The sequence below is a fragment of the Nonomuraea sp. NPDC050227 genome, from assembly GCF_044459705.1.
Taxonomy (GTDB): Bacteria; Actinomycetota; Actinomycetes; order Streptosporangiales; family Streptosporangiaceae; genus Nonomuraea.
The window spans coordinates 436,277-493,947 of the sequence record NZ_JBITJF010000005.1; the positions used below are offsets into that span (position 1 = coordinate 436,277).

A 57,671-nucleotide genomic window follows, 5' to 3' on the forward strand; every position below is an offset into this window, starting at 1 on the left:
GCTGCGGCTGGTGATGTGGTGGGGCGGCATCGCGGGCCTGACGCGGTGGGAGACCGCCCCCCGGGCGGTGGGCTGCTGCTAGCCACGCCAGGGGGGGGGGCGGGGACCCCGGCCGCCGCCGCTCTATGCGGTGGAGCACGATGGATGAACTAATCAAGTACCTGCCCGACCTCGCGATGGGCTTCTGGGGGAACATCAGGATCGCGCTCGTGGCCGCGGTCGTCTCGCTCGTCCTCGGGACGGTCCTGGCCGGGATGCGCGTCTCCCCGACGCCCGTGCTGCGCGCGGTGGGCACGGTCTATGTGAACGTGGTGCGCAACACCCCCCTCACCCTGGTGCTGGCGTTCTCGGCGCTGGGCCTGAGCGACAAGCTCGGCCTCGTCTTCTCCGGCGAGCCGCGGACGAACTCCTTCTGGATCGTCTCGATGGGCCTGTCGATCTACACGTCGGCGTTCGTGTGCGAGGCGGTGCGCTCGGGCATCAACACGGTCCCGATGGGACAGGCGGAGGCGGCCCGCGCGATCGGGCTGAGCTTCATGCAGACGCTGCGGCTGATCATCCTGCCGCAGGCGTTCCGATCGGTCATCGCGCCGCTGGCCAGCGTGATGATCGCGATGATCAAGAACACGACGGTGGCGGTGGCCGGCGGGTACGCCGCCGACGTGGCCGCCGAGATGAAGCTCACGTTCGACACCACGGGGGCCTCGATCCCGATCTTCATCGGGGTGGTCGTGGCCTTCATGATCGTGACCATGCCGATCGGCTTCTTCTCCGGCTGGCTGGCCCGGCGTCTGGCGGTGGCACGATGAGCGCGTCCGTCCTGTTCGACGCCCCCGGCCCCCGGGCCCGGCTGCGCAACCACCTGCTGACGGCGATCAGTGTCGTGGCGGTCCTGGCCGTCGCGTACTTCGTCTACCGGGGCTTCGACGCCAAGGGCCAGTGGGACGGCAAGATCTGGCAGCCGTTCCTGACGGCCGAGGTGTGGCAGGAGTTCATCCTGCCGGGCCTGCTCGGCACGCTGGAGGCGGCGGCCGCCGCGGCGGTGCTCGCGCTGGTCTTCGGCGCGGTCTTCGGCCTGGCCAGGCTCTCCGACCACGCCTGGATCAGGGTGCCGGCGGCCGCGGTGGTGGAGATCTTCAGGTCCATCCCGCTGCTGCTGCTGATTTTCTTCATCTTCTACCTGGCCCCGGCCATCGCCGGTGGCGGCGACTACGCCTTCATCGCGGTGGTGCTGGGCCTGATGTTCTACAACGGCTCGGTGCTGGCGGAGATCGTGCGCGCGGGCGTGCACGCCATCCCCAAGGGGCAGGCCGAGGCCGCCTACGCGGTGGGCATGCGCAAGAACCAGGTGCTGCGCCTGGTGCTGCTGCCGCAGGCGGTCACGACGATGATGCCGGCGATCGTCAGCCAGCTCGTGGTGCTGCTGAAGGACACCGCGCTCGGCTACATCATCGCCTACGTCGACCTGCTCAACACCGGGTTCAAGATCCTGCCGGCCGCGTACTTCGGCTCGCTGATCCCGGCGGCGATCGTCATCGGCGTCATCTACGTGGCGCTCAACATGACGCTGAGCTACCTGGCCACCCTGCTGGAGCGGCGCAGCCGGCGCAGCAGGAAGACCTCGGCGCGGCCGATCGCCACCCCCGGCGCGGCCTCCGTCGGCGTCGCCACCGGCCAGGGCACCGAGGGCGGCGGCATGGCGCCCGACATCCCCGTGGAGTGACCTGCGGGCCCAGTGATGAGCACGGCGGCGGGGTTCCCGTCCCGCCGCCGTCTCGTAAAGAAAACCCCAGATCTTCGTCCACCCGGCACGCGGACCGGTCCTCCGGGGCCGCCGAGCCCACAGACTCCTGTGCGTGCGGATACGTGGAGTCGTGGTGGCGCTGGCCGGCACGGCCGCGCTCGCCGTACCGGTGGCGTGCGGTGGCGGCGGCGCCTACTCCGACGTCGTGGGCAAGATCAGGGGCACCGGCCAGGTCATCGTGGGGACCAAGTGGGACCAGCCGAGCCTGGGCCTGAAGGTCGGTCCCGGCGATCCCGTGGGCTTCGACGTGGACGTCGCCCGGTACGTCGTCGCCAAGCTGGCCCGCGGCCGGCCCGTGCGCATCACCTGGCGGGAGGCGCCGGCGGCGGGCCGCGAGGCGCTGCTCCAGAACGGCACCGTGGACATGGTGTTCGCCACCTACTCCATCACCGAGGCCCGCCGGCCCAAGGTGACCTTCGCCGGCCCGTACGTGCTCGTGCACCAGGACACGATGGTCCGGGCCGAGGACGCGTCCATCCGCGACGTCAACGACCTGCGGGGCAAGCGCGTGTGCCAGGTGCCGGGCTCCAACTCCTTCAAGCGCGTCGCCGACCCGCCTCCGGACGGCAAGCTCGACCTGCCCGTCGTGGCCGTGCCCGCGGCCAACTACTCCGACTGCGTGCGCAAGCTCAGCGACGACGAGCTGGACGCCGTCTCCACCGAGGACCTGACCCTGGCCGGCTTCGCCCAGCAGGCCCCCGGCCTGTTCCGGCTGCTGAACGACCCCTTCACCGACGAGCGGTACGCCATCGGCCTGAAGAAGGGCGACATCGTCACCTGCGAGGCCGCCGAGCAGGCCGTGGTCGAGATGTGGCGGGACGGAACGGCCACGCGCCTGCTGCGCAAGTGGTTCGGCGACACCGGGCTCAACCTGCCCACCTCGATGCCGCCGCAGGAGAGATGTTCTTGATCGCGCCCCACGGCCCCGGATCTTCCGGCAGGATGCGGGTATGCCTTTCTGGCCGTCCCCCATCTCCGCCCGCGACGTCGCCGCCGCCGGTCTGCGGCCCGGCTGGCCCGTCGCGCAGGGCGGCCGGGTGTGGTGGACCGAAGACCGTCCGGGCGAGGGCGGCCGCACCGCGATCGTCCGCCGCGAGGCCGACGGCACCTGCCATGACCTGCTGCCCGCCCCCTGGAGCGCGCGCACGAGGGTCCACGAGTACGGCGGGCGTCCCTATGCCGTGACGCCCGGCGGCGACGTGGTCTTCGCCGGCCTGGCCGACCAGCGCCTGTACCTTCTCGGGCAAAACGGCCAGCCGAAACCCCTCACCGCCGAAGGTTCCCGCTACGCCGACCTGAGTGTCCACGACGGCGAGGTCTGGGCGGTGCGCGAGCGTCACGGCGAGCACGGCAAGATCACCCGGTCCGTGGTGTCGATCCCGCTGGAGGGCGGCGAGCCCCGGGAGCGGGCCTGCGGCCACGACTTCTACGCCTCCCCCGTCCTGTCCCCCGACGGCGCCCACCTGGCCTACGTCTGCTGGAACCACCCCCGCATGCCCTGGGACGGCACCGAGCTGCGCGTCGTCCGGCTGCGCGACGGGCAGGCCCGCACGGTGCTGGGCGGCGCGGCGGAGTCCGTCCTGTCGCCCGCCTGGAAGGACGACGCCACCCTCTACCTGGTCTCCGACCGCTCCGGCTGGTGGAACCTCTACGAGTGCGGCCTCGACGGCGCCGCGCCGCGGGCGTTGTGCCCGGCCGAGGAGGAGTTCACGCAGCCGCCGTGGCAGCTCGGCGGCGCGCCCTACGCCGTGCTCGGCGACGGGCGGCTCGCCGTCCTGCACGGGCTCGGCGACCTGCGGCTGGGCGTGCTCGACCCGGCCACGGGAGCGCTCCACGACCTCGACCTGCCCTACACGGGATGGCAGGCCGCGCTCGCGGCCGACGGCATGTCCGTGACGGGCGTCGGCCACGCCGCCCGGCTGCCGCGCTCGGTCGTGCGGGTCGACGTCGCCGCCGGGCGGGCCGAGCCGCTGGCGCGGGCCGGCGAGCGCCTGCCCGACCTGTCCGGGGTGCCCGATCCGCGGCCGGTGGTCGTGCCGGGCGAGCGGCCCGTCCACGCCTTCCTGCACCAGGTCGCCGAGGAGCCGACGCCGTTCGTGGTGTTCGTGCACGGCGGCCCGACCGCCCACGCCGACACGGCGCTCGACCTGGAGAAGGCGTTCCTGACCTCGCGCGGCATCGGCGTGCTCGACGTCAACTACGGCGGCTCCACCGGCTACGGCCGCGCCTACCGGGAGCGGCTGCGCGGCCAGTGGGGGCTGGTCGACGTCGCCGACACCGTCGCCGCCGCCCAGTGGCTGGCCGACTCCGGGCTGGCCGATCCGGCCCGGATCGCGGTGCGCGGCGGCAGCGCGGGCGGCTGGACGGTGATGGCCGCCTGCTGCCGTTCCGGCGTGTTCGCGGGCGGGGTGTCCTACTACGGCGTCAGCGCGCTCGCGCCGCTCGCCGCGCACACCCACGACTTCGAGTCCCGTTACGTCGAGTGGCTGGTCGGCGACGACCCGGCCGTCTACGCCTCCAGGGAGCCGCTCGGCCTGGTCGACGGGGTGTCCTGCCCGATGCTGCTGCTGCAGGGGCTCGACGACCCGGTGGTGCCGCCCGAGCAGTCGACGGCCTTCGCCGACGCGTTGTCCGAGCGCGGCGTCCCCTGCACTTATCTCGCTTTCGACGGCGAATCACATGGATTTCGCCGATTGGAGACGCGGGTCGCGGCCCTGGCCGCCGAGCTGGCTTTCTACCAGCAGCTATTCAGTTAATGTCGCGATCTCCAGACAATTCCCGTACTGAATCAGCATTACCGACCAGTCGCTAGTCGCAAACAGTTACGTAACCGACCTCGACAGTCTTCCTCCGGCATGGGTTGCTCGTCTCAGTAAACGTGGGGCGCGCGTCGCGGCCACGACGCGCGCCCCAGCTGTGCCAGCCAACAACACCCCCATCTCGGCACGAGGGAGGCCAGATGGCCAGCTTGCGCCATCTCAGCATCATCACGGTGGCGGCGGCAACTCTGCTCGCCACCTCCTGCGCGACGCAGAACGGAACCAGCAAATCCGCTCCGCCCCCCGCAGCCAGTCAGAGCTCCGGAAGCCCCGTCACGGGCGGCACGCTCAGGCTCGTGGGCTCGGGCGACGTCGACCATCTCGACCCGACCAGCATCTACTACGTCGTCACCATCGGGATCATGCGCGGCTACTCGCGCCAGCTGTACGCCCTCCAGGGCGTCGCGGCGGGAGCCGACACCACCAAGGGCTACGAGGTGCTGCCCGACATAGCGACCGAACTGCCCACCGAGGCGAACGGCGGCCTGAGCGCCGACAAGCTCACGTACACGATCAAGTTGCGCGACGGCGTGCAGTGGGACACCCAGCCACCGCGGCCGGTGACGGCGGGCGACTTCGTCCGCGGGTTCAAGCGCATCTGCAACCCGGTGGCGGGCTCCGGCGCGCCCGGCTACTACACCAGCACGATCAAGGGCATGGCCGAGTACTGCGACGCCTACATCAAGGCGTTCGAGAAGGCCAAGCCCACCGCCAAGGCCCTGGCCGACTTCCAGAACGGCCACGACATCGCCGGCGTGCAGGCCAAGGACGACAAGACGGTCGTCTTCACCCTGACCCAGCCGGCCGGTGACTTCCTCAACATCCTGGCCCTGAACTTCGCCTCGGCGGCGCCGCAGGAGTACGACCAGTACGTCCCCGACGACGCCACCTTCCGCCAGCACGTGATCTCCAACGGCCCGTACAAGATCACCTCGTACGTGGCCACCAAGTCGATCCGGCTGGAGAAGAACCCGGCCTGGAAGCAGGAGTCCGACCCGATCAGGCACCAGTACGTCAACGCCATCGACGTCAAGATGGGCGTCGGCGAGCCGGACGCGGTCCAGCAGCAGATCGAGGCCGGCAGCGCCGACCTGTCGTGGGACCTGCCGGTGCCGACCTCGCAGATCCCGCAGCTCAAGAGCAACGACCCCAACTTCACGATCTTCCCCGGCGCGGTGACGAACCCGTACGTGGTGTTCAACCTGCAGAGCAAGAACGCCGGCGGGGCGATGGGCAAGCTCAAGGTCCGCCAGGCCATCGAGTACGCGATCAACAAGACCGCCATCGCCAAGATCTACGGCGGCGCGGACGTCGCGACCGCGCTGCACACGGTCATCCCGCCCGGCAACATCGGCTACCAGGAGTACAACCCGTACCCGACGCCTGGTGACCAGGGCGACCCCGCCAAGTGCAAGCAACTGCTGAGCGAGGCCGGCTACCCCAACGGGCTGACCCTCATCGGCGCCTTCCGCAACGCGGGCAACCACCCGGCCAACTACCAGTCGTACTCGGCCGACCTGAAGAAGTGCGGCATCACCGTCAAGGGCCTGCCGCTGCGCCAGGGCGACTACTACACCTACCTGCAGACGCCCTCGCACGCCAAGAACAGCGAATGGGACCTGTCGGCCCCCGGCTGGATCCCCGACTGGTACGGCAACAACGGCCGCGCGGTCATGCAGCCGCTGTTCCAGACCAACTGCAACGCCGGCACCAGCAACTACGGCTGCTACAGCAACCCCAAGGTGGACGACCTGATCAAGCGGGCGCTCGCCGAGACCGACCAGGCCAAGGCCGCGGCGCTGTGGCACGAGGCCGACCAGACGGTGCTGGGCGACGCGGTGATCGTGCCGCTGAACAACCAGAACACGCCGCTCTACAAGAACAAGCGGGTGCAGAACGCCCTGTACCTGCCGTCGTACCAGATCTACGACGTCACCAACCTCTGGCTGAACCCCAACACGCCTTGACGACCGGCCTCCCGCGGGCGCGCCGGCAGGCGGGCCCGCGGGAGGCCGCGAGGGAGACATATGAGCCTGCTTGAGGTAACCGACCTCCAGGTGTCCTTCCCCACCTCCGACGGCGTGGTCCAGGCGGTGCGGGGGCTGTCGTTCACCGTCGACCGCGGCCAGACGCTGGCGATCGTCGGCGAGTCCGGCAGCGGCAAGACCGTGAGCACCCAGGCGATACTCGGGCTGACCCCCGACGCCGACATCACGGGCACGGCCCTGTTCGAGGGCGTCGACCTGCTCGGACTCGACAACGAACAGCTTCGCCGCATCCGCGGCGCGGAGATCAGCGTGGTCTTCCAGGACCCGCTGACCAGCCTCCACCCGCTCTACAAGGTCGGCTGGCAGATCGAGGAGCTGATCCGCGTCCACAATCCCGGCACCCGCCGCGCCGAGGCCAGGAAACGGGCCGTCGAGTTGCTGGGCCTGGTGGGCATCCCGCGTCCCGACCGCAGGGTGGACGACTACCCCCACCAGTTCTCCGGCGGCATGCGGCAACGGGCGATGATCGCCATGTCGCTCGCGCTCAACCCCAAGCTCATCGTCGCCGACGAGCCCACCACCGCGCTGGACGCGACCGTCCAGGCGCAGATCCTTGAGCTGATCGGGCGGGTGCAGGCCGAGTTCGACATCGCGCTCGTCCTCATCACGCACGACCTCGGCGTCGTGGCCGGCATGGCCGACGAGGTGCTCGTCATGTACGCCGGGCTCGTCGTCGAGCGGGCCGACCGGCGCACGCTCTACTACCAACCGCACCACCCGTACACCAAGGGCCTGCTGGAGTCGATCCCGGGCAGCACCGGCGACCGCGGCGGACGGCTGCGGCCCATCCCCGGCTCGCCGCCGAGCCTGATCGCGATCCCGTCCGGGTGCGCCTTCCATCCGCGCTGCCCGTACGTGATGCCGGTCTGCCCCGCCGAACGGCCGCCGCTGGCCTCCATCACGGGCGCGCGCGGGCACGCCTCGGCGTGCTGGCTGCCGCACGAGGCGATCGGGCTCGGCGCGGAGGCCGAGGCGCTGCGCAAGCGGGCGGTGCTCGGCACGGCGGAGGAGGCCTGATGCTGCTCGAAGTCGAGAACCTGGTCAAACACTTCCCCATCACCAGCGGCATGCTGATCAAGCAGACGATCGGCCAGGTCAGAGCCGTCGACGGCGTGAGCCTGTCGCTGTCGCCCGGCGAGACGCTCGGCCTGGTCGGCGAGACCGGCTGCGGCAAGTCCACGCTGGCCCGGTGCATCGCGGGCCTGCATCCCATCACCTCCGGCAGCGTGCGCTTCGACGGCGCCGACATCACGAACCTGCCGCGGCGCCGGATGCGGCCCTACCGGCGCGACATCCAGGTGATCTTCCAGGACCCGTACGGCTCGCTGAACCCGCGCCGGCGGGTCGGCTCGATCATCGCCGACCCGCTCGTCATCCACCGGGTGCAGAGCGGCCAGGAGCTGCGGCGGACCGTCCAGGAGCTGATGGAACGGGTCGGGCTCAACCCCGAGCACTACAACCGGTTCCCCGCCGAGTTCTCCGGCGGGCAGCGGCAGCGCATCGGGGTCGCGCGGGCGCTCGCGCTGCGGCCCCGGCTGATCATCTGCGACGAGCCGGTGTCGGCGCTCGACGTGTCCATCCAGGCCCAGATCCTCAACCTGCTCAAGGACCTCCAGGACGACTTCGGGCTGACGTACCTGTTCATCGCCCACGACCTGTCGGTGGTGCGGCACGTCAGCGACCGGATCGCGGTCATGTACCTGGGCAAGGTGGCCGAACTGGCCACCGCTGAGGAGCTGCACGCGGCGCCCCGCCATCCGTACACGAACGCGCTGCTGTCGGCGACCGCCGTGGCCGACCCCGACGAGGCCGAACGGCGGCACCGCATCATCCTCACCGGCGACGTGCCCTCGCCGATCGACCCGCCCGCCGGCTGCCGGTTCCATCCGCGGTGCCCGAAGGCGCGCGAACGCTGCTCGGCCGAGGAACCGCTGCTGGTGCCCCAGGAGCACCTGGTGGCCTGTCACTACCCCGTCGAGGCGGGCGAGGACCTGACCGCCGGGAGGACCGCATGACTCTCACGGAGATCCGTCCGGACGTCGTCACCGACCGCACGATCGCCGGACGCAGCCCCTGGCAGCTCGCCTGGGCGCGGATCAGGTCCGACCGGGTGGCCCTGATCTCGGGCATCGTCGTCGTGCTGCTGTGCCTGCTCGCCCTGGCCGCGCCGCTCATCTCGGCGTGGAACGGCCACGACCCCGACGAGCAGTTCCGCGACACCGGCATCACCGACCAGGGCCTGCCCGTCGCGCCCAACGGCGAGTTCTGGTTCGGCACCGACCGCCTCGGCCGCGACCTGTTCATCAGGGTCCTGTACGGCGCGCGCGTCTCGCTGCTCGTCGGCGTGGTCGCGACCGGCGTGGCGGCGCTGATCGGGGTCGTCATCGGACTGCTGGCCGGGTACTACGGCGGCGTCATCGACACCATCCTGTCCCGGCTCATGGACGTGGTCCTGTCGTTCCCGTACCTGATCTTCGCGATCGCGGTGGTGTCCATCGCCGGGCCCTCGCTGACCGCGACGATCGGGGTGATCTCGTTCTACTCCTGGGCGGCGATCGCCCGCGTGGTGCGCGGCCAGACCTTGTCGCTCAAGGAACGCGAGTACGTGGAGGCGGCCCGATCCATGGGGGCCGGCGACGCGCGGATCATGTTCGTGGACATCCTGCCGAACCTGCTGGCCCCCGTCATCGTGCTCACCACGCTGCTGGTGCCGGCCGCGATCGTGTTCGAGTCCACCTTGTCCTATCTGGGGCTCGGGATCGTTCCCCCTACCCCGTCGTGGGGGAACCTGCTGAGCGAGGCCCAGGGGTTCTACCGGGTGGCGTACTGGTATCTGGGCTTCCCGGCGGCCTCGCTGCTGATCACGACGCTGGCGTTCAACCTGGTGGGCGACGGGATCAGGGACGCCATCGATCCCCGGATGGAACGGCTGTTCAGCCGCCGGCGACGGCGGAACCGGCGCGCGGCCTCCGCTCCGGCCTCCGCGCCCGCCGTCGGCGGGTCCGATGCCGCTGCTGGGGGGTCCGATGCCGCTGCTTCGTGACCGGGGTGGGATGCCGGGATTGCTTCAGGAGGTGGAGGGCTGATGTTGCGACGGTTCCTGCTGCGGCGGGCACTGCTCGGGGTGCTGGTGTTGTGGCTGGTCTCCCTGGGCACGTTCTTCCTGTTCTTCGTCGCCCCCGGCGACCCCGCCCGTACGCTGGCCGGCCGCCAGGCCACCCCCGAGCAGGTCGACCTGATCCGGCACAACCTCGGCCTCGACCGTCCCACCATCGTCCAGTACTTCGACTACCTGGGCCGGCTCCTGCACGGCGACCTCGGCCAGTCGTACTTCTCGGGCGAATCGGTGGGCAAGCTGCTCGCCCAGGACTTCCCGCCGACGTTCTCGCTGGTGCTCGGCGGCGCCGTCCTGTGGCTCTGCGTCGGCGTCGGCGCGGGCGTGCTCAGCGCCACGCGCGTACGGTCGTTCCTCGACCGCGCCCTGACCACGCTGGCCCTGGCCGGGGTCTCGATGCCGACGTTCGTGGTCGGCCTGCTGCTGCTGTATTTCTTCTTCTTCCAGCTCACCATGGCGGGCGCCCCGATCCTGCCGCCCGACTCCTACGTGCCCTTCTCCGAGAACCCCGGCGAATGGGCCCGGCACCTGATCCTGCCGTGGATCACGTTGGCCATGGTCCAGGCGGCCTCGTACGCCCGGCTCACCCGGGGCTCCATGCTGGACGTCCTGGGCGAGGACTACATCCGTACGGCCCGCGCCAAGGGCGTGCCCGAGGGCCGCGTCATCTACCGGCACGGCCTGCGGGCCGCGCTGACCCCCGTGGTGACCCAGCTCGGCGTGGACATCGGCACGCTGATCGGCGGTCTGGTGGTGACGGAGTCGGTCTTCGGGCTCGGCGGCATCGGGCAGGCGGTGGTGCAGGCGTTCATCAGCGGGGACCTGCCGGTGATCATGGGCGTCGTCATCCTGGCCACCACCGCCGTGGTGGTGGCGAACCTGATCGTGGACATCGCCTACGGGCTCCTGGACCCCCGGATCCGGCTGGCCTGACGATGCGAGCGACGCCTCCCGGCGGGCGCACCACGCGCGCCCGCCGAAGCGCCGCCTTCGCAACCGTCTCGCCCGTCCGGAGACTTCGACCCGGCCCTGATCCGCCCCCCTGGACGGTCCCCCTACCCCGCACTCCCCGGAATGAGCGCCCTGCTGGAACCAGCGAGCTCCTGGAACGGGCGGGATCCTCGGAAGGGGTGAGCCTGCTGGGGACCGGCGGGTGGCTTCCTCGGGGTCAGCGGGCGAACTCGGTGGCGCGGGACTCGCGCACCACCGTGATCCGGATCTGCCCCGGGTACGTCAGCTCCTCCTCCACCTGCTTGGCCACGTCCCGGGCGATCACCTGCGCCTGGATGTCGTCGATCGCGTCCGGCTTGACCATGACCCGGATCTCCCGCCCGGCCTGCATGGCGAACACCTTCTCCACGCCCTCGTACGACTGCGCGATCTCCTCCAGCCGCTCCAGCCGCTTGACGTACGCCTCCAGCGACTCCCTGCGCGCCCCCGGACGGCTGCCGCTGATGGCGTCGGCCGCCTGCGTGAGCACCGCCTCGACCGTACGGACCTCGACCTCGTTGTGGTGCGCCTCGATGGCGTGCACCACGTCCTCCTGCTCGCCGTACCGGCGGGCGATCTCGGCGCCGATCAGCGCGTGACTGCCCTCGACCTCGTGCGTGAGGGCCTTGCCGATGTCGTGCAGCAGCGCGCACCGCTTCATGAGCTGCTGGTTCATCTTCAGCTCGGCCGCCATGATCCCGGCGATGTGCGCGGACTCGATGAGGTGCTTGAGCACGTTCTGACCGTAGGAGGTGCGGTATCGAAGCTGCCCGAGCAGCAGTGTCAGCTCGGGATGCATGTCCGTGATGCCGAGCTCGACCAGCGCGTCCTCGCCGGCCCGCGCGCAGAGGTCCTGGACCTCCTGGCGGCTGCGGTCGTGCGCCTCCTCGATGCGCTGCGGATGGATGCGCCCGTCCAGCACCAGCTTCTCCAGCGTGAGCCGCGCCGTCTCCCTGCGAACCGGGTCGAAACACGACAACAACACCGCCTCCGGCGTGTCGTCGATGATCAGGTTCACGCCGGTGGTCGACTCGAACGCCCGGATGTTGCGCCCCTCGCGCCCGATGATCCGGCCCTTCATCTCGTCGCCGGGCAGATGCAGCACGCTGACGACCGACTCCGCCGTCTGCTCGGCCGCCACCCGCTGGACCGCCAGCGTCACGATCTTGGTGGCTCGCTTCTCGCCCTCCTTGCGGGCCTCGCCCTCGATCTCCCTGATGATCAGCGCCGCCTCGCGCTTGGCCTGGTTCTCGATCTCCTTGACCAGCTCGGACTTGGCCTGCTCGCCCGTCAGCCCGGCGACCCGTTCCAGGATCACCCGCCGCTCGTCCTCGACCTGGAGCAGTTCCTCGCGCCGGTCGGCCAGCTCGACCTCGGTCTCGGCCAGCTTCCTGTCCCGCTCGGACTGCCGCCTGGCCTCCTCGTCGAGCCGCTGTTCGCGCTCGGCCAGCCTGGCCTCCCTGCGTTCGAGATCGGTCCGGAGCTCCTTGAGCTCGGACTTCAGGATCCGGCTCTCCTCCTCGACCTCCCGCCGCATCTGCGCGGCGCTCTCGACGGCGCTCTCCGACCTGCGCAGGAGCTCCTCGGCGTCGCTCTCCGCCTTGGCGCGGATCTCCCTGGCCCGCTCCCGCGCCTCCTCAAGCTCCGTGTGTACGGCCTCCACCTGCTCAGGGCTCGGCTCGGACTTCCGGGGCAAACCGCTAGAGGTACGGCGTATGACGACGAGCAGCGCCACGATCATCCCGAACGCGAGCACGAGCACCGCCACCATCAGCACCACGACAAGCGGCTGCATGCGCGCCCCGCCCTCCTCGCGTCGTCAACACCTCATAACGCGGACCCAAAACGGGAGGGGTCACGTGCGCGCCACGGAAAGCCCGGTCGGCGTCGTCTCCAGGGCCGATGTCAGGCCAAGGCGGACCGGGCATCGGCCCCCATAGCCGACACCTCGCCTGCCTCGATCAACCGAGCTCGTTCGTCCGTCGTTCACCGGTATGGCAATCCGCGCTGCGCGGAGTAACTCCTCACTGCCGTCGAGGTTATGCGTCGAACAGGTCACGGGCAAGCAAACGCGTCCTCAAGCGTGTCTTACGGGCCCGCATCTCCCCAATCAACCACAAAACCCACGATCACCCCCATTTGTCCCCCACCCGCACCTCTCCAACCCCCATTGCCCAGACAAAGCCCACAACCGGCGCCCAGCGACCACCGGCCGTGAAACCGTAGACCTCCGAGGGACACCCCCAGCCCTACGTCCCCCGTCGCCCGCGAGAAACTCTTCGAACGCCCGACGCCCGGCTCGCCCGCCCCAACAGGAGCACACGGTGAACAACCTCATCGACAAGATCGCCTGGATCCACCCGGACAACAACAAGATCCTCAGCACCCGCTCACGAGGCAAGAACGCCTACTACCTCCCCGGCGGCAAACGCGAGCCCGGCGAAACCGACCTCGACACACTGATCCGCGAGATCGACGAGGAACTCTCCATCACCATCATCCCGGCCACCGCCACCCACCTGGGCACCTTCCACGCCCAGGCACACGGCCACGCCGACGGCGTCACCGTACGGATGACCTGCTACACCGCCGAGCACCACGGAGTCCCGACACCCGGCAACGAGATCGAAGAGATCACCTGGCTCACCTACGCCGACCGCAACCGCGTATCGCCGGTCGACCAGCTCATCTTCGACCACCTCCACCAAACCAACCAACTCCCCTAACCCACCCGGGTCTCCTCGAGCTCTGAACTCGGTGGCAGACCGACGGCCCCCTTCGGCTTCCCTGAAATCCGAACCGGCGACAGACCTCCAGGCCGTCTCCAAGCCCCGAGCGGGAGCGGGGTCCAGCCCCGGAGGCAGCCCCACAGCCCTCCATCTCTCCGAGCCCCGAGCGTGACGAGCTCCGGACCTGGTGCAGGCCGCTGGGGGATCAGGAGAAGTCGTCCTCCAGGTCGATGCCCTCCTGTTCGAGAGCCTCTCGGATCACCCGGTACGCCAGCCCCGACGAGTACCCCTTGCGGGCGAGCATGCCGGCCAGACGGCGCGTACGGGTCTGCGAGTCGAGAGATCGGGTGGAGGCGAGCTTACGGTCCACCAGCCGTCGGGCCGTCTCGGCCTCCTGGTCGGAGTCCAGGCGCTCCACGGCTTCCTTCACGGTCTCGGTGTCCACACCCCGATGGCGCAACTCGGCCGCGAGCGCACGCTTGGCGAGGCCCCGACCGTGGTGCCGGGAATCGACCCATGCCTCCGCGAACGCCTCGTCATTGATCAGCCCGAGCTCGACAAACCGATCAAGCACCTTTCCGGCAGCCTCATCTGGTACGTCCCGCTTACGAAGGGCCTCGGCGAGCTGCGCCCGCGTCTTGGGAGCCATGGTGAGCAACCGAAGACAGATGGCCCGCGCAACGGACTCCGGGTCCGCCGCAGGCGCCGCCGCAGCGGAACTGCCGACGTCCGGCCCATCAGGCAACGGCCCGCCATGCGATGACCCGTCGTGCATTGGCCCGTCGTGCGATGGCCCGTCGTGCGATGGCCCGTCGTGCGATGACCCGTCGTGCATTGGCCCGTCGTGCGATGGCCCGTCGTGCGATGACCCGTCGTGCATTGGCCCGTCAGACGGCGACCCGTCGGACGGCGGGCCGCCACGGCCGGTCGCGCCTCTCCCGAAGCGTCCGCTCCCCCTGCCGCTCCCTCGTCCAGCGCCCCGACCGCCTGTCGGGCGCCCCTTGCCTGAACGCTTCTTCCCACCCGCGTCCTGCTCATCGCCGAACCAGCTGCTTCCGGTCAGCACCTCAGAATGCCACTCATCGGCGCCGCGCTTCACCTTGGAGGAAGCCTCGCCCTCCGGCCTTCCGCCAACGCCGCCGGGCTCGTACGGATCTTCCCGTTCCCGCAGGCGCTCCTCAGCGACACCGTCGTCATCCTGACCACTCAGCCCAGCCGACCGCGCGCCTGAGCTTTCCTTTCTCTCCTGATCCCCGCTCGTACGCCGCGGAGGAACGCCAGCGACATCCTCGCCATCATGGCCACTCAGCTCATCCGAAGGGCTTCCAGAGAAACCCTCGCCGTCCCGAGCTCTCCGCCTGCTCGTACGCCGCCCAGCATCCCCGGCAGCGCCCTCGCCGTCATGATCGCCCAGCTCGTCCGGGGAGCTTCCGGCGGATCCCTCGTCGATCTGGGCCTTCTTCTTACGCCTTCCGGAACTGCCCTTACGGGCCGGTTCGGTGCGGGCGTCTTCGGCAAGCAAGTCCGGGACACCGCTGCGGTCGGCAGGGGTCTTACGCTCGCCTGGCCAGACGAAGATCGGCGCGTCGGCGCCCTCGTCCGAGCGCCCTCGGGATCCCCGTCCCCCGGCCCGGCCACTGCCTCGCCCACCAGCTCGACCGCGATCAGACGGGCTGCCGTCGGGGGCGGCTTCGTCGTCCTGAGCGCTGGGGGCGGCCGAGTGGAGCCGGCCGGGAGAGGGCCGGTCAGCCGGGTCTCCATGCTCAGCGCCCGGCCACGTCATGAACACCTCACTGCGCGGCCTGAGCCCGAAACCCGCTTCACCGCTCAGCGCAACACCGGCCTCACTGCCCGGCGCGACGCCAGCCCCTTCGCCCAGCCCAACACCGGCGTCACCTTCCGGCGCAACGCCCGCCCTTCTGCGCGGCCCAACGTCAGCCTCATCGCTCGGGACGACGGGCGCCCCTTCACCCAGCCTGACCTCAGCCTTATTGCTCAGGGTCCCGTCGGCTTCGCGAGTTGAGTCCGTATCTTTCTCGTCGGCCTGGGGGCGGGGGTCGCCCGGCCAGTGGAAGGTCGGCGCGGCCATCTCCCGGCCGGGGCCCCACGCCGGGGGCACGACAACGGCCTGCCTGCCCGTGCCCCAGCCCGACACACCCTCGTCGTCCACGCGCGCAGGGACGACCACGTCGTCCACCTGCGCAGGGACGATCACGTCGTCCGTATCGTCGCGAACCACCACGTCGTCCGCTTCATGGTGGACGACCGCAGCGTCCGCCTGATCGTGGACGGCCATGCCCTCCACGCCAGCGGCCCCGGCGGGATCGGCGGCGTCGGCCAGCCCGTCGTGGGGAGCCGGGTCATCTGCTCTGGTGTGGGTGGTCGGCGAGTGGTCGTCGTCAGAGGTGGGGGGCTCGGAAGCGGCGGCTCGGAGGCGGGCGCGTTGTTCGTGCCATTCGTCTACCGACGGCCAGCCGTCCGCAGCCGACCGGGCCAGGTCGGCGCCACGTGAGCCCCTGCCCGAGGCCGGACGGCCGGTAGCCCGGGTCACCGGCTCAGGGGTGGTGGCCCCGGACATCGACTCGGCCGGGGTGGCCCAGGTCGGCGACCCGGGGGTGGTGGAGGCGGACGTCGGGTCGGAGGGGGTGGCCCGGGGGCCGCGGGGTCCGCGCTTTCTGCGCTCCCCCGAGGCGGGGAGGTCGGGCCATGCGCCCCAGTCCTGGGAACGGGGCGCCTGCGACGGATCCCTGTCACTCATGCGCCGACCGATCAGACGTCACCCGGCTTGGGGGTGGACTTCGAGCCACGACCCGAGGGCGCGGCGGCGGGAGCCGGGACGGCGGCGGCGGGCTCGGCGGGCGTGTCGAGCTTCGGACCGACCCCGAGCTTGTCCTTGATCTTCTTCTCGATCTCGTTGGCCATGTCGGGGTGGTTCTTCAGGAAGTTGCGCGCGTTCTCCTTGCCCTGACCCAGCTGGTCGCCCTCGTACGTGTACCAGGCGCCCGACTTGCGGACGAAGCCGTGCTCGACGCCCATGTCGATGAGGCCGCCCTCGCGGGAGATGCCCACGCCGTAGAGGATGTCGAAGTCGGCAACGCGGAAGGGCGGGGCCATCTTGTTCTTGACGACCTTGACCCGGGTGCGGTTGCCGACCGCTTCCGTGCCGTCCTTCAGGGTCTCGATGCGGCGGATGTCCATGCGGACGGAGGCGTAGAACTTGAGCGCCTTACCACCGGTCGTGGTCTCGGGGCTGCCGAACATGACGCCGATCTTCTCGCGGAGCTGGTTGATGAAGATCGCGGTGGTGCCGGTGCTGTTGAGCGCGCCGGCGACCTTGCGCAGGGCCTGGGACATGAGGCGGGCCTGGAGGCCGACGTGGCTGTCGCCCATCTCGCCCTCGATCTCGGCCTTGGGCACCAGGGCGGCCACCGAGTCGATGACGATGATGTCGACCGCGCCGGACCTGATCAGCATGTCGGCGATCTCGAGCGCCTGCTCACCGGTGTCGGGCTGGGAGACCAGCAGGGCGTCGGTGTCGACGCCCAGCTTCTTGGCGTATTCGGGGTCAAGGGCGTGTTCGGCGTCGATGAACGCCGCGATGCCGCCGGCCCGCTGGGCGTTGGCCACCGCGTGCAGGGCGACCGTGGTCTTGCCCGAGGACTCGGGGCCGTAGATCTCGACGATGCGCCCACGCGGGAGGCCGCCGATGCCGAGGGCCACGTCAAGGGAGATCGACCCGGTGGGGATCACCTCGATGGGGGCTCGGGCGTCGTCGCCCAGTCGCATGACGGAGCCCTTGCCGAACTGCCGCTCGATCTGAGCGAGCGCGGTCTCGAGGGCCTTCTCGCGGTCGTTGATAGCCATGGGAGCTCCCTCTGGAGGGTCGTGGTCCGATCAGTCGAGTGAAAGCTACGGCCTGCCACCGACATTTTCTGAGACGGTCGGGGAAGGCGTGGCCGGGTTCGGCAGGTTCATCGTAGCCGAACGGCTGTTCGATCACATCACGAACACGCTGCTGGGATGCATGCGGCGTGTTCAGAGGAGGGCGGGGCCGATGCTCGGACGTCGCTCGCGTTCATGGTGGTTGCCGGCCGATTGGCCGTGGGGTCTGCCCGGGGGGTCGCAACCGTGGGATCGGGCGCGGCGGGCGGAGGTGATGGGGTGCCCCCGCATGGGCGGCTGCCTGGGTCCGGGTCCGACGAACGCCTGTCCCTCGCGGACGAGCGGCATCTGACCCGTCCGGGAAAACGCGGCTCCGGCCGTCCCGGAGAACACGAATCCGGCCCGTCCCGAAGAACGCGGCTCTGGACCGTCCCGGAGAACGCGGCTCTGGACCGTCCCGGAGAACACGGACCTGGACCGTCCCGGAGAACGCGGGGCAAGCCGTCCTGAAGGATGCGGATCGCCGTGTGGGGAGACGTCACGGACGCTCTTCCCACCGGCGCGGAGAGCGCGGGCACCGGGGCCAGGGGGGCACCGGGGACACGTGGGGCGAGGGCGTTCGCGATCTCCCGCGCGGGTTGCCGCCGACGTGTTGTCATACGCCGTGAGCTGGGGAGACTCCCATGCAGGGATTGGCTGGGAGGCGGCGAAGTGGCGAGTGGCTACACCGGGGAACGACGCACCCTTCTGGAGGCGCTCGCCGAGTTGCTGCCCCATCAGGGGCTGGTCAGCCGCATGGTCGGCGGTGACGATCCGGTGCTGTGGGTGTGGCATCCGCGCACGCGCCGCCAGACGATCATCTTCGCCACCCCCTCCAGCGGGGGCTGGACGTTGTTGTGGTCGCCGGGCGGCCAGGGCAGCGCAGACGACCTGGAGGCCACGGCGGACGCGCTCCGCCGGACGCTGGGCTCGACGTAGCCCGGACGGGACGTCCCCGACCTGGGTTCAGCGCAGCCCGGGCGAGACGTCCTCCACCTGGCACACGGCCCGCCACACGGTCTTGGCGCTCTCGCCGTCGGCCAGCGCCTGGATGACGGTACGGCCGCCCAGCGGGGCGATCACGTAGTCGCGGGCCCACGACTCGGCATAGGTCTCGCCGAAATGGACGTTCATCCGTCTCCAGAACTCGGTCAGGCGCATGGACCAAGTATGGAATCGCGTCAGGTGTGGGTAAGACATCCGCATGCCAAAGACCCCCAAGTCTTCACCCCCGAAGACCGCCAGGACCAAGGCCAACAGGGCGCGGCGCCGCCGGCTGTTACTCGCGATGCGGCAGGCCGTCCAGAAGGAGAAGGGACAGCGATCGGAGCGGCACGCGGGAATCAGGCGGGAGCCGCGTGCGGGCAGGCCGCGTACGCGCAGGGCGTCACGGCGCTGAGCCGGGACGAACCGTCACAGAACTCGCGCACCGTACATCTCACCGAGATGGTCGGCGAGCAGCTCCAGGCGGGCGCCGTCGGGGTCCTTGAAGTAAATGGAGGCGCCGCTCTCGATCTGGTGCGGCACGCCGGCCATCTCCAGCTTGCCGCGCAGCCGCTCCCAGGTGGCGGGGTCGACGGAGATCGCCACGTGGTGCAGCCCGCCGAGCACCTCCTGGTACGGGCCGAGGTCGAGCCCCGGGAAGTCGAAGAACGCGAGCAGGTTGCCGTTGCCGATGTCGAAGAAGAAGTGGCTCGAACCCTTGTAGTCGCGGTTCTCGATGATCTCCGTCAGCGGGAACTCCAGCAGTTCCTGGTAGAACTTGATGGTCCGTTCCACATCGGACGACAACATGGCCACGTGGTGCAGGCCACGGGCGCTGCTCGACGGCCGGTGCGGTAAGGCGTACTGGCTTCTCAACTGTGCGCGTCGGGTCTCGACGGCGGCATAATCAATGGTCACGGTCGCTGTATGTCCGCCTTGACCCCCACTCAATCACCCGGCGCCGCTCGAATGCGTTTTCTGTCGGTGGCGCGAGGCAGTATGTGCTGGTGAGCTCGCTAGACCACTTCACCCAGGTGACCAGGCAATGGTTCGCCGGCGCCTTCCAGGCGCCCACGGCGGCCCAGGAGGGCGCGTGGGAGTCGATCGCGCGCGGCGACAACACGCTGGTCGTCGCCCCCACGGGGTCGGGCAAGACGCTGGCGGCGTTCCTGTGGTCACTCGACCGGCTCGCGGCGCGGGCGGCCGATCAGGCGCCGGGCGAAGGCATCGCGAAGGGGCATAAGCCGGGCACCCGCGTGCTCTACGTGTCGCCGCTCAAGGCGCTGGCCGTCGACGTCGAGCGCAACCTGCGCGCGCCGCTGGCCGGGCTCAGGCAGACGGCGCGCCGGCTCGGGCTGCCCGTCCCGGAGATCTCGGTGGCGATCCGCTCCGGCGACACCCCGGCCGAGGAGCGCAGGCGGTTCGCCGCCAAGCCGTCCGACATCCTGATCACCACTCCCGAGTCGCTGTTCCTGCTGCTCACCAGCCAGGCGCGCGACGCGCTGCGCGACGTCGAGACGGTGATCGTCGACGAGGTGCACGCGGTCGCGGCCACCAAGCGCGGCGCCCATCTGGCGCTCAGCCTGGAGCGGCTCGACGCACTGCTGGAGCGTCCGGCCCAGCGGGTGGGGCTGTCGGCGACCGTGCGGCCGGTGAGCGAGGTGGCGGCCTTCCTCGGCGGCACGCGTCCGGCGACGGTGGTGCAGCCGCCGTCCGACAAGCGCATCGAGATCGAGGTCGTCGTCCCGGTCGAGGACATGACGGAGATGGCGGGGGCGCCCGATCCCGAGCAGGTCGAGCCGTCGTCCAGCCGGTCGATCTGGCCTCATGTGGAAGACCGCCTGTTCGACCTGATCGAGTCCCACAGCTCGACGATCGTGTTCGCCAACTCCAGGCGGCTGGCCGAGCGGCTGTGCACCCGGCTCAACGAGCTGGCCTACACGCGGCGGCAGGGCCCGGAGGCGATCGACCTGTCGATCTGGGAGACGCCGCCGCAGGACGACCAGGAACCCCCGCCGTCCAGGCGCATGCCCGCCGAGACGATGGCGCAGGCGGGGGCGAGCAAGGGCGTGGTGAGCGAGATCGTCCGGGCCCACCACGGCTCGGTGTCGAAGGAGGAGCGGGCCCAGATCGAGGAGGCGCTCAAGTCGGGGCGGCTGCCCGCCGTGGTCGCCACCTCCAGCCTGGAGCTGGGCATCGACATGGGCGCGGTCGACCTGGTGGCGTGCGTGGAGGCCCCGCCGAGCGTGGCCAGCGGGCTGCAGCGCATCGGCCGGGCCGGCCACCAGGTGGGCGCGGTCTCCCGAGGGGTGATCTTCCCCAAGTACCGGGGCGACCTCGTCCAGACGGCCGTGGTGGCCGAGCGCATGCGCGGCGGGCAGATCGAGGAGTTGCGCTACCCGCGTAACCCGCTCGACGTGCTGGCCCAGCAGATCGTGGCCATGACCGCGCTCGACGAGTGGACCGTCGACGAGCTGGAGACCGTGGTCAAGCGGGCCGCCCCCTACGCCACCCTGCCGCGCAGCGCGCTGGAGGCGACGCTCGACATGCTGGCCGGCCGCTACCCGAGCGAGGAGTTCGCCGAGCTGCGGCCGCGCATCGTCTGGGACCGCGTCACCGGCGCCCTCCAGGGGCGGCCCGGCGCGCAGCGGCTGGCAGTGACCAACGGCGGCACGATCCCCGACCGCGGCCTGTTCGGCGTGTTCCTCGTGGGTGAGAAGGCGTCCCGGGTGGGCGAGCTCGACGAGGAGATGGTCTACGAGTCGCGGGTGGGCGACGTGTTCGTGCTGGGCGCGACGTCGTGGCGGATCGAGGACATCACGGCCGACCGGGTGCTGGTCTCGCCCGCTCCCGGCCAGCCGGGGAAGCTGCCGTTCTGGCACGGCGACACGGCCGGGCGTCCGGCCGAGCTGGGCCGGGCGATCGGGCAGTTCCTGCGGGAGCAGGCCAAGCAGGGTTCCACCGACCGCATCAGGGAGGCGGGGCTCGACGAGTTCGCCGCGAGCAACCTGCTGGCCTACCTCGACGAGCAGCGCGAGGCCACGGGCTACGTGCCCGACGACCGTACTCTGCTGGTCGAGCGCTTCCACGACGAGCTGGGCGACTGGCGGGTGGTGATCCACTCCCCCTACGGCGCGCGGGTGCACGCGCCCTGGGCGCTGGCGATCAACCGGCGGCTGCGCGAGCGTTACGGCATCGACGTGCAGGCCGTGCACTCCGACGACGGCATCGTGCTGCGCATCCCCGACACGCTGGCCGAGCCGCCCACCGACGTGGCGGCGTTCGACGCCGAGGAGATCGAGCAGATCGTCACCGAGGAGCTGGGCGGGTCGGCGATGTTCGCCTCCCGGTTCAGGGAGTGCGCGGGGCGGGCGCTGCTGCTGCCGCGCCGCGTGCCGGGCCGGCGCAGCCCGCTGTGGCAGCAGCGCCAGCGGGCCGCCCATCTGCTGGGCGTGGCCTCCCAGTACGCCTCGTTCCCGATCGTGCTGGAGACGATGCGCGAGTGCCTCCAGGACGTGTTCGACGTGCCGGGGCTGGTCCAGCTCATGCGCGACATCGCGGCCCGGCGGATCCGGGTGGTGGAGGTCGAGACGTCGCAGGCCTCGCCGTTCGCCGCGTCGCTGCTGTTCCACTACGTCGGCGCGTTCATGTACGAGGGCGACGCGCCGCTGGCCGAACGTCGCGCGCAGGCCCTGGCGCTGGACACCACGCTGCTGGCCGAGCTGCTCGGCCAGGCCGATCTGCGCGAGCTGCTCGACCCCGACGTGATCGTGAGCAGCGAGCGCGAGCTGGCCCGGCTCGACCGGCCGCTGCGCGACGCCGAGGACCTGGCCGACCTGCTGCGTTCGCACGGGCCGCTGCTGACGCCCGACGTGAGCGTGCGCGGCGGCGACCCGTCCTGGCTGGAGGAGCTCGAACGCGCGCGCCGGGCCATCCGCGTGCGCATCGCGGGCGAGGAGCAGTGGGCGGCCGTGGAGGACGCCGCCCGGCTGCGCGACGCGCTCGGCGTGCCGCTGCCCGTGGGGGTGCCGCACGTGTTCCTCGAGCCGGTGCCCGACCCGCTGGCCGACCTGGTGGCCCGGCACGCCCGCACCCGCGGGCCCTTCCACGCCGGCACCGCCGCCGCCAGGTTCGGGCTCGGCGCGGCCGTGGTCACCGACGCGCTGCGGCGGCTGGCCGCCTCGGGGCGCGTGGTGAACGGCGAGTTCCGGCCGGGCGGCCGGGGCGAGGAGTGGTGCGACGCCGGGGTGCTGCGGATGTTGCGCCGCAGGTCGCTGGCCCGGCTGCGCAAAGAGGTCGAGCCGGTCGCGCCCGAGACGCTGGCCCGCTTCCTGCCCGCCTGGCACGGCATCACCGGTTCTGGCACGTCGTCCGACGGTTCACGGGCGGGGGCGGCCCGGGCCATGGACGCGCTGGTGCGATCCGTCGAGCAGCTCCAGGGGGCCGCGGTGCCGGCGTCCGCGCTGGAGACGCTGGTGCTGCCCTCGCGGGTGCCCGGCTACCATCCGGCGCTGCTCGACGAGCTGACCTCGTCGGGCGAGGTGATGTGGGTGGGGCAGGGGTCGTTGCCCGGCGGCGACGGATGGGTGTCGCTCTACTTCGCCGACACCGCGCCGCTGCTGCTGCCCGACCCGGCCGAGATCACGATGACCCCGCTGCACGAGCGCGTGCTCGACCTGCTGGGCGGCGGGGGCGCGCTGTTCTTCCGGGGCATCTCCGACCAGCTCGGGGCCCAGGGCGGGGCGCTCGACGACGCGACGCTGGTCTCGGCGTTGTGGGATCTGGTGTGGTCGGGCCGGGTCTCCGGCGACACGCTCGCGCCGCTGCGGGCCACGCTGGGCACCGGGCGTCCGGCGCACCGGCCCGCCACGACGCGGCGGCGCCGGGCCGTGCTGCCGTCGAGGAGCGGGCCGCCGACCGTGGCCGGGCGGTGGTGGCTGCTGCCCGGTCCGGCCGACGACGCGACGCAGCGGGCGCACGCGCAGGCCGAGGTGCTGCTCGAACGGCACGGCGTGGTGACGCGCGGAGCGGTGACCTCCGAACGGCTGCCCGGCGGGTTCACGCCTGTCTACCAGGTGCTTCGCGCCTATGAGGAGAGCGGGCGGTGCCGCCGGGGGTACTTCGTCGAGGGGCTGGGGGGCGCGCAGTTCGCGCTGGCGGGCGCGGTCGACCGGATGCGCGCCATGACCCCGAGCGTCGCACCGACCGGCGGTGGGCCGGGCGAGGGCTTCGGTTCGCCGCCCGAGATCCCCGCTTGGGAGACCGGCCGGCCCGGCGGTGGGGGGTTCGGTCCCCCCGGCGGGGGGTTCGGCGGCGGAGAGGGTGGCCGGAGCTCGCGGTCCGGGGGCGGCGGGTTCGACCGGGGCGGCGAGGCCGGGATGCCCGGTCAAGGCGGCCGGAGCGGGTCCGGGCGGCGGGCCGTGGTGCTGGCCGCCGCCGACCCGGCCAGCCCGTACGGGGCCGCGCTGCCCTGGCCGCAACGTCCCGGCGACGTCGGGCACAAGCCGGGCAGGAAGGCGGGCGCGCTGGTCGTGCTCGTGGACGGCTACCTCGTCCTGTACGTGGAGCGGGGCGGCAAGACGTTGCTGTCGTTCGCCGACGACGAGCGGCTGCAACCGGCGGTCGACGCGCTGGCACTGGCCGTACGCGACGGGGCGCTCGGCAAGCTGACGGTGGAGCGGGCCGACGGCGCGTCCATCGTGGAATCGCCGCTGGCGGCCGCCCTGGAGGCGGCCGGGTTCCATCCGACTCCCCGGGGGCTGCGCCTCCGCGCCTGACCATCGGTGGTGGCGGGCGCTCGGCCGTCCGCCGATTTGTATACGATGGGCGGCCATATGGCTGATGTGATGCGGGGCGCGGGGCGTACGACGCTGCTGGGCGAGGTCACCGAGGAGCTGCGTCGTCGCATCCTGTCCGGTGAGCTGGCGCAGGGAGAGCGGCTGGTCGAGGATCGGCTGGCTGCGCTGCTCGGCGTGTCGCGCAACCCCGTGCGCGAGTCCATCCGGGTGCTGGCGGCCGAGGGGTTCGTCGAGGTCGTCCCGCGGGTCGGCGCGACGGTCGCGCGGCTGACGGCCGAGGAGGGCGAGGAGCTCTTCGACGTGCGCATGGCGGTCGAGGGCCTGGCCGCCCGGCTGGCGGCGCGCAAGCGCCGCCCCGAGGCCGTCGCGCGGCTGCGCCGGATCCTCGACGCGGCCAGGGAGGCCGTGGCGGCCGGGCGACCGGCGGAGGTGGCCGAGCTCAACACCGCCTTCCACCTGGCCGTGGGCCAGGCGGCGGGCAACTCCTACCTCAACCTGATGATGAAGCCGATGGTGCTGCGGGCGCAGTGGGTCTTCAGCCAGACCGCCGCCGTCCGGGGGCCGCACTCCTGGACCGAACACCTGAGCCTGTGCGAGGCCATCGCGGCGGGCGACGAGGACGAGGCCCAGGCCAGAGCGGTCGCGCACGTCGCCGCCGCCCGCCGGTCGTTCCTCGCGGCCGTGCCCCGTACGGCGAACCACGCGACCGACGCGGACCACCCGGACAACGCGGACGCACAGGCGGCGACCGGTACCCCGCAGCACGGGTGAGGCGCGGGGATTGTATACAGTCTCCTGAACCGTCCCCCCGGAGGAGAGACCGTTGTTCACCACCAGACCCGAGCTGACGGGCGACTTCGGCATGGTCGCCAGCACCCACTGGCTGGCCTCGGCGGCCGGGATGGGCGTGCTGGAGCGCGGCGGCAACGCCTTCGACGCGGCGGTGACGGCCGGGTTCGTGCTCCAGGTCGCCGAACCGCACCTGAACGGCCCCGGCGGCGAGGTGCCGATCCTGCTGTGGAGCGAGGAGGAGCAGAAGGTCTCGGCGGTGTGCGGCCAGGGCGTGGCCCCCGCTGCCGCGACCGTCGAGCGCTTCGCCGCGATGGGGCTGGACGCCGTCCCCGGCACGGGTCTGCTGGCGGCGACGGTGCCGGGCGCGTTCGGCGGCTGGATGTCGCTGCTGGAGCGCTGGGGCACCTGGTCGCTGGCCGAGGTGCTGGCCCCGGCGATCCACTACGCCGAGCGCGGCGTGCCGGTGCTCGACCGGATCGCCGCCACGATCGGCACCGTCGAGGAGCTGTTCAGGCACGACTGGCCCACGTCGGCGACCACCTGGCTGCCGGACGGCCGGGTGCCCGCGCCCGGTTCGAGGCTGGCCAACCCGGTGCTCGCGGCGACCTACCGCAGGCTGGTCGCCGAGGCCGAGGCCGCCTCGGCCACCCGCGAAGGTCAGCTCGCCGCCGCCCGGCATGCCTGGTACGAGGGTTTCGTCGCCGAGGCCGTCGCCGGTTTCAGCACCGGCACCGCCTGGCGGGACAGCTCGGGCGAGGTCCACGGCGGCCTGCTCACCGGGGACGACCTGGCCCGCTGGTCCGCCACGGTCGAGGAGCCGGTGAGCTTCGACTACCGCGGGCACACCGTGTACAAGACAGGGCCTTGGGGACAGGGGCCGGTCTTCCTGCAGCAGCTCGCCCTGCTGTCCGGGTTCGACCTCGATGCCGCCGGCTTCCTGGACGCCGACTACGTGCACGTGGTCACCGAGGCGGCCAAGCTCGCCTTCGCCGACCGCGAAGCCTGGTACGGCGACGCGGACGTCCCCATGGCCGACCTGCTGAGCGCGGCGTACAACGAAGAGCGGCGGCGGCTGATCGGGACCGAGGCCAGCCTGGAGCTGCGGCCGGGCGCGCCCGGCGGCCGGGAGCCGCGGCTGCCGGTCCTCCCGGCCGGCACGGCGGCCCTCTCCCCCGCGATTCCGGCGCCCGTTCGTCCGGGCATCGGCGAGCCGACGGTCGCCCGCCACGACGCACCGCCGACCGGCCGCCCGCGCACTCTGACCGGCGCCGGTGAGCAGACGGTGACGCCGGACGGCGCGGTCCGGGGCGACACCTGTCACGTGGACGTCGTGGACCGGTTCGGGAACATGGTCTCGGCCACGCCCAGCGGCGGCTGGTTGCAGAGCTCCCCCACGATCCCCGAGCTCGGCTTCTGCCTTGGGACCAGGGCGCAGATGTTCTGGCTGCAGGAGGGGCTGCCCGCGTCGCTGCGGCCCGGCGCGCGCCCGCGCACCACGCTGTCGCCGTCGTTCGCCACCCGGGACGGCAGGCCGTGGCTGGCGTTCGGCACGCCGGGCGGCGATCAGCAGGACCAGTGGAGTGTCAACTTCTTCCTGGCCGTCGTGCACGGGCGGCTGAACCTCCAGGAGGCGATCGAGGCTCCCATGTTCCATTCCGCGCACTTCCCCAGCTCGTTCTTCCCGCGTGGCTCGCGTCCCGGGGTGTTGCACGTCGAGGAGCGGCTCGACCCGGGGGTGGTGGCCGAGCTGCGGCGGCGCGGGCACGAGGTCGAGGTCGAGGGCCCGTGGTCGCTCGGCAGGCTCAGCGCGGTGGCCCGCGACGGCGCCTTCCTGCGGGCCGCCGCCAACCCCCGCGGCGCCCAGGGCTACGCGGCGGGCCGATGACCGGCAACCGCACGCCCCGCCTGAACGCGAGAACCACCGCCGACCACACGCCCCGACCCAACGCGGGGACCACCATCGACCACACGCCCCGGCCCAAGGCCGGGACTGCCTCCGATCGCGCGTCGCGGATGGGGGTGGGGTGGTGACGGTTGGGGAGCTGGTCTTTCTGGTGGGGGCCGGGTTGCTGGCGGGGGCGGTCAACGCTCTGGCCGGGGGCGGCACGCTGATCTCCTTCCCAGCGCTGGTGGCGTTCGGCTACCCGGGCGTCACCGCGTCGGTGACCAACGCGGTGGCCCTGTGGCCCGGCTACCTGGGCGGCGTCGTCGGCTACCGCGCCGAGCTGCGCGGGCAGCGGCGCAGGGTGACGGCGCTGTCGGCCGCCACCGTGGCGGGCTCCGTGGCGGGCTGTTCGCTGCTGCTGCTCACGCCGGGCCGGTTGTTCGACTCGCTGGTGCCGTGGCTGGTGACCTTCGCCAGCCTCGCGCTGCTGGCCCAGCAGTGGCTCAAGCACCGCTTCGGCGGCGCGGCCGGGCAGCCTCCGAGCAGGCTGGTGTACGCCGGGGTGTTCCTGGGCGGCTGCTACGGCGCCTACTTCAACGGCGGGATGGGCGTGCTGCTGCTGGCCGTGCTCGGCATGTTCCTGCACGACGACCTGCACCGGGTCAACGCCGTACGGGCCGCGTTGTCGCTGGTCGTCAGTACGGTGTCGGTGGTGGCGTTCGCGCTGTTCGGCCCGGTGGAGTGGCAGGCCGTGGCGGTGGTGGCGCCGGCCAGCCTGGCGGGTGGCTTCCTCGGCACCCGCGTGGCCCGGCTCATGCCGCCGAACGTGCTGCGCGGCGTCGTCGTGACCTTCGGCCTCGGCGTGGCGGCGGTGCTCGCGCTGCGGTGAAGCTGCGTCGAACGGGCGGTTCAGGCGACGGTGGCCTCGATCAGGTCATCGACCACGTCGGTCAGGTCGTTGCCCCGGGCGTGCACGCGCCGCTGGCGCACCGCCCCGGAGCCCTTGCTCAGCAGCCGTTCCAGGCCCTCTTCGATGAAGGTCAGGTCGCCGGCCTCGGCCAGCGCGGCGCTCACGTGGCCGAACAGCCGGCGGGCCATCACCGTGGCGGGCACGAGCGTTCCGTGCCGCACGTCGAGGCTGTCGCCGACCAGGCCGTCCCGGGCGGCCCGCCAGTAGGCGGCCCGCAGCACCTCCGACGGGATCGGCAGCCCGCGGTCGCCGCGCGCCACCTCCCGCAACGCGGTCACGACCAGGGCCCGGATCAGGCCGATGATCGTCAGGCTGTCGCTCACGTCGAGCGGCACGTCGGCCACCCTGATCTCGACCGTCGGCAGCCTCGGCGACGGACGGGTGTCCCAGAAGACCGTCTTGGGGTCCATCAGCGCGCCCGACTCCGACAGCGCACGCAGCGCCAGTTCGTAGTCGCCGAACGTCGGGAAGTACGGCGGCGCCCCGGACACCGGCCACCGCCCCCAGCTGATCACCCGCCAGGACGCGTAGCCGGTGTCGCGGCCCACGAAGAACGGCGAGTTGGCGGCCAGCGCGATCAGCGTCGGCAGCCAGGGTCTGAGATGGTTGCCGACGTAGACGGCGATCTCCTCGTCCGGTACGTCGACGTGCACGTGCAGCGCGCAGATGCTGATCTCGTCCTGCAACGCCCGGTAGAGCTCCTTGCCCTGCTGATAGCGGTGGTCGTCGGTGAGCGGCGGCGGCATGACGTTGCCGAGCACCGGGATTCCGCTGGCCACGACCGCCAGGCCGCAGGACCGGGCCGCCTCGGACACCTCCTTCCGTGCTGCCCGGAGCTGGGAGCCCAGCTCACTGAGGTCGGCGGAGGGCGGCGTACGGGCCTCCACCTGGAAACGGGTGATCTCGTGGGCCACGTCGAGCATGTCCGTCGCGGCGGCCAGGACCTCGGCCGCCCGGGGGGACACGTGGCGGGTGCGGGGATCGACGACGAGGTATTCCTCTTCGATCCCGATCAACGGAACCATGCACACCTCGCTGGGGGAGTCCGAAGAGCCTCCGCCACAGGTTGTGCCCGTGCCGCTGCCGGGGGAAAACCTGGCTAGAAGGGGGCAGGACCGTACAGGGCGGCGGGGGCGCCGGTGGACATGGCCCAGTAGCGGTCGCCGTACGACCAGTGCCACCACTCGGTGGGGTAGTTGACCAGGCCCACGGGCTCCAGGGCGGCGGCCAGGATCTCGCGGTGGGCGCGAGCCTGCGCCGGGATGCCGGCGGCGGCCGTGTAGCAGGCGCCGCCGCTCTCCTCGGGGTTGTCGTTGACCTGGGTGCCCATGTCGTACTCGGTGCCGTCGGGGGCGCACAGGGTCAGGTCGACGGCGGCGCCGGCGGTGTGGGGGGCGACCTCGACAGGGGACACATAACGACTCGCCGCGATATAGGACTCGTCGGGCGACATGTCGGGATAAGTGGTGAGGAGCTCCGCGCGGTACCCCTCGAAGATGCGCCGCTGCGTGGCGATGGGCCGGTATCCCTCGACGATCAGCAGGTGGAAGCCGTCGGGCAACGAGCTCTCGGCCCGCTCCAGCCGGTCGAGCAGCCCCGCCCGCAGGTGCGCGTACGCGCCGTCGGCGTCGGCCATCCGCGTGTCGACCCGCAGCCGCCCGCGTACGTCGGCCAGCGGCTCACCGCACTCCCGGACGGGGACCGCCGAGACGCGCGGGTCGGAGATGAGGACTACGTCGGTGTCGAGCTGCCACATGGGCAGAAATTCTCACACAGTGTCGGAGAAAACCTGCTCCCGGGCCTGCTCCAGGGCCGCGACCATGGCCCCGCGCAGCACCGCGTTGCCGGTCACCCTGGTGGTCACCACGGTCGGCTGGCTCGGGCACACGCGGGCCACGGCCTCCTCGACCTTGGCGGCCAGCCGCTCGCCGCCGGCCCGTCCGACGTCGCCGCTGAGCACGATCAGCCCGGGGTCGAGCACGACGGCCACGGCCGCCGCGCCCACGGCCAGGCGGCCCGCCACCTCGTCCAGGTAGTCCTCGTCGCCGTTGCGGACCAGGTCGGGCACGGTGTAGCCGATCACGCCGTGCTCGCCGGCCAGGCCGCGCAGGGCGTCGTGGCCCACCAGGCGCTGGAACGAGCCCGACTGCGGCTGCGAGACGTCGGACGGCAGCGGCTCGCCCGGCACCGGCAGCCAGCCGATCTCGCCCGCGCCGCCGGTGATCCCCCGGTGCAGCCGGCCGCCGAGCATGACGCCCAGGCCCTGGCCGACGCCGGCCCAGATGACCACGAAGTCGTCGTGGCCGACGGCGGCGCCGTAACGGCTCTCGGCCAGGGCGACCAGGTTGACGTCGTTCTCTATCGTCACCGAGCCGCCGAGGGTCTGGCGCAGGCTGGCCAGCACGCCGACGTGCCAGTCGGGCAGGTCGTAGGACCAGCGCACGTCGCCGCTGCGGGGATCGACGACGCCCCGGGTGCCGATGACGAACGAGCGAAGCTGGGAGAGCTCGACGCTGGCCGTGGCGCAGGCCCGCTGGACGGCCGAGTGGACCGCCTTCACCGGATCGCGGGCGTCGGACGGGTTGACCGTCACCTCGACAACGATTTTACCTGTGATGTCCGCCACACCGACAGTGAGGCTGTCGGGCAGCACCTCCAGCCCGGCGACGTACGCGCTCGACGGAACCACCGCGTACAGGGCGGCGTGCGGGCCGCGGCCGCCGGCGCGCTCGCCCGCGACCTCCACCAGGCCCCGTTCTTCGAGTCGAGCGAGCAGCTGACCTGCGGTTACCTTGGATAGCCCCGTTCGCTCCCCCAGTTCGGCGCGGGTCAGCGGACCGTCCGCGAGGAGGAGTTCAAGTGCCGAGCGGTCGTTCAACCTGCGCAGCAACCGGGGGATCCCCGGGCTTCGACTCATTACCGCACCCCTCTCGTCACGAATGGCTAACGAGCGTTTCTTTTAAGAAAGTTTCTTGTTAGTTTAACAGCGTCGTTCGGCATTTGACGATCAGCCTGGTGCGGACCGTAGGCCAGCACCCGGGAAGGGAGAACCCTGTGAGGATCGCGAAGATCACAGCCACTACGGTCACCACGGCCGCCCTGGCCCTGGGCCTGGCCGCCTGTGGGTCAAGCGAGGAGCCGAAGCCGTCGTCCAGCGCGGCCGCCCCCGCTTCCAGTGGCCCCAAGTTCGCGGGCAAGACGCTCAGCGTGTGGCGTCTGGGCGACAGCAACCCTGCCGCCGCCAAGTACATGGAAGAGCTCAACGCCGAGTTCAAGAAGCAGACCGGCGCCGAGGTCAAGCTTGAGTGGATCCCGTGGCCGCAGGTGGCGGACAAGTTCGCCGCCGCCGCGACCGGCACCGGCCCGGACGTGACCGAGATCGGCAACGACCAGGTCCCGATGTGGCAGAGCCAGGACGCGCTCACCCCCATCACCGACATCGCGCGTGAGGGCGACCGGGCCCAGATCCCCGAGAACCTCTACGGCTACGAGACGGTCGACGGCGAGATCTACGGCATCCCGTGGGGCGCCGGCGCCCGCGCGGTGCTCTACCGCAAGGACTGGTTCGCCGACCTGAAGATCGAGGTTCCCAAGACCTGGGACGAGCTCGTCGCCGCGGCCAAGAAGATCCAGAAGGAGAAGGGCGCCGGCGTCGACGGCTTCGCCTTCAACGGCGGCTCCGACGCCAACCACCTGCTGGCCGCGTTCGCCTGGTCCGAGGGCGGCGAGTTCGCCGTCAAGGAGGGCGACAAGTGGGTCGGCAAGCTGACCGACCCCGGCTTCCAGAAGGGCTTCGAGACCTACACCGGTCTGGTCACCGGCGGCCTGTCCAGCAAGGCGAACCTGACGCTGAACACCGTCGACATCCGCAAGCGCTTCGCCAACAACAAGGTGGCGATGTACCTCACCGCCGGCTGGGACCTGCCCGGCATCGAGGAGGACTCGAAGGGCAAGCTGAAGGGCGACAAGCTCGGCTTCTTCCCGCTGCCCGCCAAGACCGGCGGCCTGGCCCCGTCCTTCTTCGGCGGCAACGACATCGCGCTGTGGGGCGGCACCAAGGAGGCCGACCTCGGCAAGGAGTACATCAAGCTCGCCACCAGCAAGACCTGGGCCGACCGCTACGCCAAGGAAGGCGGCCTGCTGCCGGTCTACCCCGACACCCTGGCGGCGCTGAACGAGGACCCGGCGCAGGGCCCGTTCGCCCAGGCCTTCGCCAAGGCCAAGGCGTTCCCGGCCGACCCGAACTGGGCCGAGGCCGACGCCACCAAGGCCGTGCTGCAGAACGCGGCGCGCGCCGTCATCGAGGGCAAGAAGGACACCACCACGGCTCTCGCTGACGCCAACAAGGAACTCGAAGAGATCCTGAACCAGTAACGATGGCGAACACGACTACGGTCACCCGGGGCAGGGGCTCGTCCCCCGCCCCGGGGCGCCGCCGTAAGAAGGGCGGCGGGCCCGTCAAGGCCACCGGGATGCCCACCTGGAGCATCCCGTACGTGCTGCTCATCCCCGGTCTGCTGGTCATCGCGGGACTGCTGCTCTACCCGATGTTCCAGCTCGGCGTGATGGCCTTCCAGAAGGTCGGGCTCGCGCAGATCAGGGGGAGCAAGCCGGCCGATTGGGTGGGCCTGGACAACTTCAACAAGGTCCTCTCCAACGACATCTTCTGGTCGGCTCTGCGCAACACCGTGGTGTTCGCCTTCGTCGCCGTCAGCCTCACGTTGATCGTGGGCACCGCGGTCGGCGTGCTGCTGAACAAGCTCGGCAAGAAGATGTCCCTGTTCGTGGTCATCGGGTGCATGTTCGCCTGGGCCGTGCCGCCGGTCGCGCAGGGCGTCATCTGGCGCTCGCTCTTCGACGCCGAGTCCGGCATCGTGAACTGGCTGCTCAACCTGCTGCCCGACTGGCTGGCCGCGCCACCCGCCGGCCAGCGGGACTGGACGGGCACCCCCTGGCTCAACGACACCTTCCCGCTCTACGTCGCGCTGATCGTGTGCGTGGTGTGGGCCGGGTTCCCGTTCATCGCGGTCTCGGTGCTGGCGGGGCTCAAGGGCATCCCGTCCGAGCTGTACGAGGCGGCCAAGGTCGACGGCTCGGGGGCGTGGCGGACGTTCAGGAAGATCACCCTGCCGCTGCTCAAGCCGGTCTTCGCCGTCCTGACGATCCTGTCGATCATCTGGGACTTCAAGGTCTTCAGCCAGCTCTACGTGCTGATGAACGGCCCGACCAACCGCGACGGTTTCAACCTGTCGATGTACGCGGTCGCGGAGGCGTTCAAGCCCCCGCAGAAGCTGGGCACGGGCGCGGCGATCTCCATCGTGCTGACGATCATCCTGCTCATCATCACCGTCGCGTACGTCCGGCAGATCGTGAAGCAGGAGGAGATGTGAACGCGCTGGCCCGCAAGAAGCTCGGGAAGATCCTCCTGAACACGGCCGGTGTGCTGGTCTTCCTCTACGCGGTCTTCCCCGTCTACTGGATGGTCTCCACCGGCTTCAAGGAGAACGACCAGATCTTCACGACGGAGTTCATCCCGTTCCCGACGCACTTCACCTTCGACCACTTCGCGCGGGTGCTGACCGAGGGCGTGGCGAACAACTCCATCTGGCTCTACATGCGCAACAGCGCGATCGTGGCGCTCGGCACCGTGCTCATCGGCTCGGTCTTCGCGCTGCTGTCGGCCACGGCCATCGCCCGCTTCCGCTTCAAGGGGCGTGGCACGTTCCTGGTCATCCTGCTGATCGTGCAGATGTTGCCGGCCGAGGGCCTGCTCATCCCGCTGTACATGATGGTCAAGCGGGTCGGCCTCGGTGACCAGCTCATCGGGCTGATCATCACCCAGGTCGCGCTGACGCTGCCGTTCGGCATCTGGATGTTGCGCACGTTCGTGGCCGCGGTGCCGCGGACGCTGGAGGAGGCGGCCTGGATCGACGGCGCGAGCCGCCTGACCACGTTCTGGAAGGTGCTGTTCCCGCTGGTCGCGCCGGGGTTGGTGGCCACGAGCATCTTCTCGTTCATCACCGCCTGGAACGATCTGGTGTTCGCCCTCTACCTGATGTCGGGTTCCGAGGGCTACACGATGCCGGTCGCCCTGCAGTACTTCTTCGGCCAGAAGGGCGTCGACTGGGGCGCGATCATGGCCGGTTCCACCCTGATGACCCTTCCGGTGGTCGTCTTCTTCCTGCTGGTACAACGCCGCATGGTCGCCGGTCTCACCGCCGGGGCCGTGAAGGGGTAACAGGCACTGATCCTCGTACGGCTCGGCTGGTCCGGGCCGTACCCGATCGTGCCTTCATTCAAGTGATGAGGAGCCATGAGTCAGAGTGATCGGGGGCTGCGTCGCCTCGCGGCCGGCACGCTGCTCGTCGCCTTCCAGGGCACCACGGCGCCCGACTGGGTGCTGCGTGAGCTGGACAACGGCCTGGGCGGCGTGACGCTCTTCGGGTTCAACGTCGCCGGTCCCGACCAGGTCAGGTCGCTCACCACGACGTTGCGCGCCTCGGCCGAGCCCGTCATCTCGCTCGACGAGGAGGGCGGGGACGTCACCAGGCTGGCCTACCACGTCGGCAGCCCGTACCCGGGGAACGCGGCGCTGGGGGCGGTCGACGACGTGGACCTGACCTGCCGGGTCTACGCGGCGATCGGGTCCGAGCTGGCCGCGTGCGGCATCAACCTGGACCTCGCGCCGAGCGCGGACGTCAACACCGAGGCCGACAACCCGGTGATCGGGACCAGGTCCTTCGGCGCCGACCCGGCGCTGGTGGCCAGGCACACGGTCGCGGCGGTCAACGGTCTGCAGTCGGTGAACGTGGCCGCCTGCGTCAAGCACTTCCCCGGCCACGGCGCCACCCGGGTGGACTCCCACCTGGCCGTGCCCGTCGTGGACGTCGGCCTGGACGTGCTGCGCGCCCGCGAGCTCGCGCCGTTCCGGGCGGCCATCGAGGCCGGCGCCAAGACCGTGATGACCGCCCACGTGGCGGTTCCGGTGGTGACCGGGGACACTCCGGCCACCCTGTCACCCGCCGCTCTGACCGGGCTCCTCAGGGGCGAGCTCGGCTACGACGGCGTGGTGATCACGGACGCGCTGGACATGCACGCGATCACCAAGAGCGTCGGCCTGGCCAACGGCGCCGTGCTCACGCTCGCGGCCGGGGCGGACCTGATCTGCCTCGGCCCGATCCCCGGCGAGGACGACGTCCAGCGGGTCATCGGGGAGATCGTGGCCGCGGTGACCGAGGGCCGCCTGCCGGCCGCCAGGCTGGAGGAGGCGGCCGACCGCGTGGGGGCGCTGCGGGCCTGGTTCGGCACGCCCGAGGTGATCGCGGCCGAGCAGAACGGGGTCGGCCTGCACGCCGCCCGCCGCGCCGTGCGGCTGACCGGCGAGACGGAACCTCTGGTGGAACCCCTGGTGATCGAGGTGGACACCCCGCCCACGATCGCCGTGGGGAACGTGCCATGGGGGGTCGGCCCGTGGCTGCCGGACGCCGAGATCGTCCGCGTCGAGCCCGCGGCCGCCGACGTCCCCGCCCTGCTGGCCAAGGCCGCGAACCGGTCGCTGGTCATCGTGGTGAAGGACGCCCACCGCTACCAGGCGAGCCAGGAACTGGTCTCCGCTCTGGTGGCGGCCCGCCAGGACGCGACGGTGATCGAGATGGGCCTGCCCGTCTGGCGGCCCGACAGCGCCGCCTACATCGCCACGTACGGCGCGGCCAGGGCCAACGCCCAGGCCGCCGTGGAACTGATCACCGCCTGAGGCGAACAGCCCAGGCCCGCCGGATCAGGGCGTGAGGAGCTCTTCGCGCGCCTGGTCCAGGGCGGCCAGCACCGCGCCGCGCAGCACCGGGTTGGCGTGGGCGACCGCCGTGGTAACCACCTGCGGCCGCACCGGGCAGATCCGCGCCACGGCCTCCTCCACCCTGGAGGTCAGCGCGGATCCCCCGGCGTGGCCCACCTCCCCGGCCAGCACGACCAGCCCCGGGTCGAGGATCACGCAGACCGCCGCCACGCCCAGCGCCAGCCGGTGGGCGATCTCGTCGAGCATCGGCTCACCGCGAGACCCGGCCGCCACCGCGACCTCGACGCACTCGCCGGCGCTGTCGGCCGTGAAACCGTAGCCGCGGGCCAGCTCGGCCACCGCCTCGGCGCTCACCAGCGACTGCAGGCCGCCCGCCAGCGACGGCAACCGGCCCGGCTTGGTGCGGATGTCCTCCGGCAGCGGCACGCCGGGCACCGGCAGGTAGCCGATCTCCCCCGCGCTGCCCGAACGCCCCCGGTGGAGCTTGCCGCCCAGCATGACGGCCATGCCGAGGCCCCGGCTCGCCCACACCAGCACGAAGTCGTCGACGCCCTTGGCCGCGCCGTCGGCGTACTCGGCGATGGCGGCCAGGTTCACGTCGTTCTCGATCGTCACCTCGCGCCGCAGGTCGCCGGCGAGCGCCTCGTGGATGCCCTCGTGCCAGCCCGGCAGGTCGAAGGAGAAACGCACGTCGCCGCTGCGCGGATCGACCACGCCCGGGGTGCCGATCACCACGCCGCGCAGCTTGGCCAGGCTGACCTTCGCGCTGCGGCACGCCTTGACGATCGCGCCGTGCACGGCGGCCACCGGGTCGTCGTGGCCGCCGGGATCGACGGTGACCTCGGCGATGGTGCGGCCGTGGATGTCGGCGACGGCGGTGGAGATGAGCTCGGGCCCGACCTCCAGACCGGCCACGTAGGCGCTGGAGGGGATGACCGAGTAGAGCGCCGCGTTCGGCCCCCTGCCGCCCGCCTGCGCGCCCACCACCTCGACCAGGCCGCGCTCCTCCAGCCGCGCGAGCGTCTGGGAGGCGGTGACCTTGGACAGACCGGTCAGGTCGCCGATCTGCCCCCTCGTCATGGGGCCGGTGGCCAGCAACAGCTCCAGTGCGGCCCGATCGTTGATCTCCCGGAGAAGTCTGGGCACACCAGGACGACGCTCCACGCTGATTCCCACCGTCAATTCGAAAAGGTTGTTGGAAGTTTAGCGTCCCAGCTCTTGCATATCATCGGAGCCGAACACGAGGATGCCTCATGACAATCCCCCGCGGCCCGGCGATCATGCTCGCGCTGGGCCTCGTGCTGCTGCTGGACGTGTTGAGAGTCTTCCTCCCGTCGTTGATCACCCTGTTCGGCCGGGCGGGCGAGACGCCGCCGGAGCTGATGGGCCTCTACGCCGCCGCCTGGTTCATCCTGCCTTTCCTGGCGCTGTTAGCCAAGCCGCGCCACGCTCTGCTCGGCGGCGCCGCGGCGCTGGTCCTCACCAGGATCCTGCTGCAGGCGGGCGTGAGCCAGCTCTACGTCGCCTCCGCCGGCGTCACCGCGGGCCTGGTGTTCCTGTACGGCTGCGCCCACACCGTCCCGCGCCGGGCCGTCCCCGTCGGCGTCATGGGTGGACTGAGCCTGTCGCTGATCGTGCACCTGCTGCTGGACGGCGTGGACCTGGTCTGGCGCGACGGCCTGGTCCCGTGGCTGGCAGCGCTCTGCGTCTGCGCCGCCTTCCTGAGCCTCCTCCGCCCGCCGGCCGCCGAGGTGGACCGCGCGCCCGCGCTGACGTGGTTCCTGCTCGGCCCGGCGATGCTGCTGACCGGCGTCGCCGCCACGGGCTGGGCCAAGCCGGAACAGAGCCCGACCGACCTGTGGCAGGTGCTGGCGGGCACCGGCCTGCTCGCCGCCGTCCTGGTCATGGCCGTTGTGCAGGCCGCCCGCCCGCCGCTGTCGCCGGTCTTCGATCTCATGATCGGGGTCCTGCTGGTGGCCTTCACGGTGCTCTTCACCCTGTCGGCGCCCTACGTCGCCGTGCTGCTGATCGGCTGGCTCGGCGCCCTGCTCGCCGGAACCGCGCGGCCCGACTATCCCGCCGGGCGACGTCCTGGTGTGGCCGTGCTCGGAGGCGGGCTGGTCTTCTTCGTCGGGCTGTTCGTCTACTACGCGGCCTACGACATGAACCTCGGCTTCCCCAACGGCCAGATCCTCGTGGCGGTGGCGGTGCTGGTGGCCGCCCTCAGCGTGATCACGGCCCTGGTCCGGCACTCGCCGCCGCCGGCCGGGCCGGTCCGCCTCAGCTGGCTGCCACCGGCGGTCGCCGTGCTGCTGGTGGGGCTCGTCACGCTCGGGACGCCGTCCGCGCCGCCCGTACGGCCCAAGCAGGGCGACACCTTCACCCTGATCGCCTACAACATCCGCATGGGCTACGGCCTGGACGGCCGCCTGTCGCTCGACAAGATCGGGGCGTGGGCCGCCGCCCAGAAGCCCGACGTCGTGCTGCTCAGCGAGGTGGACCGCGGCTGGCTGCTCAACGGCGGCCACGACGACCTGGCCAGGATCGCCCGCCGCCTCGGCATGCGCTACCACTTCGCGCCCGCCGCCGACCAGGTGTGGGGCGACGCGCTGCTCACCAACCTCCCGGTCAAGCAGGTGCACTCCCACCCGCTGGGCGCCCACGACTACCCGACGGGGGCGCAGGCCCAGACGGTCGTCCTGGAGGTCGGCGGCAGGGAGGTGGGCATCGTCAACACCCATCTGCAGGCTCCCGAGGGCCAGGCGCCCGAGGTCGCCGCGATCGCCCGCGCCCTGGCCGCCGGCCGGGACGCCGACGAGGCCGGACACAGCGCGGCCGGAGCCGGGGAGCAGGTGAGGCGACCGGTGATCCTGGCGGGCGACCTCAACACCCGGCCCACCGATCCGGCCATGGAGGTGCTGAAGGCGGCCGGGCTGAGCGACCCGCTGACCGCGTTCGGGGACCCGCCGACCTCTCCCGCCGACGCCCCCAAGGAGCGTATCGACCACGTGCTGCTCAGCAAGGGATTGACCGCGATTTCTGGGCAGGCGCCGCGGTTGCCGTATTCGGATCACCTGCCCGTTCTGACGACCTTGCGCCTAACCAGTGTTGACCAGGAGGGATAATCGAGAACATGCGCCTTTCCGCTCGTGTCGACTACGCCCTCCGTGCCGCCGCTGAACTCGCCGCAGCCGGCGCGGGTCCGACTACCGTGGGTGAGCTCGCCAAGGAACAGGACATGCCTCCCAAATACCTGGAGAACATCCTGCTCCAGATGCGCCGCGCCGGCCTGGTGCGCGGCCAGCGGGGTCCCGAGGGCGGCTACGTGCTGGCCCGGCCCGCCGCGAACATCTCGCTCGCCGACGTGATCAGGGCCGTCGACGGGCCGCTGGCCAATGTGCGGGGCGAGCGTCCCGAACATGTCGGCTACCGGGGTCCGGCCGAGTCGTTGCAGCAGGTGTGGATCGCGTTGCGCGCCACCGAGCGGGCCATCCTGGAGGAGGTCACGCTCGAACAGGTCGCCACGGGCAGCCTTCCCGAGCGCGTCCGCCAGCTCGCCGCCGACCCCGCCGCCTGGGACTGACGACCGCCGGCCGGGCCCGGCGGCGGGCGCCCTCGGGCCCCACGGCCGCCGTCCCGGCCGGGAGGCGGGTACCTAGACTGGAGGGATGCCCGAGGGAGACGCCGTCTACCGCACCGCGGCGCGCCTGCGCGGCGCGCTCGACGGCCGCGTGCTGACCAGGTCGGACTTCCGCGTCCCGCGGCACGCCACCGCGGACCTGAGAGGCCGTGCGGTGCTCACCACCGTCTCCAGGGGCAAACATCTGCTGACCCGGGTCGAGGGCGGCCTGACCGTGCACACCCACCTGCGCATGGACGGAAGCTGGCGGGTCATGCCCGCGGGGCGGCGCACGGCCGGCGGCGACCAGGTGCGGCTGATCCTGGCCAACGAGGAGTGGCAGGCGGTGGGGATCAAGCTCGGCATGGTCGACCTGGTCACGACCGCCGACGAGCAGCGCCTGGTGGGGCACCTGGGGCCGGACCTGCTGGGCGCCGACTGGGATCCGGGCGAGGCCGTGCGAAGGCTGCGAGCGGCACCGGACAGGACGATCGGCGAAGCGCTGCTCGATCAGCGCAACCTGGCGGGGATCGGCACGATCTATCGCGCCGAGACCCTGTTCCTGCGCGGGATCTGGCCGTGGCGGAAGGTCGGGGAGATCGAGGATCTCGAAGGGCTCGTCACGCTGGCCCACCGGCTGCTGGAGGCCAACAAGGGGCATGGCGGCACGGTGACGACAGGTGATCGCCGCCCGGCGAACCAGACCTGGGTCTACGGCAGGGCAGGGAGACCCTGTCGCCGATGCGGCACGCGCATCAGCCGCGGGGAGATGGGGGCACAGCCACAGGAAAGGCTGATCCTGTGGTGTGGTGACTGCCAGCCGCGTTAGGCCGCCACCATGTCCTTGACCTCGGGGAAGACAGTGTCGCCGATCGAACCGGGAACCGTCTCGGCAAGGGGCAGGCGCTCGTGCTCGGGCATGTCGGCCAGAACAGGCGCGGCCTGGAGCTCCGCCAGCGCGAACTGGTCGGAAACCTCACGCAACACCTGCGAGAGCGGCACACCGAGGGCACCGCAAATGGACGCGAGCAGCTCGGACGAGGCTTCCTTCTGGCCACGCTCGACCTCGGAAAGATAACCGAGCGAGACACGCGCCAGCGTGGACACCTCGCGTAGCGTGCGCCCCTGACGCACCCGCAACCGCCTCAGCACGTCACCGAGCAGCTGACGCAGCAGAATCATCTGTCGCTCCCTCCCCGGCGTGGATGTCTTCACCACGCCCCGCGCGATCGGATCGTGCCGCACATTGGTCTTCTTGGCTTCGTACATACTCCTCGCCGTCATCATGGGGCGTCGCCTCCCCGGGTCTGCCGCTCGTGCCTGGTCGCGCGACTCATCAGGCCCGCCTGCCGGGCGCTCGGTGCTTGCAGTTGGCTCACGGACCTCACTCACAGCTCCACCGTACCCGTATCCACCGACACCGCGTCAGACCGTGCTTCGCATGTTCGCTCGGGACGTAACACGGTAATCATCCGGAATGTTCCCCTTTGTTGGCCTTCAGCACACCTGCGAGGAGATCGACTGCCTCGTGCACCGTCCTTACCCGGATACGTTCGCGCGACCCCTCAAGGCTCAACGCACGCACCAGGTTCTCCCCGCCCGGGCCGTGGACCGCGGCGTACACCAGGCCCACGGGCTTTCCGTCCTGGGGTTCTGGGCCGGCCACACCCGTCACGGCCAGCCCGTATGCCGCCCCGCACACCCGGGCCACCCCTTCGGCCATCGCCGCGGCCACCTCGGGATGCACGGCCCCCTCGCGGCTCAGCAGCTCGCCGGGCACGCCCAGCAGATCACGCTTGAGATCGGTGGCGTAGGAGATCACCCCGCCCCGGAACGCCTTGGACGCCCCCGGGACCGACGTGAACGCGGCCCCGATGAGCCCGCCGGTCAGCGACTCGGCCACCGCCACGGTGGCGTCCTGCCGCACCAGCAGGGCCAGAACCTCGGCCACGTCCGCCATCGCTCAGCTCACTCCCCACGCGCCCGTCTGGCCACCTGGCGCAGCTTGACCGCCCGTACGAGATAGTCGACGCCCGTCGCGACGGTCACGACCAGCGCCGCGCCCATCACCGCCCATCGCAGCGGGTCGGGCACCCCCGGCAGGATGTAGAGCACGATGGCGGCGATCTGCAGCACGGTCTTGACCTTGCCGCCGTAGCTGGCCGGGATGACCGCGTGCCGCAGCAGGACCAGCCGGAGCAGGGTGATGCCCAGCTCGCGGCCCAGGATCACGATCGTGACCCACCACGGCAGCTCGTCGAGGATCGACAGGCACACCAGCGCCGCCCCGGTGAGCGCCTTGTCGGCGATCGGGTCGGCGATCTTGCCGAAATCGGTGATCAGCCCGTAGCGGCGGGCCAGCTCGCCGTCGAGATGGTCGGTGATCGAGGCGACCCCGAACACCCCCAGGGCGGCCAGCCGCCAGCCGGTGCCGGGCAGGAACAGGCATGCGACGAAGAAGGGGACGAGCGCCAACCGGAGGACCGTGAGGACGTTGGCGATGTTCCACGGGCTCACCACGCGGCGCTCGTCCCTGGTCATGGACTGGCCTTGATGCGCGCGATCAGGTCAACCCCCTCGGCGTCGACCGCGACCGCGCGCACGATCTGTCCCTTGACCAGGCCGATGCCCTGGACCGTCACCGAGCCGTCGACCTCCGGGCCCTGGTGGGCGGCCCGGCCCTCGTAGCCGCCGTCTCCCAGGTCGTCGTCGATGAGCACGTCGACCTCCGTGCCGATGCGCTCCTCCGCGCGCTGGGCGGTCAGTTCCTCCGCCAGCTCGGTGAGCACGCGCACGCGCTCGTCGATGACCTCCTGGTCGAGCTTGCCCGGCAGGTTGGCCGCCTCCGTGCCGTCTTCGTCGGAGTAGCCGAACACGCCGATCACGTCGAGCCTGGCCTGCTCCAGGAAGCCGACCAGCTCGCCGAACTCCTCCTCGGTCTCGCCCGGGAAGCCCACGATGAAGTTGGAGCGCACGCCCGCCTCGGGAGCGCCCTTGCGCACGCTCTCCAGGAGGCCGAGGAACCGCTCGGGGTCGCCGAAGCGGCGCATCCGGCGCAGGACGCCGCCGCTGGCGTGCTGGAAGGACAGGTCGAAGTAGTCGGCCACGCCCTCGGTGGCGGTGATGACGTCGATCAGCCCCGGCCGCAGCTCGGCGGGCTGCAGGTAGCTGACCCGCACCCGGTCGATGCCCGGCACGGCGGCGAGCTGCGGCAGCAGCTTCTCCAGCGCCCGCAGGTCGCCCAGGTCCTTGCCGTAGGAGGTGGAGTTCTCCGAGACCAGGACGAGCTCGCGCACGCCGCGATGAGCCAGCCAGTCGGCCTCGGCGAGCAGCTCGTCGGGGTTGCGCGAGACGTAGGCCCCGCGGAAGGCCGGGATGGCGCAGAACGTGCAGCGCCGGTCGCAGCCGGAGGCCAGCTTGAGCGAGGCGACCGGGCTCTCGTCGAGGCGCTTGCGCAGCACGCGCGGGCCGCTGGCGGGCGCGAGCCCGTCCGGCAGCTCGCCGTGGCCCGGGATGCCGGTCTTGGGCGCGCTGCCGCGCTCGACCGGCGAGATGGGCAGCAGCGTGCGGCGGTCGCGCGGCGTGTGCGGCTTGAGCGGACGCCCGGCCAGCACGTCGTCGAGCCGGCCGCCGATCTCGGTGTAGTCGTCGAAGGAGATGACGGCGCTCGCCTCGGGCAGTGCCTCGGCCAGCTCGTTGCCGTAGCGCTCGGCCATGCAACCCGCGGCCACCACCTTCGCCCCGGAGTCGGCGGCGGCGAGCAGCGTGTCGATGGAGTCTTTCTTGGCCGAGTCAATGAAGCCACACGTGTTGACGACGACGACGTCGGGGTCGTCGTCGCCCAGCTGCCAGCCGGCAGCCTCTAGTCGCGCGGCCAGCTCCTCGGAGTCGACCTCGTTGCGCGCGCAGCCCAGGGTGATCAGCGATGCGGTTCGGCGGGATGACATGGTGAACACTACGGTATCGGGAGTTGGCCACCACCTGATGCACGGCCTCCCCGCCGGACTACCGCGGAGGCGACGCGTCGAGGCCGAACGAGCGGGTCACCATCTCGCCCCGGCCCCCGAGTTTGTCCACCTTCTTGCCGTTGACCTGCAAGGACACCGCTCCGGCGTCACCGAGGAGCAGGCTGACCTTCTCGGCGGCCCGCCAGGTCGAGCTGTCTCCGGCCTTCAACATCCCGGCGAAGAGCATCCGGCCCTGACCGTCGCGCACGTTCACGTACGACGTACGCCTGGCCTCGATCTTCAGGGTGACCATGCCTTTGCCCGCTTTGCCCTTGCCCGCCGCGGCCCTGGGCCCCTCGGTGATGGGCGTGTTCGGCGGCACGCTGGGCTTGGGCGTGATGGCGTGCACGTCGGCGGTGCGCACCTGGTCGCTCGCGCCGCCGAGCACGCGCACCGTGCCGAACACCACCACGACGGCCAGCGCCACGCCGAGCGCCATCGTCCAGTTGGGCCCCCGGCGTTCGCGCAGGGCGAGCGTGCGGTCGGCCTGGAACACGGCGGCGGCGCGGACGGGCTGCGGCGCCCCGCCGTGTTGCTGGTCGAACAGGTGGACCGTGGCCTCGGGATCGAGCCCGACGACCTTGGCTATGGCCTTGACGTGACCGCGGGCGTAGAACCCGCCCCCGCACTGTTCGTAGTCTTCCTGCTCGATCCGGTTGATGATCGTTTCTCGGATCCGGGTCGCCGCGCTGACCTGCGCGACCGTCAATCCCGCCGCCTGCCTGGCCGCTGCCAGCATGGCCCCGATGCTCTGTTCCTGCACAGCGAACGCCTCCCCACCACGACAGTGCGTAGTGGTTCATATTCAATCAGTTATCGCCGTGGACCTGTGCATTGGGGTCATTCGCCACGCAGGTCGGCCAGCAACCCGGGCAGATCGTCCGGTTTCACCAGGACTTCGCGGGCCTTGGAGCCTTCGCTGGGGCCCACCACGTTGCGGCTCTCCAGCAGGTCCATCAGCCGTCCGGCCTTGGCGAAGCCGACCCGCAGCTTGCGCTGCAACATCGAGGTCGAGCCGAACTGGGTGGTCACGATCAGCTCGGCGGCCTGGATCAGCAGGTCGAGGTCGTCGCCGATCTCCTCGTCGATCTCCCGCTTGACCGGCGCGGCGGCCACGTCGTCGCGGTACTCGACCTGCATCTGCTCCTTGCAGTGCGTGACGATCTCGGCGATCTCCTTCTCCGAGACGTACGCGTTCTGGATCCGGATGGGCTTGCTCGCGCCCATCGGCAGGAACAGCGCGTCACCCTGGCCGACCAGCTTGTCGGCGCCCGGCTGGTCGAGGATGACCCGCGAGTCGGTCAGCGACGACACCGCGAAGGCCAGCCTGGACGGCACGTTGGCCTTGATCAGGCCGGTGACGACGTCGACCGAGGGCCGCTGGGTGGCGATCACCAGGTGGATGCCGGCCGCGCGGGCGAGCTGCGTGATGCGCACGATCGAGTCCTCGACGTCGCGCGGGGCCACCATCATGAGGTCGGCCAGCTCGTCCACGATCACCAGCAGGTACGGGTACGGCTGGTAGACCCGCTCGCTGCCCGGCGGCGGCACGAGCTTGCCCGCGCGCACGGCCTTGTTGAACTCGTCGACGTGCCGGAACCCGCTGGCGGCCAGGTCGTCGTAGCGGCGGTCCATCTCGCCCACGACCCATTCCAGGGCCTCCGCGGCCTTCTTCGGGTTGGTGATGATGGGCGTGATGAGGTGCGGGATGCCCTCGTAGACGCTGAGCTCGACGCGCTTGGGGTCGACCAGCACCATGCGCACCTCGTCGGGGGTGGAGCGCATGAGGATGCTGGTGATGAGGCCGTTGACGCAGACCGACTTGCCGGCGCCGGTCGCGCCCGCGATGAGCAGGTGGGGCATCTTGGCGAGGTTGGCGACGATGGTCCGTCCCTCGACGTCCTTGCCCAGGCCCACGATCATCGGGTGGTGGTCGGCCTGGGCCACCTGGGAGCGCAGCACGTCGCCGAGGGCGACCAGGTCCTTGTCGGCGTTGGGGATCTCGACGCCGATCGCCGACTTGCCGGGGATCGGGGACAGGATCCGGACGTCGGCCGACTTGACGGCGTAGGCGATGTTCTTGGTGAGGGCGGTGACCTTCTCCACCTTGACCGCCGGGCCCAGCTCGATCTCGTAGCGGGTGACCGTCGGGCCGCGGGTGAAGCCGATCACCTGCGCGTCGATGGAGAACTGCTCCAGCACGCTGGTCAGCGCGTTGACCACGGTCGTGTTGGCCTTGGTCTGCGGCTTGGGCGCGGTGCCTGGCTTGAGGAACTGCAGGTCGGGCAGGCTGTACGGCCCCGCCTGCGGCGACAGCACGAGCTGCTCGACCTTGCGCGGCGCGGGCGTGGGCTCCGGCGGCTCCGGCCTGCGCTCGGGCACGGACGGCTCCTCGTCCGCGGGCCCGTCGACGAGCCCCGGCACGATCTCCGGCGAGTGGTCGGCCAGCTTGTCCTTCTCGGCGATGACCGGGGTGTCGTACGGCTTGACCGTCTCGGCGCCCTCGACCTCCGCCTTCTTGGCCCGCGGCCGGCGCTTGGCGGGCTCGCGCGGGGCGAGCGGCTCGGCGTGCCGCTCGAACAACATGTGCCGCAGCTCCGACAGCCGCTCGGGGATGCGGTGGACGGGCGTGGCGGTGATCACCAGCACGCCGAACCCGGACAGGAGCAGGAGCAGCGGGATCGTGATCCAGGACGGCAGGATGCTCATCGGCGGCGCCGACACGATGAACCCGATCATGCCGCCGGCGGCCGACACCTTGTCCATGCCCTGCCCCTGGCCCGCCGGGTAGGGGGTGTCGTTGGCCACGTGAATGACGCCGAGCACGCCGACCATGAGCGCGCTCCACCCGATGACCATGCGGCCGGTGTCGGCGTTCTGGTCGGGGTGGCGCAGGTAGCGCCAGGCCAGCAGGCCGAGCAGCAGCGGCAGTGCCCAGGCCAGCGAGCCGAACACGGCGTGCACGACGGTGTTCACGACGCCGGAGACCGTGCCCTCGGGGTTGCGCCAGGTCATCGAGGCCAGCACGATCGCGCCGGCCAGCACCGACAGGCCCACGCCGTCGCGCCGGTGTGCGGGGTCGAGCTCGCGGGCGTTCTTGCCGAGCGCGCGGGCGGTGCTGCCGATGCCGTTGGCTAGCAGCATCCACAGCCCGACGATCAGCTTGCCGATCATCGTGAAGACCCAGCTGATCGGGTCGGGATGGGTCACGGAGGACTTGCGGCCGGAGCTCGCGGCCTTCGCCCTCGGTCGCCCCGCCGCCGTGGCCGGCCGCTTCGCGGGGGTCGATCGAGGCGAGGTCGACCGCTTCGCCGGCCCCTTCGATGCGCTTTTCGGCGTACGGGTGGCCATGATGCCAAAGGTACGTCGGAGACGGCGTCGCACGCGCGGAGACGCGCCGTGCGCCCGAAATGTCCTACTGTATTCATATAGATGGCTGATCACGTTCAGTGGCGTCGTCCGCCGTCATGACGTACGCGCTGATCCAGCTCGCCGACGTCCGTGTCGTGCCCGAGGGGCCGCTGCACGGCTCGGCGGACCGGCGGTCGGGGAGGCTACGAGCTGGACACCGAGGTCCTGCTCAGTCATATCGGGTGACGAACGAGATCATGTCGCCGCGGCAGCGCCGCTCGACGTGACACAGGGGCTGCCCGTCGTGCGTGAGCAGCCCCTCCCGCACCAGCACCGCCTCGCCCGCCTGCATCTCCAGCATGCTCTGGTCGTGCAGGTCGGCGGGCTCGGCCGAGATGGCGTGCCAGGCGTAGCGGTAGGCGTGCCCGGCGGCCTCCAGCGCGGCGAGCACGCCCGCCCTGGCGTCGAGGCGCAGCCCGGCCAGCTCGGGGGCCAGGCGGTAGCGGCTGAGCACGCAGGGCCGCTCGGCGTTGCGGAGCAGGGTGGTGATCTCGTGCACGACGCCGCCGGGCAGCCGCAGGTGACCGGCGGCCACCGGATGCGCCGCCTCCGCGCGCTCCACGATCCGCTCGCCGCCGCCGAACACGCCCGCCATGCCCGCGATGTCCGAAGGGCGGTGCCGGCGCGTCTCGGGATCGACGGAGACCTCGATCCGGCGCGGCGCCCGCCTGACGAAGCTCCCGAGCCCCTGCCGGGTCTCGACCAGGCCGGCCTTGCGCAGCTCCACCATCGCCTGGCGGGCGGTCAGCCGGTGGACGCCGTAGCGCTCGGCCAGCGCGTCCTCGGTCGGCAGGCGCTCGCCCGGCGCCAGCTCGCCCGACTCGATGGACCTGCCGAGGACTTGGGCGATCTCCCGGTAGCGGGCTTGTCGTGGCACGTGAACACCTTAAAGGTGCCGCAGGGTTCATCCCCCGGCCACATGCGGGCAGCCTTTCCGCCGGCCCGGGATCCTCGGCGGCTCGCTCACCGGCCTGACCGGCCTACCGCGGCGGGCGACGCGGCGCCGTCGGCCGGCCTTCTGCGGGACGTGCGCCAGCCGGGAGCACCTTCTTCACAACCGGAGGTATCAACGGCACCCATCTGACACTCTGACTGTGACCGAACTGCCACAACGAGTGATGTTCTAGGACGCACAGTGGACACGACCAGAGTGTCGAGCACAGCCTTCGACGGCACTCCGCACGCCCCGGCGCACGCGCGCCGCTTCATCCGCCAGGTGCTCGGCGAGTGGCGCCTCAACCACCTGACGGAGGACGCGGTGCTGCTGACCAGCGAGCTCGTCACCAACGCCGTGCTGCACGCGGGCACCGGCATCGAGCTGACCTGCCGCCTCGACGTCGCGGCGAGCCCGGCCAGGCTGGAGATCGAGGTCGACGACCACCGGCCCGGCAGGACGGTCCCGACCCCCGAGGCCATGTCCACCGACCCCGCGCGCACGTCCGGGCGCGGGCTGGCGCTGGCCGCCATGCTGGCCGACGCCTGGGGCGTCACCTACACCAGGACCGCCAAACGGGTGTGGGTCCGCATGGAGCTGACCGACGGGCCCGACCACCAGGAGGTCATGGTCGGCACGCCGGGCCTGGCGCCCGCCACCGTGGCCGCGCCCATCGAGGGGCTGCACGTCGGGGTACTGCTCGCCGACGGCGACGGGACCGTGCAGTCGTGGAACTCCGAGGCCGAGCACCTGCTGGGCTGGACGTCCGAGCAGGCCGTCGGCAGGCCGCTGGCCGACCTGGTGGCCTGGCGCGGCCACGGCCCGTACGCGATGTCCCTGTCCGGCACCCTGTCCCTGGGCCGCTGGCGGGGCGAGGCGCGCATGCGCCACCTCGACGGCCGGCTGATCCCCGTCTACGTCTCCCACGTGCGCAGCCGCGGCGGGCCGCAGGACCGGCGGTCGATCTGGATGATGGTGGCCGGCGACCACCGCTACGTGCTGACGCCGCCGGCCGCGCCGCTGCGCCGGGAGGCCGGGCGGCGGATCAAGGACCTGCTCGACCGGAACATGCCGTTCGCGGAGGTGCTGGACACCATCGCGCGGATCGTCCAGACCAGCAGCGGCGGCGACGCGGCGTACGTGCTGCTGGCCGCCGAGGGCGGCGACCGGTTCGGCGTGGCGGCGGGCGCGGGCGCGACGGCGGGGCTGGTCGGCGTGCTGGCCGCGGGCGTGTTCGGCCCCGACGGCAGGACGCCGTCGATGATCGACGACCTGCTGGCCGGCGACGTCGAGCTGGCCCAGCAGCTGCGGGCCAGGTCGCTGGCGTGCGCGCCGATGAGCGTGGGCGGCGAGGTGACCGGCTACATCGTGGTGACCGCGGCCCAGCCGGGCCGCTTCGACCAGGAGCTCACGGTCAGTCTGCAGCACATCGCCGACCAGGTGGCCGTGCCGGTGCAGCGCGAGCGGCTGGCCGAGCGCGAACGCGCCCACCGGGGCCGCCTGTCGTTCCTGGCCGAGGCGGGCGAGCTGCTGGCCGGGGTGCACGACGAGGAGCTGATCGCCGCGCTGACCGCGCAGCTCGTCGTGCCCAAGATCGCGACGTGGGCGGCGGTCTACCTGACCGATCTGGCGGGCATGACCAGGCTCGCCCACGTCTGGCACAGCGAGGAGCGCTACAACGCCAACCTGCGCAGGTCGCTGCCGGCGATCCCGCGCACCGCGCTCAACGAGGTGAGCTGGCCGGTCGGCCCCGAGACGGTGTTGTCGTTCCCGCTGCTCACGCAGGGCAGGTCGCACGGCGCGCTGGTGATCGGCCGCGCCGAGCCGACCCTGCCGCTGGAGCTGGCCGACCTGCTGGCCGACCTGTGCCGGCTGGTCGCGCTCAACCTGCACACCGCCATGCTGTACGCCCGCCAGGCGACCACCTCCCGGGTGTTGCAGCGCAGCCTGCTGCCCATGCGCGTGGCCCCCATGCCGGGCCTGGAGTCGGCGGTCGTCTACGAGCCGGCCGAGGAGGGCGCCGACGTGGGCGGCGACTTCTACGACCTGTTCACCGTCTCCGACCACTGGTGCTTCGCCCTCGGCGACGTGTGCGGCAGCGGCCCCGAGGCGGCCGCGGTGACCGGCCTGGCCCGGCACGCCGTCCGGCTGCTGGCCAAGGAGCACTACACGGTGGCCGACATCCTCGACCGGCTCAACCAGGCCCTGCTGGAGGAGGGCGACGACGGCCGTTTCCTGAGCCTGCTGTGCGGGGAGCTGATCCCGCTGCCCCAGGGCGGCGCGCTGTGCACGATCGCGTCCGCCGGGCACCCGCCGCCGCTGCTGCTGCGCGCCGACGGCGCGGTCGACACGGTGGCCGCGCCGCAACTGCTGCTCGGCGTCGAGGCCGGCGCCAGGTTCTACGTCGAGACGTTCGAGCTGGCGCCGGAGGAGGTGCTGCTGTGCGTCACCGACGGCGTGACCGAGCGGCGCGACGGCGACCGGCTGCTCGACGACGACGACGGCCTGTCGGCGCTGCTGTCCACCTGCCGCGGACTGAGCGCCCACGCGGTGGCCGAACGCGTGCGGCACGCGGTCGAGACGTTCGCCCAGGAGCCGTCGCAGGACGACGTGGCGCTGCTGGTCATCAAGGCCGCGACGGAGCTGCGCGGGGTCAGGCCGTGAAGCGGTAGGTGGTCGAGGAGGTGTGGCGCTCGCCGGGCCGCAGCACGGTCGAGGGGAAGTGCGGCTGGTTCGGCGAGTCGGGGAAGTGCTGGGTCTCCAGGCACAACCCGGCGAAGGGCCCGTACGGCGTGGCCACCCCGTCGAGCATGCCGCCCGTGTAGAACTGCACGCCCGGCTCGGTGGTGGTCACCCGCATGGTCAGGCCGCCCGCGCTGACCTCGATGTCGCCGTCGAGCACGTAGCAGTGGTCGTAGGCGCCGCCCATCCGCTCGCCCACCGCGTGCGGCTCGGTGAAGTCGAAGGGGGTGCCCTTGACCGGCGCGAGCTCCCCGGTGGGGATCTTGCCGTCGTCCACCGGGAGGTAGTGGGCGGCGTCCAGCCTGACCAGGTGACCGAGCACGTCGCCGCCGCCGGTCAGGTTGAAGTAGGAGTGGTTGGTGAGGTTGAGCACGGTGGGCGCGTCGGTCTCGGCGGCGTAGTCGAGGCGGAGGGCGTCGCCCTCCAGGGTGTAGGTGACCGCGGCGGTGAGCGTGCCGGGGTAGCCCTGGTCGCCGTCGGGGCTGGTCAGTTCCAGGGTGACGGAGGCGGGGGTGCGGGCGGTGATCGTCCATACCTTGCCGTCGAAGCCCTCGGTGCCGCCGTGCAGGCTGTTGGGGGCGTGGTTGACCGGCAGGCGGTGCTCGCGGCCGTCGAGGGTGAAGCGGCCGCCGGCGATGCGGTTGCCGTAGCGGCCGACCACGGCGCCGAAGTAGCGGCTGCGGGTGCGGTAGTCCTCCAGCGTGTCCAGGCCGAGCACGACGTCGAGGCCGGAGACCGCCAGCGAGCGCAGGACGGCGCCGTAGGTCAGCACCTCGGCGCGCAGCCGTCCGGACGACAGCTCCACGCGCTCGACGGTCTCCCCCGACGGCAGCGTTCCGAAGATCATGAGTTGGCCCTTCCCGTGGACTCGCGGACGATGAGGTCGGTGTCCAGGTTGATCACCGCGCCCTCGCCCTCTGACTGCAGCAGCAGGTCGACCGCCATCCGGCCGGCCACCGCGGCGGGCATCGCCACCGTGGTGAGCTTGGGCCGGCCGAGCCGCCCCGGCAGGATGTCGTCGAACCCGATGACGCTGATCCGGCCCGGCACCTCGACGTCCATCGCGGTGAGCCCTTCGATGAGGCCCAGCGCGACGAGGTCGTTGTAGGCCAGCACGCCGGTCGCCCCGCAGGCGGCCACCTCCGGCGCCACCGCCAGGCCGCCGGACTCGGTGGGCTGGTTGGGGCCGAAGAAGAGCAGGTCGAGGCCCGGCATCTCGGCCGCGGCGGCCTGCATCTCGTTGCTGGTCCACGAGCCGGGCGGGCCGGACAGCAGGGCGATCCTGCGGTGGCCGAGCCCGGCCAGGTGCTCCAGCGCGAGCCTGGCGCCCTTGCCGACGTCCATCAGCACCGCGGGCATGCCCTTGATCCGCCGGTTGACCAGCACGAACGGCACGTCCTCCGCCAGGCGTTCGATCATCCGGTTGGACAGCCGGGGGCTGCACAGCAGCACGCCGTCCACCTGCTTGGCGAACGTGCGGATCAGCTCCTCCTCGACCCGTGGATCCTCGTCGGTGTCGGCCACGAAGACGTGGTAGTCGCGCCCCCGCGCCTGCGCCTGCGCGGCCTTGATCAGCGGCGGGAAGAAGGGGTTGGCGATGTCGGCGACGATGAGGCCGAGGTTGAACGTGCGGCCGGTCGTCAGTGCCCTGGCCGCCCTGTTGGGCCGGTAGCCGAGGTCGTCGGCGGCGGCCAGCACGCGGTTCCGCGTGGCAGGATTGACCAGGTGCGGCGCCGAGAACGTGCGCGAGACGGTCGACACGTGCACGCCGCAGGCGCGGGCGACGTCTTTGATCGTCACCGTCATGGCCGTCCTCCTTGCAAACGGTTGCCAGAGCCAAGCCTTGACCTTCGGCGGTCCCGGCGTCAAGGTTTCTGCAACCGTTTGCCTACCAGGAGCCGCCGAGTTCGTTGAGCGTGAACATCCCGCCGGCGCGGTCGTGCACCGGGTCCGACAGGTCGGGCTCGCCCTGTTCGGCGACGAGGGCGGCGGCCTGGGGCTCGGAGTCGTCGCGGGGCTCGTAGCCGAGGCGGCGGGCCTCCTCCAGCGACCACCACCGGCGGGCGTTGCCCGAGACGCCCCAGACGACGTGGTAGCCGGGCGCGACCAGCGCGGCCTCCACCAGGCGGGCGAGGTCGCCGGGCGAGATCCAGGTGGCCAGGCCGCGGGTGTCGGCCGAGCCCTCGTTGCAGGTGCCGAGCCTGATCACGGTCACGTTCATGCCGAACCGGTCGTGGTACAGGCTGCCCAGGGCCTCCATGACGACCTTGCTGACGCCGTAGAAGGTGTCGGGCCGAGGGAAGGCGTAGTCGGGCAGGTCGGAGCCGTCCCGCGGCCTGGTGTGGAAGCCGGCCGCGTGGTGGCTGCCCATGAGCACCAGGTGCCGGACGCCCTCGTTCCTGGCGGCCTCCATGAGGACCTGGGTGCCGTTGACGTTGGCGTGCACGATGTCCTCCCACGGGTGCTCGCGGCTCTGGCCGCCCAGGTGGAGGACGGCGTCCACGCCCTTCATGGCCTCGGCCACGGCCGCGGGGTCGGCCAGGTCGGCGCCCGCCCATTCCTCGTCCGGTCCCGGCTCGACCGGCCGGAGGTCGGAGAGCCGCAGCGTACGGCCTGGACGGGCGAGCCGCGGACGGAGCAGCGTGCCGACTTTTCCCGCGGCGCCGGTCATCAGAATGCGCATGCCCACCGTTGTACACAATCCTGATTCAAATTCACATACTTGAATATTGACCGCCTTGTCTCGCGGTAGTTACCGTCACAGGAACAAGTTCATGCACACGACACGTGTCCACGTATGTGAACGGGAGGCGGTCTGATGTCACGCCGTTTGCTGGGGGCCGCGCTCGTCGCGGCCCTGGCCGCAACGCTGACGGGCTGCGGTTCCGGGGGATCGAGCAGGAACGACACGCTGGAGATCTGGATCAGGCAACCGCCCGACTCCGATTCCGCGAAGACGGCGGTGAAACTCGCCGACGCCTTCACCAAGGCCACCGGGGTCAGGACCAAAGTCGTCGCGCTCTTTGACGACTTCGAGACGAAACTCAACCAGCAGGCCGCCCAGAAGGCGCTTCCCGACATCGTCATCAACGACACCGCCCAACTCGGCAACATGCATTCGCAGGGCTGGCTGCAGGAGGTCGACAAAGGCCGGCTGGCCGGCGGTGACCAGCTCTCCGACCTGGCCTGGAAGGCGGCCACCGGCTCCGACGGCAAGTTCTACGGCGCGCCCTTCTCCGCGCAGGCCTTCGCCCTGATCGTGCGCAAGGACTGGCGGGAGAAGGTCGGCATGCGTCCGCCGGCGACCTGGGCCGACCTGGCCGCGCTCGCGCGTGCCTTCACCGAGAAGGACCCGGACGGCGACGGGCAGCAGAACACCGCGGGCTTCGTGATCCCGGCCGGCACCAAACGCGGCTACGCCTCCTGGTACGCCTCCTCCCTCGTCTACGCCAACGGCGGCGACTTCGTGAGGCCCACCGGACCCGGCAAGTTCGCCGCGATGACGGACGACCCCAGGACCGTGGAGGCAGTCCAGTTCCTCCAGGACCAGTTCTGCAAGAGCAAGACGGTCAATCCGGGCGCGGTGAGCAACGACACCACCGTCACGCACGAGGTGTTCGAGAAGGGGCAGGGCGGCATCTACCTGGTCGGGCCGTACGTGCTGGCCCGGTTCGTCAAGAGCGTCGGGACCGACAGGATCGAGGTGCTGCCGGTGCCCAAGGGCCCGTCCGGCGGTCCCGGCACCCTCGGCGAGGGCGAGAACGTCTACCTCATGGTCGGCTCGGACCTGGCCGACGCCCAGAAGAAGTTCGCCGAGTTCGCGATCTCCCCCGAAGGCCAGCGGATCGGTATGAACAAGGACGCCAACGGCGCCATCGTCCGTCTGCCCGTGAACAAGGGCGTCGACCTGGCCGCCGAGCGGCAGGACCCGCGCTGGAAGGTGTTCCAGGAGTCCTACGAGCACGCCGTCTACGCGCCGCCGGTGCCCAACTGGGCGCCCATCCGGCAGGACTCGGCCGACGTCATCAACACCGTGTGGGCCGACTGCGGCGCCGACGTCAAGGCCAAGATGGCCGAGCTGACCGCCAGGCTCAACCAGGAACTGCAGAGCCAGAAAGCGTCATGACCGCGACCGTCACGGGGACGCCCGCCACGACGGCCGCCCCGCGCCGCCGTGCCGGGCGGGCGCGGCGGCGCGGAACGCTGGTCGCCTGGCTCTTCCTCGCGCCCGCCCTGCTGCTGTTCCTCTACTTCAAGTTCATCCCGATGGCCCTCGGCCTGTGGAAGAGCTTCAACAAGGTCCAGTACGCCTCCGACGAATGGGTCGGCCTCGGCAACTACCGCACGATCATCGCCGACGACGCGTTCGTCTCGGCCGCCTGGCACAGTCTCGTGCTGGCGCTCGGCACCACGGTCGGCTCGCTCCTGCTCGGGCTCGTGCTCGCGCTGCTCATCGAGGGGCCCGCCCGCTACCTGTGGTTCGTCAGGACCGCGGCCTTCCTCCCGGTCGTCACCACGATGGCGGCGGTCGCCGAGGTGTGGCGGATCATGTTCCATCCGGGCGACACCGGCCTGCTCAACGTCGTCATCGGCTGGGTGGGCGTCGATCCGCAGCCGTGGCTGGGCAGCGAGGACTCCTCGCTCTGGTCGATCATGATGATGAGCGTCTGGCGCGGGACGCCGTACGACATGATGATCTTCCTGGCCGGTCTGGTCGGCGTGGACCGCAGCCTGTACGAGGCCGCCGCCGTCGACGGCGCCGCCACCCGGCACCGGCTGCGGCACATCACGTTGCCGGCGTTGCGGCCGGTGTTCTGGATCCTGTTCACGCTGGCCGCCATCCGCGGGCTGCGGGTGTTCGTCGAGGTGTACGTCCTGACCAACGGCGGCCCCAACGGCTCGTCGGAGGTGCTGATGACGCTGATCTACAAGCTCGGCTTCCAGAAGAACGAGCTGGGGGTGGCCGCCGCGGGCGGGATCGTGCTCTTCCTGGCCACGCTGGCGCTCACCCTGGTCGTGCAGACGCTGCGCAGGAGGCAGGCGACATGAGGTTCGACAGCGCCCTGGGCCTGGAGGCGCGCAAGGGGCCGGCGGCCACCCTCGGGAAGGTCGCGCTCTACTCGGCGATGGTCCTGGTCTTCACCGGGCCGCTGGTGGGGCTGCTGGTCAGCGCGTTCAGCAGGACGCTCGACCCGACGTCCTTCTCGTTGTGGCCGGACGACCTCACGCTGGAGAACTTCGTCCAGGCCGGGGAGAAGAACGTCTACCTGTACCTGGTCAACTCCTTCGTCGTCGTGGGGTTCGGGCTGCTGCTGCAACTGCTGGTGAGCGTGTTCGCGGCGTACTCGCTGGCGCGCAAGCGGTTCCGCGGCATGACCGTCGTGATGTTGCTCATGCTGGCCACGATGATGCTGCCCGAGGAGATCATCGCGATCCCGCTGTCGCTCGTCCTCGCCGACCTGCCCGTCCTGCACCTCAACCTGATCGGCACGTACGCGGGGATGATCCTGCCCGTCGGCGCCTGGGGCTTCTCGATCCTGGTCATGACGGAGTTCATGAAGGAGGTGCCGGTCGAGCTGGAGGAGGCCGCCCGCATCGACGGCGCGGGCGAGCTGCGCGTCTTCGCGACGATCATCGTGCCGCTGTGCCGGCCGGCGCTCGGCGTGATCGGCGTCTTCGGCTTCACCATGATCTGGGACCAGTACCTACTGCCGCTGATCGTCTCGACGGACTCCAGCACCTGGACCCTGCCCATCGCCCTGCGCTCGCTCCGCTCCGACGAGGAGGTCGGCATCGGCCTGCTGCTCGCGGCCTCCCTGCTGGCGCTGCTGCCGTCGATCATCGTGTTCCTGGCGTTCCAGCGGCAGTTCATGCGGGGTCTGACAAGTGGCGCGATTAAGGGTTGATGTCCATGTATCTGGACGGGATCCCATATCCTGACACCCTGAAGCCGCCGTCGAGATGGGACGAGTATGGAGCCACAGCTGGTCAAGTCCGCCGAGCGGACCGTACGCATCCTGGAGACCCTGGCGGAGTCCGCCGCCCCCATGACGCTGTCGGAGCTCCAGCGGCGCACCGGCTTCCCGCGCAGCAGCCTCCATGCCCTCATGCGCACCCTCGTCGAGCTCAACTGGGTCGAGACCGACACGACCAGGTCGGCGTTCGGGATCGGGCCGCACGCCCTGCTGACCGGCACCGCCTACCTCGACAAGGACCCGGCCCTGCGCTTCGCCCAGGAGACCCTGGAGGACCTGCGGGACGAGATCGGCCAGACCGTGCACTTCGCCCGCAGGGACGAGGCCCACGTCCTCTACCTGGCCACCCGCGAGTCGCGCGAGGCCGGTCACGTGATCCCCAGGGTGGGCCGGCGGCTGCCCGCCCACGTCACCGCGCTCGGCCAGGCGCTGCTCGCCCAGCTCACCGACGACGAGGTCGTGGCACTGCTGCCCGACCCGCTGCCGGCGCTGACCGAGCACACCATCACCGACCTGACCAAGCTGACCGGCGAGCTCGACCAGGTCCGCACCCGCGGCTGGGCCCTCGAACGCGAGCAGGGCACCCCCGGCGTGGCCTGCGTGGCCGTGGCGGTCGACTACCGCATCCCGGCCACCGACGCGATCAGCTGCTCGATGCCGGCCGCGCTGCCGCCCGCCGAGATCGAGCGGATCACCGAAGCGGTGATCAAGCACACCCGCAAGCTGGCTGCCACTCTGCGCAGGGAGGGCATCCGCTAGACCCCCTCGTTGGAAGGACTGCCGATGCGGCTGGATGGTGTTCTCTTCTTTCCCGTGACCCCCTTCGACGGCGACGGCGCCGTCTCGGAGCCGGTGCTGGCCGAGCACGTCTCCGCCGGGGTCGCGGCCGGGGCGGGAGCAGTGTTCGCCGCCTGCGGCACCGGTGAGTACAACGCCCTCGACCTCGCCGACTACGCCAAGGTGATGGCCACGTCGGTGGCGGCGGCGGGCGGGCGCGTGCCGGTGTTCGGCGGGGCGGGCGGGCCGCTGCCCACCGCCAGGGCCACCGCGCGGGCCGCCGCCGACAGCGGCGCCGACGGGTTGCTGCTGCTGCCGCCGTACCTGGTCAGCGCGCCGCCCGCAGGGCTGGTGCGGTACGTGCGGGAGGTCGCGGCGGCCACCGACCTGCCGGTCGTCATCTACCAGCGGGGGAACGCGCGCTTCTCCCCCGCCGCCGTGGCCGAGCTCGCCGCCCTGCCGAACGTGATCGGCTTCAAGGACGGGCTGGGCGACCTCGACCTGCTCCAGCGCATCATCCTGACCGTCCGGGCGGCCGCGCCCGCCGGGGAGTTCA

Annotated in this window: 48 protein-coding genes (1 of these 48 cut by a window edge); 29 read left to right on the plus strand and 19 right to left on the minus strand. The window is 71.2% G+C overall.

The window, feature by feature from the left end; translation table 11 throughout:
- The first annotated feature begins 140 nt into the window (after window positions 1-140).
- The 9 genes from ACIBK9_RS22315 to ACIBK9_RS22355 all read left to right on the plus strand — a co-directional run bounded on the left by ACIBK9_RS22315 (window position 141) and on the right by ACIBK9_RS22355 (window position 10,719).
- The gene (locus ACIBK9_RS22315; protein ID WP_397160749.1) at window positions 141-809 is read left to right on the plus strand and encodes an amino acid ABC transporter permease; all 669 of its coding nucleotides are present in this window, start codon (window positions 141-143) and stop codon (window positions 807-809) included.
- Entirely contained in the window at window positions 806-1,723 is a 918-nt protein-coding gene (locus tag ACIBK9_RS22320; RefSeq protein WP_397160751.1) for an amino acid ABC transporter permease, read from the plus strand. The genes ACIBK9_RS22315 and ACIBK9_RS22320 overlap by 4 nt, the downstream gene beginning before the upstream one ends.
- A 133-nt stretch (window positions 1,724-1,856) precedes the next feature.
- The gene (locus ACIBK9_RS22325; protein WP_397160753.1) at window positions 1,857-2,714 is read left to right on the plus strand and encodes a glutamate ABC transporter substrate-binding protein; all 858 of its coding nucleotides are present in this window, start codon (window positions 1,857-1,859) and stop codon (window positions 2,712-2,714) included.
- A gap of 40 nt (window positions 2,715-2,754) precedes the next feature.
- Entirely contained in the window at window positions 2,755-4,560 is a 1,806-nt protein-coding gene (locus ACIBK9_RS22330) for a S9 family peptidase (protein ID WP_397160755.1), read from the plus strand.
- 359 nt (window positions 4,561-4,919) lie between these two features.
- On the plus strand, window positions 4,920-6,590 hold the full coding sequence (locus tag ACIBK9_RS22335; RefSeq protein ID WP_397160757.1) for an ABC transporter substrate-binding protein: 1,671 nt from the start codon (window positions 4,920-4,922) through the stop codon (window positions 6,588-6,590).
- Window positions 6,591-6,650: 60 nt separating this feature from the next.
- Entirely contained in the window at window positions 6,651-7,688 is a 1,038-nt protein-coding gene (locus ACIBK9_RS22340; RefSeq protein WP_352352400.1) for an ABC transporter ATP-binding protein, read from the plus strand.
- On the plus strand, window positions 7,688-8,686 hold the full coding sequence (locus ACIBK9_RS22345; protein WP_387672309.1) for an ABC transporter ATP-binding protein: 999 nt from the start codon (window positions 7,688-7,690) through the stop codon (window positions 8,684-8,686). The genes ACIBK9_RS22340 and ACIBK9_RS22345 overlap by 1 nt, the downstream gene beginning before the upstream one ends.
- Window positions 8,683-9,714 carry an ABC transporter permease gene (locus ACIBK9_RS22350; protein WP_397160760.1) on the plus strand — a complete coding sequence of 344 codons (1,032 nt, stop codon included), beginning with the start codon at window positions 8,683-8,685 and terminating at the stop codon, window positions 9,712-9,714. The genes ACIBK9_RS22345 and ACIBK9_RS22350 overlap by 4 nt, the downstream gene beginning before the upstream one ends.
- A 42-nt stretch (window positions 9,715-9,756) precedes the next feature.
- A complete protein-coding gene (locus tag ACIBK9_RS22355) occupies window positions 9,757-10,719 on the plus strand; it encodes an ABC transporter permease (protein WP_397160762.1) in 963 nt (320 codons plus the stop codon).
- A 235-nt stretch (window positions 10,720-10,954) separates the two neighbouring features.
- Here ACIBK9_RS22355 and rny read toward each other — a convergent pair whose 3' ends face one another.
- Complete coding sequence (gene rny / locus ACIBK9_RS22360; protein WP_358291906.1) at window positions 10,955-12,571, minus strand: ribonuclease Y; 1,617 nt, start codon at window positions 12,569-12,571, stop codon at window positions 10,955-10,957.
- 529 nt (window positions 12,572-13,100) lie between these two features.
- Between rny and ACIBK9_RS22365 the strand changes: the two genes are divergently transcribed.
- Complete coding sequence (locus ACIBK9_RS22365; RefSeq protein WP_397160764.1) at window positions 13,101-13,502, plus strand: NUDIX domain-containing protein; 402 nt, start codon at window positions 13,101-13,103, stop codon at window positions 13,500-13,502.
- Between the two features lie 208 nt (window positions 13,503-13,710).
- Here ACIBK9_RS22365 and recX read toward each other — a convergent pair whose 3' ends face one another.
- Complete coding sequence (gene recX, locus ACIBK9_RS22370) at window positions 13,711-14,280, minus strand: recombination regulator RecX (protein WP_397160766.1); 570 nt, start codon at window positions 14,278-14,280, stop codon at window positions 13,711-13,713.
- Window positions 14,281-15,573: 1,293 nt separating this feature from the next.
- On the opposite strand from recX, the gene ACIBK9_RS22375 reads away from it, so the two are divergent.
- On the plus strand, window positions 15,574-16,017 hold the full coding sequence (locus tag ACIBK9_RS22375; RefSeq protein ID WP_397160768.1) for a hypothetical protein: 444 nt from the start codon (window positions 15,574-15,576) through the stop codon (window positions 16,015-16,017).
- Between the two features lie 257 nt (window positions 16,018-16,274).
- Here the strand turns inward: ACIBK9_RS22375 and recA are convergent, their stop codons facing one another.
- Window positions 16,275-17,369, minus strand: a complete 1,095-nt coding sequence (gene recA / locus ACIBK9_RS22380; RefSeq protein WP_352323144.1) for a recombinase RecA — start codon at window positions 17,367-17,369, stop codon at window positions 16,275-16,277.
- A 729-nt stretch (window positions 17,370-18,098) separates the two neighbouring features.
- Between recA and ACIBK9_RS22385 the strand changes: the two genes are divergently transcribed.
- Window positions 18,099-18,365 (plus strand): hypothetical protein, encoded by a 267-nt coding sequence (locus tag ACIBK9_RS22385; RefSeq protein ID WP_358291898.1) that lies wholly within the window; start codon window positions 18,099-18,101, stop codon window positions 18,363-18,365.
- Window positions 18,366-18,392: 27 nt separating this feature from the next.
- Here the strand turns inward: ACIBK9_RS22385 and ACIBK9_RS22390 are convergent, their stop codons facing one another.
- The gene (locus ACIBK9_RS22390) at window positions 18,393-18,587 is read right to left on the minus strand and encodes a DUF3046 domain-containing protein (protein WP_352352391.1); all 195 of its coding nucleotides are present in this window, start codon (window positions 18,585-18,587) and stop codon (window positions 18,393-18,395) included.
- Between the two features lie 252 nt (window positions 18,588-18,839).
- Window positions 18,840-19,328 carry a VOC family protein gene (locus ACIBK9_RS22395; protein ID WP_387672296.1) on the minus strand — a complete coding sequence of 163 codons (489 nt, stop codon included), beginning with the start codon at window positions 19,326-19,328 and terminating at the stop codon, window positions 18,840-18,842.
- Window positions 19,329-19,411: 83 nt separating this feature from the next.
- Between ACIBK9_RS22395 and ACIBK9_RS22400 the strand changes: the two genes are divergently transcribed.
- The 4 genes from ACIBK9_RS22400 (at window position 19,412) to ACIBK9_RS22415 (ending at window position 27,774) form a co-directional block, all read left to right on the plus strand.
- On the plus strand, window positions 19,412-24,187 hold the full coding sequence (locus tag ACIBK9_RS22400; protein WP_397160771.1) for an ATP-dependent helicase: 4,776 nt from the start codon (window positions 19,412-19,414) through the stop codon (window positions 24,185-24,187).
- A 57-nt stretch (window positions 24,188-24,244) separates the two neighbouring features.
- Window positions 24,245-24,979, plus strand: a complete 735-nt coding sequence (locus ACIBK9_RS22405; protein WP_397160773.1) for a GntR family transcriptional regulator — start codon at window positions 24,245-24,247, stop codon at window positions 24,977-24,979.
- 91 nt (window positions 24,980-25,070) lie between these two features.
- Entirely contained in the window at window positions 25,071-26,885 is a 1,815-nt protein-coding gene (locus ACIBK9_RS22410) for a gamma-glutamyltransferase family protein (protein ID WP_397161073.1), read from the plus strand.
- 142 nt (window positions 26,886-27,027) lie between these two features.
- Complete coding sequence (locus ACIBK9_RS22415; protein WP_397160775.1) at window positions 27,028-27,774, plus strand: sulfite exporter TauE/SafE family protein; 747 nt, start codon at window positions 27,028-27,030, stop codon at window positions 27,772-27,774.
- 20 nt (window positions 27,775-27,794) lie between these two features.
- On the opposite strand, the gene ACIBK9_RS22420 is transcribed toward ACIBK9_RS22415, so the two are convergent.
- From ACIBK9_RS22420 to ACIBK9_RS22430, 3 genes are all read right to left on the minus strand, one after another.
- Window positions 27,795-28,880 (minus strand): glutamate--cysteine ligase, encoded by a 1,086-nt coding sequence (locus ACIBK9_RS22420; RefSeq protein WP_358291891.1) that lies wholly within the window; start codon window positions 28,878-28,880, stop codon window positions 27,795-27,797.
- 74 nt (window positions 28,881-28,954) lie between these two features.
- Window positions 28,955-29,611 (minus strand): M15 family metallopeptidase, encoded by a 657-nt coding sequence (locus tag ACIBK9_RS22425; protein ID WP_397160778.1) that lies wholly within the window; start codon window positions 29,609-29,611, stop codon window positions 28,955-28,957.
- A gap of 12 nt (window positions 29,612-29,623) precedes the next feature.
- Window positions 29,624-30,772: an ROK family transcriptional regulator gene (locus ACIBK9_RS22430; RefSeq protein WP_358291887.1), complete on the minus strand. Its 1,149-nt coding sequence runs from the start codon at window positions 30,770-30,772 to the stop codon at window positions 29,624-29,626.
- Between the two features lie 137 nt (window positions 30,773-30,909).
- Between ACIBK9_RS22430 and ACIBK9_RS22435 the strand changes: the two genes are divergently transcribed.
- The 4 genes from ACIBK9_RS22435 (at window position 30,910) to ACIBK9_RS22450 (ending at window position 35,608) form a co-directional block, all read left to right on the plus strand.
- Complete coding sequence (locus ACIBK9_RS22435; RefSeq protein WP_352323154.1) at window positions 30,910-32,229, plus strand: extracellular solute-binding protein; 1,320 nt, start codon at window positions 30,910-30,912, stop codon at window positions 32,227-32,229.
- A gap of 2 nt (window positions 32,230-32,231) precedes the next feature.
- Window positions 32,232-33,245, plus strand: coding sequence for a carbohydrate ABC transporter permease (locus ACIBK9_RS22440; RefSeq protein WP_397160781.1), 1,014 nt, complete (start codon window positions 32,232-32,234; stop codon window positions 33,243-33,245).
- The gene (locus tag ACIBK9_RS22445) at window positions 33,242-34,093 is read left to right on the plus strand and encodes a carbohydrate ABC transporter permease (protein WP_352352381.1); all 852 of its coding nucleotides are present in this window, start codon (window positions 33,242-33,244) and stop codon (window positions 34,091-34,093) included. Before ACIBK9_RS22440 ends, ACIBK9_RS22445 begins: the two co-directional genes overlap by 4 nt.
- A gap of 75 nt (window positions 34,094-34,168) precedes the next feature.
- Window positions 34,169-35,608 carry a glycoside hydrolase family 3 protein gene (locus ACIBK9_RS22450; RefSeq protein WP_397160783.1) on the plus strand — a complete coding sequence of 480 codons (1,440 nt, stop codon included), beginning with the start codon at window positions 34,169-34,171 and terminating at the stop codon, window positions 35,606-35,608.
- Between the two features lie 24 nt (window positions 35,609-35,632).
- Here the strand turns inward: ACIBK9_RS22450 and ACIBK9_RS22455 are convergent, their stop codons facing one another.
- Complete coding sequence (locus tag ACIBK9_RS22455) at window positions 35,633-36,814, minus strand: ROK family protein (RefSeq protein WP_387673218.1); 1,182 nt, start codon at window positions 36,812-36,814, stop codon at window positions 35,633-35,635.
- 89 nt (window positions 36,815-36,903) lie between these two features.
- Between ACIBK9_RS22455 and ACIBK9_RS22460 the strand changes: the two genes are divergently transcribed.
- The 3 genes from ACIBK9_RS22460 (at window position 36,904) to ACIBK9_RS22470 (ending at window position 40,098) form a co-directional block, all read left to right on the plus strand.
- The gene (locus ACIBK9_RS22460) at window positions 36,904-38,775 is read left to right on the plus strand and encodes an endonuclease/exonuclease/phosphatase family protein (protein WP_397160785.1); all 1,872 of its coding nucleotides are present in this window, start codon (window positions 36,904-36,906) and stop codon (window positions 38,773-38,775) included.
- 8 nt (window positions 38,776-38,783) lie between these two features.
- A complete protein-coding gene (locus tag ACIBK9_RS22465; RefSeq protein WP_352323159.1) occupies window positions 38,784-39,233 on the plus strand; it encodes an Rrf2 family transcriptional regulator in 450 nt (149 codons plus the stop codon).
- Between the two features lie 85 nt (window positions 39,234-39,318).
- A complete protein-coding gene (locus tag ACIBK9_RS22470; RefSeq protein ID WP_397160787.1) occupies window positions 39,319-40,098 on the plus strand; it encodes a DNA-formamidopyrimidine glycosylase family protein in 780 nt (259 codons plus the stop codon).
- Here ACIBK9_RS22470 and ACIBK9_RS22475 read toward each other — a convergent pair.
- From ACIBK9_RS22475 to ACIBK9_RS22505, 7 genes are all read right to left on the minus strand, one after another.
- Window positions 40,095-40,451, minus strand: a complete 357-nt coding sequence (locus ACIBK9_RS22475) for a helix-turn-helix transcriptional regulator (RefSeq protein ID WP_352323171.1) — start codon at window positions 40,449-40,451, stop codon at window positions 40,095-40,097. The two genes, ACIBK9_RS22470 and ACIBK9_RS22475, sit on opposite strands and share 4 nt — an antisense overlap.
- Before the next feature lie 286 nt (window positions 40,452-40,737).
- Window positions 40,738-41,229 carry a CinA family protein gene (locus ACIBK9_RS22480; protein WP_397160789.1) on the minus strand — a complete coding sequence of 164 codons (492 nt, stop codon included), beginning with the start codon at window positions 41,227-41,229 and terminating at the stop codon, window positions 40,738-40,740.
- A gap of 8 nt (window positions 41,230-41,237) precedes the next feature.
- Entirely contained in the window at window positions 41,238-41,810 is a 573-nt protein-coding gene (pgsA, locus tag ACIBK9_RS22485) for a CDP-diacylglycerol--glycerol-3-phosphate 3-phosphatidyltransferase (RefSeq protein WP_397160791.1), read from the minus strand.
- Window positions 41,807-43,216: a 30S ribosomal protein S12 methylthiotransferase RimO gene (rimO, locus tag ACIBK9_RS22490; RefSeq protein WP_397160793.1), complete on the minus strand. Its 1,410-nt coding sequence runs from the start codon at window positions 43,214-43,216 to the stop codon at window positions 41,807-41,809. The genes pgsA and rimO overlap by 4 nt, the downstream gene beginning before the upstream one ends.
- A gap of 58 nt (window positions 43,217-43,274) precedes the next feature.
- A complete protein-coding gene (locus ACIBK9_RS22495; protein WP_358291873.1) occupies window positions 43,275-44,039 on the minus strand; it encodes a helix-turn-helix domain-containing protein in 765 nt (254 codons plus the stop codon).
- Between the two features lie 77 nt (window positions 44,040-44,116).
- Window positions 44,117-46,627, minus strand: a complete 2,511-nt coding sequence (locus tag ACIBK9_RS22500) for a DNA translocase FtsK (protein ID WP_397160795.1) — start codon at window positions 46,625-46,627, stop codon at window positions 44,117-44,119.
- 229 nt (window positions 46,628-46,856) lie between these two features.
- Window positions 46,857-47,564: a GntR family transcriptional regulator gene (locus tag ACIBK9_RS22505; protein ID WP_397160797.1), complete on the minus strand. Its 708-nt coding sequence runs from the start codon at window positions 47,562-47,564 to the stop codon at window positions 46,857-46,859.
- 258 nt (window positions 47,565-47,822) lie between these two features.
- Between ACIBK9_RS22505 and ACIBK9_RS22510 the strand changes: the two genes are divergently transcribed.
- Window positions 47,823-50,285, plus strand: coding sequence for a SpoIIE family protein phosphatase (locus ACIBK9_RS22510; RefSeq protein WP_397160799.1), 2,463 nt, complete (start codon window positions 47,823-47,825; stop codon window positions 50,283-50,285).
- Here the strand turns inward: ACIBK9_RS22510 and ACIBK9_RS22515 are convergent.
- From ACIBK9_RS22515 to ACIBK9_RS22525, 3 genes are all read right to left on the minus strand, one after another.
- Complete coding sequence (locus ACIBK9_RS22515; RefSeq protein ID WP_397160801.1) at window positions 50,275-51,210, minus strand: aldose epimerase family protein; 936 nt, start codon at window positions 51,208-51,210, stop codon at window positions 50,275-50,277. The genes ACIBK9_RS22510 and ACIBK9_RS22515 overlap by 11 nt on opposite strands.
- The gene (locus ACIBK9_RS22520) at window positions 51,207-52,169 is read right to left on the minus strand and encodes a LacI family DNA-binding transcriptional regulator (protein ID WP_364342723.1); all 963 of its coding nucleotides are present in this window, start codon (window positions 52,167-52,169) and stop codon (window positions 51,207-51,209) included. The genes ACIBK9_RS22515 and ACIBK9_RS22520 overlap by 4 nt, the downstream gene beginning before the upstream one ends.
- An 82-nt stretch (window positions 52,170-52,251) precedes the next feature.
- On the minus strand, window positions 52,252-53,046 hold the full coding sequence (locus ACIBK9_RS22525) for an NAD-dependent epimerase/dehydratase family protein (RefSeq protein ID WP_397160804.1): 795 nt from the start codon (window positions 53,044-53,046) through the stop codon (window positions 52,252-52,254).
- 135 nt (window positions 53,047-53,181) lie between these two features.
- On the opposite strand from ACIBK9_RS22525, the gene ACIBK9_RS22530 reads away from it, so the two are divergent.
- The 5 genes from ACIBK9_RS22530 to ACIBK9_RS22550 form a co-directional block, all read left to right on the plus strand.
- On the plus strand, window positions 53,182-54,489 hold the full coding sequence (locus ACIBK9_RS22530) for an extracellular solute-binding protein (protein WP_397160806.1): 1,308 nt from the start codon (window positions 53,182-53,184) through the stop codon (window positions 54,487-54,489).
- Complete coding sequence (locus tag ACIBK9_RS22535) at window positions 54,486-55,412, plus strand: sugar ABC transporter permease (RefSeq protein ID WP_358291853.1); 927 nt, start codon at window positions 54,486-54,488, stop codon at window positions 55,410-55,412. Before ACIBK9_RS22530 ends, ACIBK9_RS22535 begins: the two co-directional genes overlap by 4 nt.
- The gene (locus ACIBK9_RS22540; RefSeq protein ID WP_397160808.1) at window positions 55,409-56,269 is read left to right on the plus strand and encodes a carbohydrate ABC transporter permease; all 861 of its coding nucleotides are present in this window, start codon (window positions 55,409-55,411) and stop codon (window positions 56,267-56,269) included. Before ACIBK9_RS22535 ends, ACIBK9_RS22540 begins: the two co-directional genes overlap by 4 nt.
- Window positions 56,270-56,335: 66 nt before the next feature.
- Entirely contained in the window at window positions 56,336-57,097 is a 762-nt protein-coding gene (locus ACIBK9_RS22545) for an IclR family transcriptional regulator (protein ID WP_397160810.1), read from the plus strand.
- A 24-nt stretch (window positions 57,098-57,121) separates the two neighbouring features.
- A protein-coding gene (locus tag ACIBK9_RS22550) for a 5-dehydro-4-deoxyglucarate dehydratase (RefSeq protein ID WP_397160812.1) crosses the window boundary here: on the plus strand, window positions 57,122-57,671 show its 5' portion. Its footprint extends 359 nt past the window's final position; only the first 550 of its 909 coding nucleotides appear in the window; its start codon is at window positions 57,122-57,124; its stop codon lies beyond the right edge, outside the window.

Coding starts and splice junctions, on each gene's coding strand:
- ACIBK9_RS22315 (WP_397160749.1), top strand. CDS start 141: ATGGATGAACTAATCAAGTACCTGCCCGACCTCGCGATGGGCTTCTGG.
- ACIBK9_RS22320 (WP_397160751.1), top strand. CDS start 806: ATGAGCGCGTCCGTCCTGTTCGACGCCCCCGGCCCCCGGGCCCGGCTG.
- ACIBK9_RS22330 (WP_397160755.1), top strand. CDS start 2,755: ATGCCTTTCTGGCCGTCCCCCATCTCCGCCCGCGACGTCGCCGCCGCC.
- ACIBK9_RS22340 (WP_352352400.1), top strand. CDS start 6,651: ATGAGCCTGCTTGAGGTAACCGACCTCCAGGTGTCCTTCCCCACCTCC.
- ACIBK9_RS22345 (WP_387672309.1), top strand. CDS start 7,688: ATGCTGCTCGAAGTCGAGAACCTGGTCAAACACTTCCCCATCACCAGC.
- ACIBK9_RS22350 (WP_397160760.1), top strand. CDS start 8,683: ATGACTCTCACGGAGATCCGTCCGGACGTCGTCACCGACCGCACGATC.
- ACIBK9_RS22355 (WP_397160762.1), top strand. CDS start 9,757: ATGTTGCGACGGTTCCTGCTGCGGCGGGCACTGCTCGGGGTGCTGGTG.
- rny (WP_358291906.1), bottom strand. CDS start 12,571: ATGCAGCCGCTTGTCGTGGTGCTGATGGTGGCGGTGCTCGTGCTCGCG.
- recX (WP_397160766.1), bottom strand. CDS start 14,280: ATGCACGACGGGTCATCGCATGGCGGGCCGTTGCCTGATGGGCCGGAC.
- recA (WP_352323144.1), bottom strand. CDS start 17,369: ATGGCTATCAACGACCGCGAGAAGGCCCTCGAGACCGCGCTCGCTCAG.
- ACIBK9_RS22390 (WP_352352391.1), bottom strand. CDS start 18,587: ATGCGCCTGACCGAGTTCTGGAGACGGATGAACGTCCATTTCGGCGAG.
- ACIBK9_RS22405 (WP_397160773.1), top strand. CDS start 24,245: ATGGCTGATGTGATGCGGGGCGCGGGGCGTACGACGCTGCTGGGCGAG.
- ACIBK9_RS22410 (WP_397161073.1), top strand. CDS start 25,071: ATGGTCGCCAGCACCCACTGGCTGGCCTCGGCGGCCGGGATGGGCGTG.
- ACIBK9_RS22420 (WP_358291891.1), bottom strand. CDS start 28,880: ATGGTTCCGTTGATCGGGATCGAAGAGGAATACCTCGTCGTCGATCCC.
- ACIBK9_RS22425 (WP_397160778.1), bottom strand. CDS start 29,611: ATGTGGCAGCTCGACACCGACGTAGTCCTCATCTCCGACCCGCGCGTC.
- ACIBK9_RS22430 (WP_358291887.1), bottom strand. CDS start 30,772: ATGAGTCGAAGCCCGGGGATCCCCCGGTTGCTGCGCAGGTTGAACGAC.
- ACIBK9_RS22440 (WP_397160781.1), top strand. CDS start 32,232: ATGGCGAACACGACTACGGTCACCCGGGGCAGGGGCTCGTCCCCCGCC.
- ACIBK9_RS22450 (WP_397160783.1), top strand. CDS start 34,169: ATGAGTCAGAGTGATCGGGGGCTGCGTCGCCTCGCGGCCGGCACGCTG.
- ACIBK9_RS22460 (WP_397160785.1), top strand. CDS start 36,904: ATGACAATCCCCCGCGGCCCGGCGATCATGCTCGCGCTGGGCCTCGTG.
- ACIBK9_RS22465 (WP_352323159.1), top strand. CDS start 38,784: ATGCGCCTTTCCGCTCGTGTCGACTACGCCCTCCGTGCCGCCGCTGAA.
- ACIBK9_RS22470 (WP_397160787.1), top strand. CDS start 39,319: ATGCCCGAGGGAGACGCCGTCTACCGCACCGCGGCGCGCCTGCGCGGC.
- ACIBK9_RS22475 (WP_352323171.1), bottom strand. CDS start 40,451: ATGATTCTGCTGCGTCAGCTGCTCGGTGACGTGCTGAGGCGGTTGCGG.
- ACIBK9_RS22480 (WP_397160789.1), bottom strand. CDS start 41,229: ATGGCGGACGTGGCCGAGGTTCTGGCCCTGCTGGTGCGGCAGGACGCC.
- pgsA (WP_397160791.1), bottom strand. CDS start 41,810: ATGACCAGGGACGAGCGCCGCGTGGTGAGCCCGTGGAACATCGCCAAC.
- rimO (WP_397160793.1), bottom strand. CDS start 43,216: ATGTCATCCCGCCGAACCGCATCGCTGATCACCCTGGGCTGCGCGCGC.
- ACIBK9_RS22500 (WP_397160795.1), bottom strand. CDS start 46,627: ATGGCCACCCGTACGCCGAAAAGCGCATCGAAGGGGCCGGCGAAGCGG.
- ACIBK9_RS22515 (WP_397160801.1), bottom strand. CDS start 51,210: ATGATCTTCGGAACGCTGCCGTCGGGGGAGACCGTCGAGCGCGTGGAG.
- ACIBK9_RS22520 (WP_364342723.1), bottom strand. CDS start 52,169: ATGACGGTGACGATCAAAGACGTCGCCCGCGCCTGCGGCGTGCACGTG.
- ACIBK9_RS22525 (WP_397160804.1), bottom strand. CDS start 53,046: ATGCGCATTCTGATGACCGGCGCCGCGGGAAAAGTCGGCACGCTGCTC.
- ACIBK9_RS22530 (WP_397160806.1), top strand. CDS start 53,182: ATGTCACGCCGTTTGCTGGGGGCCGCGCTCGTCGCGGCCCTGGCCGCA.
- ACIBK9_RS22535 (WP_358291853.1), top strand. CDS start 54,486: ATGACCGCGACCGTCACGGGGACGCCCGCCACGACGGCCGCCCCGCGC.
- ACIBK9_RS22540 (WP_397160808.1), top strand. CDS start 55,409: ATGAGGTTCGACAGCGCCCTGGGCCTGGAGGCGCGCAAGGGGCCGGCG.
- ACIBK9_RS22545 (WP_397160810.1), top strand. CDS start 56,336: ATGGAGCCACAGCTGGTCAAGTCCGCCGAGCGGACCGTACGCATCCTG.